We start from the raw sequence: 50,249 nt of genomic DNA on the forward strand, positions 1-50,249 counted from the left end.
CGATGACGAGGAAGAAGCAGTCTCCGACTTCGACATGGGCGATGACGAGGAAGAAGCAGTCTCCGACTTCGACATGGGCGATGACGAGGAAGAAGCAGTCTCCGACTTCGACATGGACGATGACGAGGAAGAAGCGGTCTCCGACTTCGACATGGACGATGACGAGGAAGAAGCGGTCTCCGACTTCGACATGGACGACGATGAGGAAGAAGCCTCGGCTTTGGACGGTCTCGGTCTAGAAGACGATGAGGAAGACGCCGTATCTGACTTTGATATGGGCGAAGATGAGGAAGACGCCGTATCTGACTTTGATATGGGCGACGATGAGGAAGACGCCGTATCTGACTTTGATATGGGCGATGACGAGGAAGATGAAGCCTTGGCTTTGGGCGGTCTCGACCTCGGCGATGATGACGAGGAAGATGAAGCCTCGGCTTTGGGCGGTCTCGACCTCGGCGATGACGAGGAAGATGAAGCCTCGGCTTTGGGCGGTCTCGACCTCGGCGATGACGAGGAAGATGAAGCCTCACAATTTGGGACTTTGACCTCTGGATATCTCGAATCGGGGATTTCCGATCCGTTTGGGGAAGAAGATGCAGAGTTTGTCGCCGAAGAAATACCCGATCCTTTTGGGACAGCGACCTCAGATGACCTAGACATGGATCTGGGCGACTTGGACGATGACGGTATTGACGATTTCTCTGTATCTGATGACGATGACCTCGACGATCTCGGACTCGACGATCTGGGGGAAGCAACTACCGGAGATCCAGATGAAGATGATTTAGATGCTCTAGATCTCGGTGATTTGGATTCCGACGATGAAGATGAAGAAATTTCCGGCTTTTTATCTGATTTTAAGTGAGGTTGTTGCGATCGCCCGCGTCTCTTCTAGTCTTGAAGTTTCCCGCTCTATTTGTGAGTTGTGAGTTGCGAGTTGTTAATTTTTAATTAGCTCCAACTCACAACTGCCAAAAGGCTTTTGGCCTTAGCGAATTGAAGTAAACTAAATCCCTGCTGTGAGGGATTGTATGCCCTCGCGCAGAATTTTTTAGCCAGAATTTTGGATGCTGCGGCTGCTGCGGAAATATTGAGTGGGCTGCATCTATTTTTTACAGGAATTAGCCCAAAAATAGGTATTTCTATTTATTGTTCGCTGTGGGTCGCGATCGCACAAAAGAGGTATTTTATCGCCGCTGGCTTGTTCGCGTTCGAGAGGAAAAACAACCTATTCCTCTGGTGGGCGATCGCACCGAGACGATCGCAAAATCCAGGTGTTTCCTCGCTCCGCCGCAATTCCTGTTCGAGACGAAAAACAATTTAAAGGGAGAAGATTTGAGATATGACTGCTATTACTACTAATGAACCGGAAGCTTTAAACTTTGAATGCGAAACAGGCAATTATCACACTTTTTGTCCGATTAGCTGCGTAGCTTGGCTTTATCAAAAAATTGAAGATAGTTTTTTCTTGGTCATCGGTACTAAGACTTGCGGCTATTTCTTGCAAAACGCCATGGGCGTGATGATTTTTGCTGAGCCTCGCTATGCGATGGCTGAGTTGGAAGAAGGGGATATTTCCGCTCAATTAAACGATTATGATGAGTTGAAGCGGCTGTGCTTGCAAATTAAGCGCGATCGTAACCCCAGTGTAATTGTTTGGATCGGCACTTGCACCACCGAAATCATCAAAATGGATTTGGAAGGCTTGGCGCCCAAACTCGAAGCAGAAATTGGCATTCCCATCGTCACAGCGCGCGCTAACGGCTTGGATTACGCTTTTACTCAAGGGGAAGATACCGTTTTAGCGGCGATGGCTGCTAAATGCCCTGAGAAAGCGCCCGTGATGGAATCTCAGAAACAAGAAAGAAATGCTATCTCTCAACTGCTGAATTTCGGCAAGAAAAAAGAGGAAGTTGCAGCAGATGAATCGGAATATGTCAAGCACACGCCGCTGGTACTTTTCGGTTCTTTGCCCGACCCGGTTGTTACTCAGCTAACTCTAGAATTGAAGAAGCAAGGAATCAAAGTTTCCGGTTGGCTTCCTTCCAAGCGCTACACTGAATTGCCAGTCTTGGAAGAAGGCTATTATGTATCTGGCATGAATCCGTTCTTGTCGCGTACTGCTTCTACGTTGATGCGCCGCCGCAAGTGTAAGCTAATTGGTGCGCCATTCCCGATCGGCCCTGACGGAACTCGCGCTTGGATTGAAAAGATTTGCTCAGTGTTGGGAATTGAACCAAAAGGTTTGGACGAACGGGAAGCGCAAATCTGGGCAGGTTTGGAAGATTACCTGCAAATAATTCGCGGTAAATCTGTCTTCTTTATGGGAGACAATTTGCTGGAGATTTCTTTAGCACGTTTCTTGATTCGCTGCGGCATGACTTGCCCGGAAATCGGCATTCCTTACATGGACAAGCGCTATCAGGCGGCTGAATTGGCTTTGTTAGAAAAGACTTGTCACGAGATGGGAGTTCCTACTCCTCGGATTGTGGAGAAACCAGACAATTACAATCAGTTGCAGCGGATTTACGAGCAGAATATTGATTTGGTGATTACTGGTATGGCTCACGCTAATCCTTTGGAAGCGCGGGGAATTAATACTAAGTGGTCTGTTGAGTTTACTTTTGCTCAGATTCACGGCTTTGGTAATGCGCGGGATATTTTGGAGTTGGTGACTCGTCCGCTGCGCCGGAATAATTCGCTGAAGGATTTGGGTTGGGGTAATTTGGTGAAGAATGAAGCGAAGATTTAATTTCTGAATTACACCTGATTCATAGGGAGGGTGGGCAATGCCCGCCCTTATTTATTAGAATAGTATAAGCATCCATAAAAATTTATGGGCAAGTTAGGAAAACTGGTAGAACAATTTTTAGCAAATCCACCAGAAGTGCGGTTTGACGATGTGTGCTATATCCTAACTGCTTTTGGGTTTGAAGAAAAGGGATCGAAAGGAAGTCACCATTCTTTCCGAAATGCCGATGGATTAAAGATTACAGTCCCTAAAAAGGGCGGTCAGAAGGTAAAAGGAGTCTACGTTAAGCAAATTGTGGCATTATTGAAGTTAGAGGAATGGAGCGATGAATCAGAAGATGAAAGTCAAGCTTAAATCCCTAGATTATTACTTGAGCCTGAAATATCCTATCAATTTTTATCCAGAATCAGAAGGTTATACAGCTATAATAAAAGACCTTCCTGGCTGTATGTCTCAGGGTGAAACCTTGTCCGAAGCGATGGAGAATATTCAGGAAGCTAGGGAATTGTGGATAGAGACTGCTTATGAGTGCGGCGATGAGATTCCTTTACCTGCAACGGAGGTTGAGTATAGTGGAAGTCTATCTTTACACATTCCTAAATCTCTACATTTGAGTTTAGCAGAAAAAGCGGAAAGGGAAGGAGTTAGTCTTGACCAGTACATTCTGCTTGTGTTAAGTAAAGCAGGCTAAAATATAATCAGATAAGGATTATCAAGTTTGAGGCACGCTTCAAGGGCGATTCCCTGCGGGATAGCTTCGCTTCACGCTTTTTTATTTTTTTATGAACCGCTAATGCAGGCAGATTAACAAAGATTAACGCGGATGAAGAGTGCGATCGTACTTTTGAATCAATTCGCTTTGGGGTAGCTTCACTCGCGCGCACTTTTCCCCAACTTTTCCAGAATCTCAGGCCACACGCCCGTAACACGATCGCAAGTACGATCGCCTATAATCGAAACTAGCCCAACTCTCATCAGTTGAGAAACCGCCATGAGTCAAGACAAGGAAGAAATTAGCTATTCAGAGAAAACAGAACGTCTCAGAGTTATCGGTCAGTTTATCAAAACTGTGACACCGATGATTTGGACGATCGTAATTCTAGTAGTCATCATTCCCCTATTCGGTAACTTTCTAATTTCCCAGTCACTAACAAATACCGGAACCACAGCAGTTGTAGTCTCGCCGCCACACGATTTCAGCAAAGTCAACCAAGACATAAAAAACGCCATCCAAAAATCCCATATAACAGCCGAAACTTTCGCCTCAAAAGAGTTGGACAAATGGGAAACTGAAGTAATCGCGCGGGTTGACAATAGTTTCCTCGATTGGTACTTTGATTACTTCACTCAAAAAAAGATGGAGTTTACCGTACCTTTTAACTTCGTGAAATCTGCCGTACTCAACAGATTTGATATGACAGCAGCATCTCGTGCTGTTTCCGAAAAATTAACCGAAGACTTTCAAAGAGAATTTGCTAACCGCGTGCTGGTACCCAAAAACGCTCAACTGCGATTTCAATTAATCACTCAAGATACTGCTAATTTGTATATATCAGAAGTTAGCAAAAATGTGAAAGTAGTTCAAAATAATTATAATATACCGCAAGTACAATGGGACAAATATCTGAACGATATTGCCACCACAATTAGCGACAAAGGAAACGTCTCGAATTTATCATTAAAAGTATTAGTTGGCGGCAGCGGCTACTTAATTGCTAAACCCTTAATTTTGGGAGTTGCAACTAAAGTTGGCAGCAAAGTTACGGCAAAAGTTGCCAGCAAAGCCGCCGCCAAAATGGCAACAAAAACAGGCGGTACAGTTGCTAGTCAGTTGGGAGTAAGTTTAATAGATCCGATTGTCGGCATCGGAATTATCATTTGGGATTTGTGGGATTACAATCACACAGTCAAAGTAGAAAGACCGATTTTGCGGGAACACATTGTAGAATACTTGAAAGATGTCAAAAAGTCCCTCCTCACAAATCCTGAAAGCGGAATCATGGCAGCAATTTATCAGTTGGAAAGCGGTATTTTGAAGTCACTTTAATCATTGAAATCCCGTCTGAATGATGTGTGTAAATCCCCGAAAAGTGGTAATTCCACTACAAGAAGGAAAGGGGGTAGACCAGTAGTTAGTGCCAGCAGCGGACGCTCCCACTCGCTACATGAGCGCGATCGAACACCCGACTGTGGGCGATCATCGCGCTCATGTAGCAAAAAAAGAGAAAAAAATGAATGTTAAATGAGGCAAAAAAAGAGAGGATGTTCGGACAAAAAGAAGAGTTGCAAAACTTTATTTTCCCTAAAAAGATATCGCGTAAGGGAGGATAAAACAAGGTTTTAGACTCATATTACACGGATTAAGTTGTCGCCATTTTTTTAAAATTAGCTGTCGATTATGACTTGTGGCATTTACAGCATAAGAATTTATTAAAAGCTCCGATTGACAGAGGTAGAGTTCGGGGGGGAGTGCGTTTTACCGATGAAGCTCTACGGCGAGGTTTGTAGGGATTTTCTGAAGTATTTGACGGAGTTGTTTTAGTTCAAAAAGGCATAACTTCTCAGCCGGAAGTTTTGTCAGGTTGGTCGAAATTGCGACAAGAAATCGAACTGTTGATGAAATAGTCGAAAATCAAGGATCGAGTCGGCAGTTGCGATCGCCCGCTGAGACTAAAATCAAGTAAATTTGCAAGTATTGGTCGATCGACCCCTCCTTACTCGACTATATTTGGATTCAAGGTTTGCTATACTCCAGAAATATACACATATTAACCTTTGGAAAATCAATAGGCCGGAGCTATGACATCCTATGCAACCTCTACAGCAAGAGCCGAGATGAGTGAGATCCGGCGCTTGAAAAACATACTGCCCCCAGAACTCCAAAGTTGGGTAACAGTAGAAAAAACAATAGAAGTTAATCCTACCCTGATCCGCAGCGAAGAAATAGGCAAAGACCAGGTAGAAATCCAAATAGACCTGATCCGCTGGGAACAGCTAGCAATGGATCAGCGGAACCTCCTATTTTGGCACGAAGTCGCCAGAATCCAAAACGACACCATTCCCAGAGACGGTTGGGAAATGGCAGCCCTCGCCATTGGTTTAGGCGGCGCTGTCGGCGAACTTTGGGTGCAAGACGGCTTGCTGCTGTTACTAGCCCTATCCCTGTGCGGCGTCTCCGGCTGGAGACTTTACCAAAAAAACAACGGAGAGAAAAGTTTAAAAGAAGCAATAGACGCCGACGAAAAAGCCCTCGCCCTAGCCACCCGCTTCGGCTACACTCTCCCAAACGCCTACAAAAGCCTCGGCAGCGCCTTAAAAACCTTAATCGAACAAACCTCCAAAAAACAGCAGCGGGCTAAATACGAAGCTCGTCTCCAGGCCCTCAAACGCAACGCAGCCAAAGCCAAAGCCAAAGTCAAACCCATCACCCGCGAAACCTCTCAGTCAGAAAACGTCTACAATTCTTAAGCTCATCCCCCCGACGCTTGTTACGGGGGTTTTCCAGTTAACCGTTAACTGTTGACTTCGGTGTTAGCTGTTAACTGTTAACTGCGATGGCTATCCGGTGCAAGACACGCACCAAAATGATTAACGACAAGATTAATCGGCCTGAATCCACAAAAATCTTGATTCCGATGTCAAAGTTTGGCCTCGACGATGTTCAAAAATCTTTAGGCCAAAACTGGCACTGGTAGACTTAAGTCTATTTTTGCCTTTGATATCATTCTCGGTGGGCGAGTTGGCAGGCATTTTTGTAAAGTTTGTATAAAGCTAGCCTTTTGTTAACCATAATATTTGGTAAAGGTGGAGCTGCTAGGACAGAATAGGCTAAAGACATCAGCTTGAAATTTGAAACCAGGACTTCATGGTCAGTCAAACCCCAGAGGCAGATTTTCGGGTAACGTACTCGGACGAGATTCCCTCAGTTCACATACCCGTGCGCTTGAGCGTACTTGAAGCCGTAAACTTCAAGACAACCTGTCAGCAACTTTTTTCGGGCAGCACCGTTCCCAGCAAGATTGTCCTAGACTTCAGTCAGACGACATTCATCGACAGTAGCGGGATAGGTGCTTTAGTCAGCAATCTGAAATTTGCCAAACAGCGAGAGAGTGACTTGGTGCTCCGAAGCCTCAAGCCGCAGGTGATGGCAGTATTTGCTCTCACCAGCCTAGATCAAGTGCTGACGATCGAGCAGCCCTCTCCAACCTCAACTCCCACAGAGACCAAGCCCTCGGACAATCAGCTACCGATGACCCACCCTTCAGTGCAATCGTGGGTGAAGCGGCTGATAGATATCGTTGGGGCAATCGTCGGTTTGATAATTACAGGAATTTTGCTCGTACCCATAGCTGCCGCCATCACTATCAACGATCCAGGCCCGATATTTTTCGGTCAAACCCGCTGTGGCTGGATGGGCAGACAATTTCGGATTTGGAAATTTCGATCGATGTGTACCAACGCCGAAGCTATGAAAGCCCAAATCAAAAACCAGGCTTCTGGCGCATTTTTCAAAAATGACAACGACCCGCGGATTACTAAAGTCGGGCGCATCTTACGCAAAACCAGCCTCGATGAACTGCCGCAGTTTTGGAACGTGCTCAAAGGCGAAATGAGTCTAGTCGGCACCAGACCGCCTACCCCAGACGAAGTTGAGCGCTACGAAGTCCCTCAGTGGCAGCGTTTGGATGTCAAACCCGGGATGACAGGGGAATGGCAAGTCAACGGTCGCTCTCAAGTCCGCGATTTTGAAGATGTCATCCGTTTAGATTTAAAATACCAACAAAACTGGAGCTTGATGTATGACTTGAAACTAATTGTTAAAACTGTAACAGTCCTGTTTAACAAAAATAGTGGCGCTGTGTAGGAACCCTCAACAACCCACCGCTGAACTTTGAGGTGGTGTTGCCGACGGGGGGCGGGAACTCGAACTCGATACTTAGTCAAGCAGACGATCGCTAGCGATACCTACGTTAGCATTAAGTGTTAAAATTCACACGCCCAGAAAATGCACAGCTAGTTGCCAGCTCTGCAATCAGAGCATTAATAATTAGCAATTGACGAGTTCGAGTCATACTCGAATGATCCCAGCATGATTTTCGAGGACGAGAAGAACTCACCTGTGTTTAGAAAAGTAGCGACTGCTAACACAGTCGAAGCTTAAATCACTGCCTCCCAAGCTGACTCGGAAATTTTCCCTATTTAAACGCCCTACCGAGGCGGGTTACAGTATCGGAAGTCTCTCATTTGCTGTGCGAGTAAATGGTGCGAAAGGAATGCTCACCTTGAGGCAAAACGGGCTTCTTCAACTCAAGCTTGACTTAACTAATATGTTGCCAAGACCTTGCCCTCCTTTTTCTCTCCCTCCGGCGCTGAGTACAGCGGTGGTGGGGGCCGACCTGGGGGAAGAAAGATGAAAGACAAGCAACCAAAGGCCGAGTGGCACCTGCAGGTTGAAACAGACCTGAATGCTTTAACATCCGTTTTGGAATGGTTGGAGAATATCGTTTTGCCCATGATACCAGCGGATTTTTGGTGGCAGTGCCGACTGATAATCAACGAAGGCTTTACAAACGCTGTCCGCCACGCTCACCAGAACTTGCCCTCCACAACGCCCATAGACATTGAGGTAAAAGTGTTTGCCGATTACTTAGAAATTAGGATTTGGGACAGGGGTCAACCCTTCAACTTAGAAGCAAAGCTGCACTCGATTATGCAAGAGCAGCGCGATCCTTTGGACAGAGAAGGAGAAAGGGGACTGGTGTTCATGTACAAGCTCACAGACGACCTTCGGTATATCCGTACCGACGATCGCCGCAACTGCCTGGTAATGCGAAAAAACATTAGCTGAGGGCGCGATACCCGCCCGGTAAGGGCGGCTTCTTTCGCAAGCAGTGGAAGATCCCCTCGCTCCCTATTGTCCTACCCGGAACCCAACCACATCGTCTGCAATTGTGCGGGTGCAGGCTCGATGCACGCGACTGGAGGACAATTTGCTTCAAAATAAATATTATGCGTATTCTAATTTATTCCTATAACTACTATCCAGAGCCGATCGGCATTGCCCCCCTGATGACAGAACTAGCGCAAGGCTTAGTCAAGCGCGGCCACCAAGTCCGAGTCGTCACAGGAATGCCCAACTATCCGCAGCGGCGGATTTATCCGCAATATGAGGGCAAATTTTACCTCACCGAAGAACACAACGGCGTCACAATTCAGCGCAGCTATCTGCGCGTCAACGGCCCCCACCCCAGCCTCCTAGACCGACTTGTGCTAGACGGCAGTTTTGTAGTCTCCAGCGCCGTCCAAGCCTTCAGAGGCTGGCGTCCCGACGTGATTTTCTCGACAATGCCCCCTTTACCGATTTGCGTCCCAGTCGCCTTTTACGGCTGGATTCGCGCTTGCCCGATCGTCCTCAACGTTCAGGATATCGTCTCAGAAGCAGCCGTGCGCGTCGGCTTGGTCAAAAAAAACGGACTGCTAGTTGGCATTGCTGACGCCTTAGAAAAATTTGCCTACAACACAGCCAGCCAAGTCAGCGTCATCGACAGCGGTTTTGTCAAAAAATTGCACTCTCAGGGAGTACCCCCGGAAAAAATAGTTTGCGTTCCCAATTGGGTTGATGTCAATTTCATTCGGCCCTTACCCAAGGAAAGTAACTCATTTCGAGAAACTCACAAACTCAAGGGCAAATTTGTCGTTCTCTATGCTGGCAATATTGCCCTAACTCAAGGCTTGCAAACAGTTGTCCAAGCAGCGGCTCGTTTGAAACACATAACCGAAATTGCTTTTGTAATTGTGGGGGAATCAACAGCACTGGCGCGCTTGCAACAAGATTGCGAAACTTACAAAGCTAATAATGTAATGTTGCTACCATTTGAACCGCGAGAAAAATTGCCGGAATTGTTAGCTGCTGCTGATGTTAGTTTAGTCGTACAAAAGCGTCGCGTTACTAACTTCAATATGCCTTCAAAAATTCAAGTAATTCTCGCCAGTGGTCGGGCAATTTTGGCGTCGGTTCCCGAAACTGGTACGGCCCAGAAAGCAGTGCAGCAAAGCGGTGGCGGGGTGGTGGTAGCGCCGGAAGATCCGCAGGCTTTGGCTGAGGCTGTTGAGGATTTGTACCTGCACCCCGCTAAGGTGGATGCCTTGGGCGAGCAAGGCAGAAATTATGCTGTAGAGAATTACGGATTTGAGGAAGCTTTGAATCATTATGAAGCTTTATTTGCGGCGGTGGCAGCGAGTCATGGTGAGAAAATATTGGAGCCTTTGCCGAAATGATCGCTAGGGGCGATCGCTCCGGTAAATGAAATCGATCCAGTTGACAAGATAAAATTAGTAAGATGGGTGTAGAATAGCAACTTAGGAATGAAAAATCAATAAATTGATGAGTTATCGGTTATAATGAATATAATAAAAAAAGTGTGAGATTACAATTTTCACTCCTAGACAGATAGACTCACAACAGATTTTTCTCCTTAACTATTCTAATTAACTTTTAAACTCATGTTTTATTTAATTCAATTGACTCATAAATGATAAAATTTTATAAATCATTATCAGAAAAGGATAAAATAAGGTATGCAGCTTTCTTAAACTCAAAAATTAGGGTGGGGTGGAATTAGCTATGTAATGCAACTTGTGGGATGCAGTCGAAATACCCTCATCAAGGGATTGGAAGATTTAGAAAAAATGGACGAACCGACACTCAATAGTTCCAGGATCAGAAAGAAAGGAGGGGGAAGAAAAAGTATTCTGTCTACTCAAATAGGCATTGAGGCAGCCTTTTTATAACTTTTAAAAAATTTACAGCCGGATACCCGATGAATGAATGAATCAAAGAAACTAATTTGACGCATAAAGAAATAGCTTCTGGATTACGGGCGGCAGGTTTTACCATTAGTCTCCCGTTAGTTGCCAAACTATTAAAAAAGCATGGGTATGTGAACGAAAAGCTCAAAAAAAACAAACAATAGAAATCAATCAAAATCGGGACTATCAATTTAAAAAAATTGCTAGACTTCATGCAGAGTATAGAGAAGCCAGCAATCCTATCCAACCGTTTTGATACCAAAAAGAAAGAAATTTCAAGAATTTTGTATCGTCTGAGAACTCTCTATACAAAGGAACCTGTCACTACTTTCGCTCATGATTTTTGGAGTTTAGGTCACGGCAAAGTAATTACCCAGGGAATTTATGATTGTTAATAAAATCGAGGATAGATAACATTAATAAATAGTAAATATACCAGTTAATTAGCCTGTGACTCTTTAAAAAACTGGTAGGATAATTATGGTAAAGCTACCTAAGCTGTGGAGCATTTAAACCAGTAACGAGGCTTGTATGGTGCGTCAATAGATTTTAGATTTTAGATGAAAGAATTGACCCCACGTATAAATGCGGGGGCGTGAGGGTTTTCGATTTGAGATGCTTTCGATTGATTCCACGGATAAATCACGTGGCGGGTACCATAAAAAAATTCGTTGTCAGGAGTGAACACTTACGCGCTTATGCGGGAAACACTTCTGTAATGACGCACCTTACCTGGAGCGTTAATGGTTTAAATGCTCCACAGCTTAGGAATGAGAATTAAATAACTACCACTCTTGAAAGTGGGATGGGCGTCCCGCCCGACAAAAAAGCCCGGGCGGGACGCCCATCCCACAATAACAATTAAAATTGTAAGTTATTTAATTCCCGATCCTTACGTCTAAATACAATCAAGAAATAATATCGATTTTTTACTCATATTGCCAAGGATTGTAAAGGAGTAATTATTACTATTCAATAATTAGTAAAAGCTCTCGTGTAAAAAAATAAAAATGGAATATCTGCTGTAGAGGTAAATATTTTTAATAAATTAGATCAAAATGGTCGAAAGGCGGCTGATGATTTGTCAAATACAATGCAAATTATTTTCGAGTAATATTGGTCAAAATGGAATTATCGAGCCGTTCCCCAACAGGAGTAATTCATTAAGTTATTTATTTTTCATGCCCGATCGGCAGAGTATTGATCGAGACCTTTACCAAAGGAATTTTGGAAAAGCATGGGCTCAGTCAAAACATCACTATTTTTTTCTACTGCGATACTCATCGTTTCAGATACAGCATATTCTGTGGTTCATAAAGTACATTGCCAGCTATATTGTGTGGTGTTAATCCTCCGGGTGCGGATCTGCTTCATATTTGATAAAACTTGCATATTGACGGGTATCCGCACCTTAATTGCTACAAAATTGTGTGTACTACATATACATAGAATATGCTGTAAATAAGGTGGACGATATGCCCAACTAGAAAATGCAACTGTGTCCTCAGAACCTTTGGGTGGAGGCAAACAAATGCCAAACGGACACGCACCATTATTCCGATTTGTCGATCGCTCCCAAAGACGAGTCTGATGAATTGGCTCAGACTTCGCCTCTTCTGGATCGTGAATCCATAACAATTCCAACATTGCGTTATGGAAAAAGAAACAGCGATTGGCTGTACCTTGTCCGTGATGAATGCGAGATCCACCCTCAACTAAACCGAAGGATGATAGGCGATTAGCTTCGGGAGCACCAATATCAGTAAGGATGAAAAGATGGTCGAATTCAAATGTCATAGCATTATTCATCGAATTGCTCGATCGCTCAAATAATTTTAACCCTCTGTGATGGCTTTCCTTCCGATCGCCGCGCTGATGCTGCACTGCGTACTGACCAAAGTCCCAAACCTCAACTCAGTCAATCTTTCCCAATCTAAAATCTAAAATCTAAAATCTAAAATCTAAAATCGATAGTCCCAAACCTCAACTCAGTAAATATTCCCCAATCTAAAATCTAAAATCTAAAATCTAAAATCGCTCGCCCCAACCTTTCCCAAGCTTCAAGTTACAACCAGATTGAGGAACCATCAGCCCGCATCCAGCAGTCTCAACATCCAGTTAGCGACAATTCTGCTAGAGTCAGGTCATCATCCCGTGCATCTTGTAGAGACGCGATTCGCAGCCTCTGCCCCCAAAGCAGTAAAATCCCATCACATTGTCACCTGCCACCCGATCGGCAGTAAGTTAAAAATTAAGGTAGTTTGAAAATAATCGCCCAAAGTTGAAAGAAACCTTGACATCTGACCTAAACTCTCTAACTTAGACCCTCTAGCTGCGCTGCCATCCATATTTAAAAGATGCCATGTCAACCTTAGTCATCGTCGAATCTCCTACCAAAGCCCGCACCATCCGCAACTTCCTGCCCTCCACCTACCGTGTAGAGGCATCGATGGGCCATGTCCGCGACCTACCATCCTCCGCCGAAGAAATACCAGAAGCCGTTAAAGGAGAAAAATGGGCGCAACTGGGCGTAAACGTGGAAGCAGACTTTGAACCCCTCTACGTCATCCCGAAAGATAAAAAGAAAATTGTTAAAGAACTCAAAGACGCCCTCAAAGACGCCACAGAACTGATTCTAGCCACTGACGAAGACCGGGAAGGCGAAAGCATTTCCTGGCATTTGCTGCAAATCCTCAAACCCAAAGTGCCGATCAAGCGGATGGTGTTTCACGAAATCACCCGCGAAGCTATCCGCGATGCTTTGACTCACTGCCGCGATATCGACAATCGAGTTGTACAAGCCCAAGAAACTCGCCGAATTCTCGACAGACTCGTCGGTTACACACTATCTCCGCTACTGTGGAAAAAAATCGCTTGGGGTTTGTCCGCCGGTAGAGTGCAGTCAGTCGCTGTACGCCTGTTGGTGCGCCGGGAACGGGAACGCCGCGCTTTCCGCCAAGGTAGTTACTGGGATTTAAAAGCGCTTTTGGAAAAGGGCAAAATTTCCTTTGATGCCAAACTCGTGACTGTCGGCAATGTAAAAGTTGCAAACGGCAGCGATTTTGATGAAAATACCGGGCAAATTATCGCAGGCCGCCGTGTACTTTTGCTGAACGAAGAACAGGCGCGGGCTTTACTCTCACGCATTCAAAACAAACCTTGGACTGTCAGCAATCTCGAAGAACGGCCAGTCACCCGCAAACCCTCGCCACCGTTTACGACCTCGACTTTGCAGCAGGAAGCTAACCGCAAACTGAGGCTGGGTGCGCGGGAAACCATGCGAATTGCCCAAAGCCTCTACGAACGCGGTTTTATCACCTATATGCGGACGGATTCGGTGCATTTGTCCGAACAGGCTTTAGAAGCGGCGCGCAGTTGCGTCCAAGAACTTTACGGCAGCGAATACCTCAGCCCCCAACCGCGCAAATACACCACGAAAAGCAAAGGCGCCCAGGAAGCCCACGAAGCTATCCGTCCCGCCGGCAGCACTTTTCGGACTCCGCAGCAAACGGGATTGGATGGGATTGATTTCCGCCTCTATGATTTGATTTGGAAGCGGACTGTGGCTTCTCAAATGGCTGATTCTCGCCAAACTCACGTCACTGTATTAACTCAGGTAGAAGATGCCGGTTTCCGTTCCAGCGGGAAACGCATTGATTTTCCAGGCTTTTTGCGCGCCTACGTGGAAGGTTCCGACGATCCGAATGCGGCGCTGGAAGACCAAGAGGTGATTTTGCCGGCGCTGAAGGTGGGGGATAAACCTAATTGTAAGGATTTAGAGGCAGTTGGCCACGAAACTCAACCTCCTGCCCGCTACACGGAAGCTTCTCTGGTGAAAATGCTGGAAAGCGAAGGTGTGGGCCGTCCGAGTACCTATGCGAGTATTATCGGTACAATTGTCGATCGGGGATATGCGAAATTAATAGCTAACGCCCTAATTCCGACATTCACCGCTTTCGCCGTCACGACTTTATTGGAAACACATTTTCCCGATTTAGTAGACACCGGTTTTACTTCCCGAATGGAACAAACCCTCGATGAAATTGCCACCGGCGAGGCGAAATGGCTGCCGTATTTGCAAAAGTTTTATACAGGGGAAACCGGACTCGCAACCCAAGTTAAAGAACAGGAAAGTCAGATTGATGCGAAAGTTGCCCGAACTGTGGTATTGGAGAATATTTCTGCTAAAGTCTGCATCGGCAAATTCGGCGCATACCTGGAATCTGAAAGCGAAGAAGGCCTGGTAAAAGCATCGATTCCGCAAGATTTGACGCCGGCAGATTTAGACCCGGAACAGGTGGAGTTTCTGTTAAAGCAAAAAATGGAAGGCCCGGAAAAATTGGGTCTTCACCCGGAAACCGGGGAACCGATTTATGTGCTGATTGGCAGTTATGGGCCATACGTTCAGTTAGGGGATGTTTCGGAAACGAACAAGAAACCGAAGCGGGCTTCTTTACCGAAGGGGACGGATAAGGATAGCGTGACGGTGGATATGGCGGTGAGTTTGTTGACTTTACCCCGGTTGTTGGGAACTCACCCGGAGACGGGGGCGAAGGTGCAAGCTAATTTGGGGATGTACGGGCCTTATGTGGTGCATGACCAGGGTAAGGTTGGGAAGGATTATCGATCGATCAAACCGCCGGATGATGTTTTGACGATCGAGCTCGATCGGGCATTAGAGTTATTATCGCAGCCGAAAGCCGCCCGCGGCCGCAGCAAAACAGCTACACCTTTGAAGGAATTGGGCGCCCATCCAGAGTCGGGAGAATTGATCAATGTTTACGATGGCCGGTACGGCCCCTACGTGAAACACGGCGATATCAATGCTTCTTTGTCGAAGGATGAATCTGTGGAGAATTTCACCTTACAAAAAGCACTGGATTTGTTAGCAGCGAAGGAAGCAGCGGGCGGCGGAAAATCTAGCAGCAAGTCGAAGAAGTCAACTAAGACTGCGGCGGAGAAATCGGAGACTGCAACGAAGAAGACTGCGGCGAAGAAAACTACTGCTAAGAAGACGGCGACTGGGGCGAAGAAAACCACGACTAAGAAGGCTGCGACGGCGACTGCGACTAAGAAGAAGACAACGTGATTTTAGTTTAGTTTTCACTGATCGAGAAACCCGGACGGTGTAGGGGCGGTGCGACCCCTACTCCCCGTGCCGCCCGGTTTTTTTGTTGGTAAAATACTGCACAAATTTAGGTTTGTAGTAAGGACTTCAGTCCTTAAAATTCGGCTTGAGTATAGTAGGGCATAAGGTCTCTTGAATTCAATTAAGATATGGACGGCGGCCCTGAGCGATAGACACGAATCACTTTTTTCGTCAATGTCTCAGCAGTAGATATTGCATCATTAATATTAGCAGTCAGTCTAGCAATATCGTCATCTCGCGTGCAGGCAATAATACCACAGTGGTCAGGTTGCAGCTTGTGCAGTTGAAAGAAATCCCGTCGGTTGACGGTCAAAACAGCCCGATTTTCAATGATGGCAAATGCTAATACATCCTCATCCGGTAGTCCAGCATTTCCTGCTTCTTGAACAGTCAGGACATCATGCCCCAAAGACCGCAGGTTTTGCACGACTTGCCGAGGAAATTGTTCGTCTGCGTAGAGACGCGCCATAGGTTTATTTGATATTTTCAGGTGTATCTAATATTTCGTCAGCCTCATCTTGCAGTCTAATTGCTTCCTCAATTTCGTCAGGATAAGCTTCAGCATAAGCCCAAACATTTACCAAATCAGCAGCACTGAGATGGGGATAGCAGTCTAGGATAAAAGCATCGGTAGCGCCGTCATTGCGATAGCTTGCGAGCAACCAAACGGGAATGCGAGTATTGTCAATACAAGCATCGCCGCCCATCACGCCGGGAGTTTTTGTAATAGAGCGTCCCCTGTTTTTGAGACTCTGGGTTAAGATGCTGATTGCCTCAGCTTTCTCCCTTAGCGTTAAGGCCTTGAGTTGCGCTTCTAATTCTGGGATTGTCATAGAGCTTATTTGATTTATGAATTATGTATGTATTTTATATTGTAGGGCGATCGCCATATTAGTTAGGTTTCTTGCAAAACGTTGTGGATTAATTCTGCTGCTAGCTCTAGCTTATCGCGGTGAGTGAGGGCTTCCATGTCAACGGTGACTGCTGAGCGGCGCTTGGATGTGGGTGCGGCTGGGGGTGCCGCGGGCAATTGCAGAGTTTCGTAGAAATAATCGATTCATCATTCTAGGTGTTGGTGGAGGTAAGGAGGTAACAAAATTGATGGGCGATCGCCATTTTTCCCAATCCCGGACAAAAGAGCGATCGCACTTTTTTCAACATCTCGATGAAAGTGCGATCGCTCTTTTTTACATAATTTGCACTTACTCAGTATTAATTTCAGTTAAATTAGTCAGTTTGATATCATTTGCGCGATCGATCGCACCACCCACCCTATCTCTGACCTCGCGCTGGTCTAAAATCTCCTCAGTCGCCAAAAAGGCCATATGTGCGATCGACCATTTGTGACCCTCAAACCTTTTAAGGAGAAATGTCGGTTGGCGGATGCCATCCAGCACTAACCCACTGACGCCTGACAGTAACAGCAATATGATTGTTTAGCTGTAGTGCTGTTACTGTTGCGCGGTCGCAATCTGTAAGTCCAATAATTTTTGTAGCGTCTTCACTCCAAGCAAAATTTTGTGACCATTGTTGAGTGCGCGGATTAAACAACTTAACGTGCTTTTGCGTGACCCGATCGAATGCGTCTGTTTGGGTTCCTTTGTAATTATTGCACAGACTACAAGCCAGCCAGAGATTTTCTTCCTCGTCAGTACCGCCAATCGCTTTAGGAATAATATGGTCAATTTCCAATATTCCCAAAACATACATTTGTAAACTGCGACAATAACCGCACCGATTTTGAGCTTGTGCGCGAACTCTGGCTCTAACTTGTTCAGAAATTGCCATTTTGCTTATCCTTTTAATGGTTCCAGCAAGCCGCGCCGCACAGCTTCATTTAAGGCTTGAGCTTGTCGCAATAGTCGAGTTTCATATATGTGGATTAATTCCTGCAATTCAGCCAGTTCTACAGATGCGATCGTACCGGATTGTTGGCGGTCTAGCAATTCACTCAATCGTTGTTCTTGGAGTGGTTGCAGCCGGAGTTGAGTCTGAGTGATTACTTCTGAATCAGACAGTGCTGATACTGGTTTAGCGGTTGGTAAGAGAAAATTTTCCAGAGTTTCTACTAGAATCTCACTCACGGTGCGGTGGCGTTGCAGCGCTAGCAATTCTGCTTGGTGATAGACTTCATCTGGCAGATTTAGGGTAATTTGGGCGGTCATAGGTGCAAAGCTATGAAACTAATATTTATATTATGCCATATTTTACTTTGAGTATTAGACATCTGCCAAAAAGAAATGAAGCAGGATCTCGCTTGCTAAAAATACGGCGACTGCGACAAAGTAGAAAACCAAGTGAAATTAGTTTAGTTTTCACTCATCCCAGAAACCCGGTTTCTTTATTTGTAAAACACTAGACAAGATGGCAAAAATAGGTTTGTACTTCAATCCTTAAAATTCTCTTCTCTTCCTTTGTGTCATAAACGTCTGCGCGGTTCCATCGCCCCTATTTTTTTTTAGACATCTCAACTCCAACTCTTGTCAAGCCTACCTTTTGGGCTTACTTGTCACCCGTCAGCAAAATCATCCTATTTACTTATTGACAATTGCTCCTCTCTGTTAAATTGTCATGAATCGAACATATAAGGTTAAAAATTGTATCGTAAGCAACAGAAAGTACCCAATCTTTTATGTAGGGCTCTACAATGGACAAAAGAAACAAGATTAAGAGGCGCGATCGCTATGGGTATCAATGAAAATCTAGACTGGGAAGAAGCATTTGAGTACCGAGCGGGCTTAACAGTGGAGTTGAAGTCCCAGCCAGGTGTTTTCGATACGATCGCTTACTATGAAGTGATGATGGTACCGCCCATCTGGTTAGAAAATGACCCCCGTCCCCGCTATCCTCACGAACTGCGAGTGGTTTCCCACCAGCCAACTGTGTCCAATGTTTGCCGGATTTCAGAGTGCCCTGTTTTAGTCGCTTCCTAGATTTTTTCAGCGGAAAATATTGGCGATGGCATCTAGCCAGCAATCAAACCGATGCAGTGATTTTCGGATTGAGATTGCTTTAGTCTACTTTGTGGCGATCGGCTAAGTAGTCGTAGGGTGCGCCGCCATGAACAACCCCTAACGCAGCATATCGACAATCTCACAGATCCGCACTTGTGCGATCGAGAGCCGATGTAAACAAACCCAACACTTATTTTTTAGCCAAACTTTGTAAAAATGGTATTATTTTAGGGTTTCGGTAATTCCTTCCCCTATCAATAACTGGACGTTGGTCTAACATCTCCTCAGCGACCAGAAAGGCGATATGGGCGATCGACTTTCACGAAAAAACTGCGGTAATCCAAAAGTATATTGGTACAAATGGTAGAAATCCATCTTGATATTAATGAGAGTTGTTTGAGGTTTTTCCTAGGGTGACTAATTCGGTTTATTAACACAAAAGTGACAACTTTAACCATAAAAATTAAATTGGTATGTTAAGATGACACAAGCCCTTACCATACTTGATTTCAATTATGGCTGAAAAATTAATAGTTAGAAACTTTGCTGGCATCAAGGATTTAGAGATTGAAATCAAGCGAATAAATATACTTATTGGCCCTCAAGCCAGCGGTAAAAGTGTTTGCGCTAAACTCCTTTTTTATTTTAAGAACTTCGTATGGGAAATTTTATCGGTTGTAAATAATGAGCAGACAAAACGCAATCTAGATTCAAACTATTCCAAGACGTTTGAGGAATATTTTCCTCCTGATAGTTGGGGAAAACAAGATTTTTTCATCAGGTATGAAATTTCCAATTTTTTTATAGAAGTTAGTAGAAAACAGGATACCAAAGGTAGAATTTCCCTCAGCTATTCAGATTTTTTCAAGAAACAATTGGCAGACCTACGCAATTTACTCAAAAAAGCAAGAGAGGAAAGCTCTGAAATAACTTTGAGTAATAATATTATTAATAGTTCATTGTTTGGCCATAAAATTTTAAAAGATCACTTAGTAGAAAGTTTAGGCAGATCCATTGGTCGAGAGGCCGCCTTCAATCAGCTTTTTATTCCTGCTGGTCGCTCATTTTTCGCTAATCTTCAGAGCAATATTTTTTCTTTTCTTTCAAGCAATAATACCTTAGATCCATTTCTAAGATCCTTTGGCTCAACATACGAAACGATAAAAAAATTGCGTATAAAATATAATATTTACCTGGAACATAAATATACAAAAGATATACTAGAGGAAATAAACAGGCTAATAGAGCAGTCTTTATGTGGTAAGCATATACAGGAAAAAGGCAAAGATTTTCTGGAGGTGGCAGATGGAAGACGTATTAGTATTGCGAACTCATCTTCCGGTCAACAGGAAACATTACCTCTGACAATTATCCTAGCTGCACTACCTTTTATAGCTTCCCCTCCAGTGGGTCAGACAGTGTATATTGAGGAGCCGGAAGCGCATTTATTTCCAAGCGCACAGCGTAATATTGTCGAGTTGATCGCTACAGTCTTTAATTCTCGCAAAGAGCAACTTCAATTCTTCATAACTACCCATAGTCCTTATGTCCTGACAGCACTTAATAATCTGCTCCAGGCTGGGCTTCTTTATGAAGAATCCAGCGAAGATATACAACATCAACTAGAAAAGATTGTATCTAGATACAAATCATTAGATGTTGACGATCTCTCAGCCTATGTTTTGAGCAATGGAAAATGCCAGAGTATTGTGTGTCCTGATACTGGGTTGATTGATGCGCGAGTAATTGATTCTGTTTCTGATGAACTAGCTATTGAATTCGATCAACTTCTCAACTTAGTTTGAATTATATGAAAAGTATTCCAGAGTGTGAGGAACATAGATCCGACACCAAGATTGTCTTGCAGGAAAACAAAAGTAAAATAACGTTCCTCAACCCGAATAAAGACGAAATATTAATAATTAAGGTTGATGGCTGCGTTATTAGTGACAATGAGACTTTGCGTTGCGACTATGCACTCATTCCTTCTGATGCAGTAGAAATATATGTAGAGTTGAAAGGAAGCGATATTGCACAGGCGGTTAAACAAATAGAATCAACTATTAATTTACTTTCGGCAAATCCGCAAAAGATTAAGAAGCTATGTTTTGTCGTGTCTACACGTGTGCCAAAACAAACACCAAGTATACAACAGCTACAAAGTCAGTTTAAGAAAAAATTTAATGCTAGTTTCAGAATCAAGAATATTCAAGATGAGTATGATTTAAGTACGTCCACAAGCTAAACTAACGAGAACTTTGATATGACAAACATACAGAACTCTACCTGAAAAGGAGTCAGCAGACAATTCGCCTGCATAAATAAAATTTAATTCACATATAAATCATTACGAGTTCTACCTTGAAAAGTATCTTTTTGGGGACTTGCACAACTTCTCCCACCCGCTGCAGCACATACGCATCAGGTGCCCAGTGAACACTCTCCGCAAGCTCTTGTGTAAATCCTATTTTATATTACTGAATTCCTTGATCCCCGCAAATCTCTATCTTTATTACCTCGATATTGTGCGATGTTTAGCCATAAATTAACATTGATTTAAACTTTTATGGAGACATAAAGGAGCTAGAATTCAATAGTTGGTGTGGAAGACATGGAGTTTAAATACAAAATGTCACAGATAACCAATTAATATCGATCGCACTTCACGATCGCACTTGACAAAACAACCACAACTCAGGAGTCAATCGCTGATGATGCTAGGAACAACCGAGATCCCGCAATTAAAGCCGCTTTCCGACTCAGAACTACACAAAATGAACGCCTACTGGCGGGCGGCAAACTACCTATCCGTCGGACAAATCTATCTCCTCGACAACCCCCTACTCAAAGAACCCCTCAAAATCGAACACGTCAAACCGAGACTCCTCGGACATTGGGGCACTACTCCAGGGCTAAACTTCATCTACGTTCACCTCAACCGCATCATCAAAGCCCAAGACATCAACGCCATCTACATCGCAGGCCCCGGACACGGCGGGCCGGGCTTGGTGGCCAACACCTATCTCGAAGGCACTTACAGCGAATATTACTCGAACATTTCCGAAGATGAAGAGGGTATTAAACGGCTATTCAAACAGTTCTCCTTTCCCGGCGGTATCCCCAGCCACGTCGCCCCGGAAACCCCCGGTTCGATTCACGAAGGCGGCGAACTCGGCTACGCCCTCGTCCACGCTTACGGTGCCGTCTTCGACAATCCCGATTTGATTGTGGCGGCTGTTGTCGGTGACGGGGAAGCCGAAAGCGGCCCCTTGGCTGCTAGCTGGCATTCTAACAAGTTTCTCAACCCGGTTCGCGACGGGGCTGTGTTGCCGATTTTGCACTTGAATGGCTACAAAATTGCCAATCCAACTCTGTTGGCCCGTATTCCGCAGGAGGAATTGGAAAGTTTGATGGTCGGTTATGGCTACAAACCTTATTGGGTGGAAGGTTCAGACCCGGAAACCATGCACCAGTTGATGGCTGCAACTCTCGATACCGCGATCGGCGAAATTAAGGCGATTCAGGAAAAAGCCCGGACAGAGGGCTATTCGGGCCGTCCCCAGTGGCCGATGATTGTGATGAAAACTCCCAAAGGCTGGACGGGGCCCAAGGAAGTTGACGGTAAGAAAACTGAGGATTATTGGCGATCGCACCAAGTCCCACTTTCGGAAATGGCTTCTAAGCCCGGACACGTCCAACTCCTGGAAGATTGGATGAAAAGCTACAAGCCGGAAGAACTCTTCGACGAAAACGGCAAGTTAATTCCCGAATTGGCAGAATTAGCGCCCAAGGGATCTCGGCGTATGGGGGCAAATCCCCACGCTAACGGCGGCCTGCTGCTGCGAGACTTGAAAATGCCGAAATTTGAAGACTACGCCGTTGACGTGCAAAAACCGGGCACTGTAATGGCAGAAGCAACCCGCGTTTCCGGCCGCTTCCTGCGAGACGTGATGACACTGAATCAGGAAAACGCGAATTTCCGTATTGTCGGGCCTGACGAGACGGCCTCAAATCGCCTCGATCCGGTGTTTGAAGTGACGAACCGGGTGTGGGCGGGGGAAATTTTGCCCGAAGACGATCACATCTCCCCCGATGGCCGGGTGATGGAAGTCCTCAGCGAACATCTATGTCAGGGATGGCTGGAAGGCTATTTGCTGACGGGACGCCACGGATTTTTCTCCTGCTACGAGGCGTTTATTCACATCATCGATTCGATGTTCAACCAACACGCCAAGTGGTTGAAAACTACTCGTCACATTCCTTGGCGCCGACCGATCGCATCTCTGAATTACTTACTAACTTCTCACGTTTGGCGACAAGACCACAACGGTTTTTCTCACCAAGATCCGGGTTTTATCGACCACGTAATTAACAAGAAAGCGGAAGTGGTGCGGATTTATTTGCCGCCCGATGCGAATACTTTGCTGTCAGTAACGGATCACTGTCTCCGCAGTCGCCACTATGTCAACGTGATTATTGCAGGGAAGCAGCCGGCATTGCAGTATTTGGATATGGATTCTGCGATTAAACACTGTACCGCCGGCATCGGCATTTGGGAGTGGGCCAGCAACGATAAAGGTGGCGAACCAGATGTGGTGATGGCTTGCGCGGGTGATGTTCCGACGCTGGAAACTTTGGCTGCGGTTGACATTCTCCGCCGAGATTATCCCGATTTAAAAGTGCGGGTGGTGAATGTGGTGGATTTGATGACGCTGCAACCTGCTAGCGAACATCCCCACGGTTTGTCTGACAAGGATTTTGATACTTTGTTCACGAAGGATAAGCCGGTGATTTTTGCTTTTCACGGCTATCCTTGGCTGATTCACCGCTTGACTTATCGCCGGACAAATCACCCGAATATTCACGTTCGGGGTTACAAGGAAGAGGGAACGACTACGACGCCGTTTGATATGGTGGTGATTAATGACCTCGATCGATTCCATTTAGTTGGAGATGTACTCGATCGCGTTCCGAAACTGAGTTCTGTTGCAGCTTACGGCAAACAAGCTATCCGTGACAAGCTGATCGAACACAGGCACTATATCAACGAACACGGCGATGATATGCCGGAAATCCGCGACTGGAAGTGGCCGCACGCGGGCCCGGTTTCGCCGGAACCGCCGAAGGAAACGAAAGATCCGACAACGACAGGAGATCAAACTGTGCGATCGGGTGCTCCTGGGTAGGTGCGATCTCTGTCTGAAAAGAAAGTCCTCAGAAATTGAGGGCTTTTTTTAGTTGTTATGAGAAATCTGTCGTTAGTCCGCGAGTCCGCCAGGGGTTGAAAACCCCTGTCTCATAGCAAAAGTCGGTTGAAACCGACTATCGATTTTAGATTTGAGATGTTAGATTGGGAATTATTGATTTGAGATTGGAGATTTGAGATTTGAAATTAGGAATTAAGTGGTTTATTTAATTGGCGTTTCAGTCCTCTTTTAGAGGACTTTCGCTATGAGACGGGGGTTTTCAACCCCCGGCGGACTTGCGGGTTAATCGATATCTTCATGCTTGTGCCATCTGCGTTAACGAGGCTAGCGCGCGATCGAGTAATACCTCAACTTGGGCGCGAGTTACTCCCGGAAACCATTCGAGAAACTGGTCAATAGAGGCCCCATCTTTAAGGTTCTCGAAAAAGGCGGCAACAGGTACGCGCGTTTCCCGAAATACCCATGCACCACTCACCTTGGTTGGATCGCGTTCAATGACTTCAAAGAGGTCTATATTCTGCATGACGTTCGTTGCTTGTTGCGACTCAAGTAAAACAACTAAGATAGAATTAATGGTAGCATAAATCAATGGTGATTTAGGATTTGTACATTCAAAAGAGGCGGTCATGCTTAAAGAAATAGAAATCCAAAATTTTAGGTGCTTTGAGCAAATCAAAATTTCTGGATTTGAAAGAGTAAATTTAATCGGCGGTAAAAACAATGCTGGCAAGACAGCCTTGCTAGAAGCAATTTTTCTCAATTTTGCTCCCGATGTTAGTAGTATAGTAATGCTAAGAGAGCTGAGAACAGAGTCATCAGCAGCCCTAGATGCTATGCCAGATAGAGCTTGGAATAACTTATTTTATGCCTTAAAGAAAGAAGATAAAACAATAGTTATTCAGGGAAAGAATGATAATAGCAATGATAATATCGAGCGAGTAGAAATTCAAATAGAAATCAATTTACGTGATTCTGATTTAATTATTAAAACAATAAAAGGTGAAAAAAAAATTAACGAGTTAGTAGAAAGCGTTACTTATAGAAGCTCAATAAGTAATACAAATTTCCTTGTGTACGAAATACCGATCGTTCCTCCTTTTATCAGAATTCCCGGAAGAAAACTCATAGAGTCATTCGATCACGCGCGCTTGGATGATAAAGATAGCGAAGTTTTGAAAGCTTTTCAAATTATTGACCCTACGATCGAATCTGTAGAAAGTTTTTCAATTGGCGAACCCACACTTTACTTAAGAAGAAAGGGCGAAAAGCGTTTGCCTTTATCATTGTTTGGAGATGCAATGAATAGAGTTGCATATATTATTCTTAAATTAGTAAACAATAAACACAAAATACTGCTAATTGATGAAATAGAGAATGGCATTCACTATACAAACCAGCGTAATTTTTGGAGAATTTTGTTTAGGTTGGCGGTGGAACTGGATACCCAGATTTTTGCGACAACTCACAGTTTAGAGATGCTGCAAGCATTTGCTGATGTTGGTTTAGAACCCAATCAGGAATGCAGCAGCGCATATTTTGAACTAGCCAAGAAACCGAAAACCGCTCAAATAATCGGCATCCGGCGCGATTTGGAAACCTTGAATTACGCACTAGAGCATCAAAAAGGAGTGAGAGGTGAGTAATATTGTCATAGTAGAAAGTAAAAACGATGCAATTTTTATGAAGGCTATGGTTGAGAAACTTAACTGCGATATCCAGGTAGAAAAACCTATTTATATAGAGGATTATGAACGTTTGGAAGGCTTGAGCGAAACAAAACTAATTACTACTTTAAAAGCTTTAGAAGCCGACCTTCAAAAAAGAGATATAGAAAAGATTGGGATTATTATTGATATTGATAACTATTCAGAGCCTGAACGGTTACAATGGGTAAATAAATGTATACAACAGGTGTTTGAATCTGAAACTTTGTCAAGCACTAAACAATTTATAGATATTGGTGGAGATAATGGAACAAAGGCAAAATTGGCTTGTTATTTTACAAATGTTGGAGGTAAAGGCGAACTGGAAACGCTTTTAAAGGCAATAAAGGCTAGAGAATCACCTCATGCTGATTGTTTGAATAGCTGGAAAACTTGCATAGAAAGCCAGGGACAGCAAATTAACCAGAAAGATTTTGACAAATTCTGGGTGAGCATCTATCTCAGGTATGATACTTGCTCAAATCAGGAACAGCAACAAGCTGGAAGGAAATGCACTATGTCTGGGTTTGATTATGTTATGAAACACAAAAAAGATATTTGGGATTGGGATAATTCTGCTCTCGATGATTTGAAGGAGTTTTTTAAACTCTTTTGCTAACATAGTAAAATTCACACACAATTAACTAACTCATGAGCTTAAAAATCTACTTTGTACGACACGGTGAAACGACTTACAGCCAAACAGGTGGCTTCTGCGGCGCTATCGATCCAGAATTAACGCCCGTAGGTTCTCAAATGGCAGAACAGTTTGCTGCTACTTACGCAAAATTGCCTTGGAATGCTGTTTATGTCAGTCCGATGAAACGCACAATTGCTACTGCAAAACCTTTGTGCGATGCTGTGGGAATTGAAATGCAGCTTCGCGACGGACTGAGGGAAATTAAGTACGGTGAGTGGGAGGGCAAAACAGTAGAAGAGGTCAAAGAAGAATACGAAGAAGATTATATTAATTGGCTGACTGAACCTGCTTGGAATGCACCAAACGGCGGCGAAACTTCGGTGCAAATTGCCAGTAGAGCTTCCTTAGTTATTGCAGAAATTGAGGAAAAATATAAGAATGGAAATGTGTTGGTTGTCTCCCACAAAGCAACTATTCGGATTATTCTGTGCAGTCTGTTGGGGATTGATTTGGGACGTTATCGCGATCGCATTGCCGCTTTAGCAGCTTCTGTCAGTATTGTCAAGTTTGATGTTCGCGGCCCGCTGCTGGAGGTTTTGGGCGATCGATCGTACATGGATGAAAACCTCCGCAATTTACCCGGTACTTGAAATTGCGGGTAAGGTGCGGAAGTGCACCCGGAGCGTCTGAAACTAAATCGCGCCTATGTAAGACAATCCTAAAATAGTACCTGCTCCCAAAATATGACCAAAGGCCATAGTTCCCACAACTGCACCCAAACTCAAACCGCCGAACATACTGGATGAGGGCATTGCTGGGCCTGTGTGAGGCTTTTGGATGGTTGATTTGCCGATCGCAATAGCTAAAATATTGCAAAGAATCATAATCAAACCGATCGTGGGGCTCCACTCTAGGGTTCTGGGGGCAACGGCAAGTAAAATTGGTGTAAACATCGATCGACTCCTTAAACTTTAGTCAATGAAAATCTGCCTAGAAGATATATCAAAAAAATGCAACTGTTCGCTACACATTGCATTAAGAGTTAATTTTTCGACATTTTTCTTAATATTTTTCCCAGGATATCAAGATTTCTTCGTCTGTGCAGGCGGATGAAAGTTTGACAAGATGCGATTGCAATCGCCTAGCGATCGAAAGAACGAATCAACAGGACATAATCAAGCATGAAAATACTGGTGTTAAATGCGGGTTCTAGCAGTCAAAAGAGCTGTCTTTACGAGTTAAACGATGTCCTCCCCGATCGACCTTTGGAACCCCTCTGGGAGGCTCAAATAGACTGGACTCACCAGCAGGGTATAGCAGAGTTGAAAGTCAAAACAGCAAAAGGCGATAGGCTTGAGGAGGAATTTGCATCCGAGTCTCGCCAAGATGCTATTTCTCGAATGCTGGAGAGTCTTTGGAAGGGAAAAACTCAAACAATTAATGATTTAAACGAGATTGATATTGTCGGCCACCGCGTCGTACATGGCGGACAAGATTATCAGCAAAGTACGTTAATTTCGCCGGATGTTAAACAGGCGATCGCCCGTTTATCTGTTTTCGCCCCTGTCCACAATCCGGTTAACCTCGAAGGTATCGAAGCGATTGAAAAAATCCTCGAAAAAGTGCCGCAAGTAGCAGTATTTGATACAGCTTTTCACGCACAATTGTCGCCCGCAGCCTTTGTTTATCCCGGCCCCTACGAATGGCTGGAAAATGGGATTCGCCGTTACGGTTTTCACGGGATTAGCCATCAATATTGCGCGCGTCGGGCCGCCGACATTCTGGGTCGAGATTTGGCAGATTTACGGTTGATTAGCTGTCATTTGGGCAACGGATGTTCTCTGGCGGCCATTCGCGGTGGCTGGAGTGTTGACACGACGATGGGATTTACGCCTCTGGAAGGTTTGATGATGGGAAGTCGATCGGGTTCGATCGATCCAGGCATCCTCATTCATCTATTAAAACAATCCGATTTTACTGCTGAGAAACTTGATGGTATTCTCAATCGAAATTCTGGTTTAAAAGGGATTTCAGGCGTGTCTAGCGATCTGCGGCAGATTGGAGATGCGATCGCCCAAGGTAATCAGAGAGCTCAACTTGCTTTGGATATTTACATCCACCGTTTGCGTGCCGGAATTGGTGCCATGCTGGCGAGTTTAGGAGGGTTAGATGCTTTAATTTTTACGGCGGGAGTTGGGGAAAATTCTGCTCTTGTACGGGCTGCCGCTTGCGAAGCTTTTGGATTTATCGGGTTAAAATTGGATGGGGATAAAAATCAACAGTCACCGATCGATCGAGATATTGCGGCAGTGGATTCAGCGGTGAGAATTTTGGTAATTCACACGCAGGAGGATTGGGAAATTGCGCGAGAATGTTGGAAACTTTCTCACTAAGGAATGAGAATTAAATAACTTCCACTCTTGAAAGTGGGATGGGCGTCCCGCCCGTCATGAGTGGACGGGCGGGACGCCCATCCCACAATAACAATTAAAATTGTAAGTTATTTAATTCGCGCTCCTAACTTATTTTATAAATTCCTGCAACAGCGATGCCCACTCAGCTTCGCAGAATCGTCAACAATCACGAACGGCGCAAGCGGATTTACGCAAATAAAGAGAGGTAGAGACGTTTATGATTCCATTTTCCCTGAAACATCATTACTCTTTCAGCCTTGCTGTGGGTTAATAGTAGCGCCGATTACAAAACTTGCCTGGGCGCGATCGGAATTTCAATAATAAACTCGCTCCCCTCTCCTGGTGCAGAAACACAAGTCAATTTTCCACCGTGAGAACTGACAACAATCGAGTGAGAAATAGACAATCCCAAACCAGTTCCCGAACCCACGGGCTTAGTTGTAAAAAATGGATCGAATATCTTGTGCAGCACCTCAGTGCTCATCCCCGGCCCGCTGTCGGCAATTCTAATTATGGCAGAATTCCTGTCTGTCACCTCTGTAGAAATTGTAATCGTAGGCTGTTGATGAGAGTTTTCCGGGCTATCTCTGGCTACGAGGAGAGCATCGATCGCATTTGTCAAAATATTCATAAATACCTGATTCAACTGAGACGCATAACAAGTAATTAGGGGTAGCGTGCTGTAATTTTTAATCACCTCAATTCCCAAACGCCCGCCCTCTTTTCTCAGGCGCGGTTGCAGCAACATCACCGTACTGTCGATGCCTTGATGGATATCTACCGACTTCATTTGCGCTTCGTCGAGGCGCGAGAAATTCCGCAAGCTTAGCACAATATCCCGGATTCTTTCCGCTCCTACTTTCATGGAATCCAGCAGCTTTTGCAAATCCTCGCTCAAAAATTCCAGCTCAATAGTTTCTATTTCTTCTAAAATTTCATCAGCAGGTTCTGGATAGTGCTGCTGGTAAAGCTCAATCAATTTTAGCAAGTCTTTAACGTATTCGCTAGCCGGATTAAGATTACCGTAGATGAAACTTACAGGATTATTAATTTCGTGAGCTACACCAGCCACCATTTGCCCCAAACTAGACATCTTTTCCGTTTGGATTAATTGAGCTTGAGTTAGTTTAAGTTCGCGCAAAGTTTGTTCTAAACGCTCGTTCTTTTCATTTAACTCCTGCGTCCGTTCTTGCACTTTCTGTTCCACCGAATTGTAAAGTAGAGCATTTTCCAAAGAAATAGCAACTTGGGAAGAAAGCAACCTTAAAACTTCCAATCTGTGGGGAGTAAATGCTCCGACAGTCAAATTGTTTTCTAAATAAAGAATGCCGATCAATTTCCCTTGATTGATGATGGGAGTACACAAAATAGATTGCAGTTTGTGTTTAGCGATGTAAGGATCGGCTGTGAATAGTCCCTCAGCCGCCGCATTGCTCAATACCAAATCCGAGCGAGTCCTTTCCACATAATTAATCACCGTCACAGGTAAATCGTGATAGTCTGCAACAGGCGTAAATTGCAGCACAGCTACATCTTCAGCAAATACTGACGCTTTAGCTGAAATCAACAGTTGACCATCTCTAACTAAAATTAGAAAACCTAATTGAGCCCCCGCATTTTCTAAGGAGATTCTCATCAAAGAAGCCAGCAACTTATCGAGGACAATTTCGCTAGAAATCGCCAGAGATGCTTTCATTACCGTTGCCAAATCCAGGACTCTCGCATCGCTGCCCGTAGAAGTATGAATAGTCGTGGTAGTTTGATTGTTGTTAAAACTTCCGTTGATCGGCGTCATTTCCCGCAACTGCGGATACTTCTGTTCTAAATCTTCTACTTTGCGAACTGCACCCCAGCGCAAGTAGCACGAGTGAGCTTCGCGCAAGTGAATTTTGGCATATTGATACTTGCCTTTACTCAACCAAAACTTAGCTGCGAGTTCATTAGCTAGCGCTTCATTTTGGACAAATTCATTGTCTTGGGCTAAATTGATAGAGAAATCGTACAGTTCTACAGCTTCTGAATCTTTCTTGGAAATTCTGGCTATTTCTGCTTGTACTAAAAGGTACTTATGCAGAAAATTTTCGGCACAGTTGTCTGCCCAAATTTTCATCTGTTTTTGGTTTTCCTCTAACTTTTCCAAGTATTCCTTTTGCTTCTCTTCTGAAACATTTGGGAAAACGGCGGCTAAAGTTAGAGAAAAGAAAAAATTCCATTCAGTAGCGGGTATGGCTCCGGTAATAAAAGATAGCTGTTTTTCTACTTCAAAAGCTAGTTGTAGCGCTTCGTTGAAGTTGCCGTACCAGTACATTACCTGGCATTTGCGAATCTGATAAAGGCAGAGCGAGTACAAATTTTGATGAGTTTGACAGTTGTGTACGTATTCAGCTTCGCTGATATCTTCGCTTTCAAATACAAACTTTTCAGGAGTTAGTTTGCTCAAGTTACGCAGGATTAACTCTACCCCTAATAAGATATCGGTTACGAGCTGATTTTTGGTCTTTTGGCTGAACTGCAAATACCTGCTCGTGTCGGCTAGAATTTGCGAGATTTCTTTACCTTGAAAAAATGAGTTAGCTATGCGGTTGGACAGGATATAACCCGCATACTCTAAATCTCCTGATTCTAAAGCTGCTTGATATCCTTCATTGCTGATTGCATGGGAATCTTTGATGTGATTGAACCAGTAATAAAAAATACTGACTAAGGATGAACAGGCTCTGCATTTTAAGCCGATATTGCCAGATTTTTCGCTGAGATTTAGCGAGAGCAAGCCGAATTGATACGCAGCTTTGTAATCTCCCGAAACTGCGTTTAAGAACATACCGTAGCCAGCATAGCAAAGAGAGGCTTCGGGTACTAAACCGTATTGTAGAGAAAGATTGACTCCTTTTAAAACGCTGACTTTCCACAAGTCGGGATTTTTGAGGTACGCCGATGTCAGCAAGTTGGTAATTAATTTGACTGCAACTTTTTTGTCGGGTACAGTCATTTCGGGGGCGTCAATTAGGGAAGCTATTTCTCTACCTGCTAAAATATTTGTGGCTGCTGCAAATTCTTCGGATATGACTTTTTGTAGCCCGTCTAGCGGTAAGTCAATGCCTAGCAAGTCCAAAGCTGTGATTCCGGCTTTAACGGCTTCTTCGTACTTCGCCCGCAGGGTGTACTGCACGATCAGCAGGTTGTAAATTTCTACCTTTTCTAAGGCCGATCGCGCTTTTTCCAGAGTTATATTAATAAATTCTTCAGAATTCTCGAAATAACCGTTTAAATACTCAACATTTGCTCGCTCCATGTGCAAGGCAAAGGCTAAATCGTAGTGGGCATCCCAAATATCGGCGCTCAAACCGTCCATGCCTGCGGTTAAATACTGCAAGGCAGCAACATAAGCAGTGGCGTCTTTGGCTCTGCGGGCGGCGTCTAAATTTAGCGTTGCCAGCTCAATTAATTCTCGATCGTCTTTAATTAGCGATCGAGCTACATTCAAGTGATCGACTAATTCAAAGATTCTGTCAGCGCGATATTCAGCCGGAGTGTTTTCTAGGATTTGCCTGCCTATTTTCAGGTGAACTGCCTTTTTTTGCGAGTCGTCGATCAGAGCATAAGCGGCTTGCTGTACGCGATCGTGCAAAAATTTATAATTCAGAATTAATAGTGGAAACAGCACGTAATCTAATGACTTGCTTTCCAATTCCGAAGTTGGCAGAATCAGTCCAGACTTAATCGCTGGCAACAGGTGAGAAAAAGTTTCCGATGCTTCTTTCTCATGAATTAAAGAAAGAGTATTCAAATCAAATTCGTTGCCCAAACAAGCCACTAAACGCAAAACTTGCTGCGTTGAACTTGGCAGTTTTCTCAGTTTTTGTACCATCAAATCTACTACATTGTCAGTGATAGCGCACTGCTCAATTTGAGTCATATCCCAATGCCAGCCGCCCTTGCTCCCAAACTGTGGCGGGTGAAAAACTAGCAGGTTTTCCTGATACAATGTTTGCAGAAATTGATTGACAAAAAAAGGATTGCCGTCGGTTTTGCTGATTACCAATTCAGCTAAGGGTTTGACAGATTCTCGATCGCTGTGCAAAGTCTCCGCAATCAAATGAGTTATGTTTTCCACCCCCAGCGGCGACAAAGCAATCTGATTAATGATAGCTTCCTGATTTCGCAGCGTCTCCAAAGTCATCATTAAAGGATGAGTAGGACTAACTTCATTATCGCGATAAGCACCAATTAAAAACAGATATTGCGTAGCTTCATCTGTCATCATCAATTCGATCAATTTGAGAGTAGCCGAATCAGCCCACTGCAAATCGTCGAGAAAAATGACCAGCGGATGTTCTGGCTGGCAAAATACGCGAATGAAATTTTGAAATACTAAATTAAAGCGGTTCAGAGATTCCGTCGGCCCCAATTCAGATACAGGAGACTGAGCTCCGACAATTAGTTCAACTTCGGGAATAACATCAATAATAATTTGCCCGTTTTGCCCGAAAGAAGTGCGGAGTTTTTCGCGCCAAACTGCTAATTGAGCTTCGCTTTCAGTTAACAGTTGTCGCACCAACTCCGAAAAAGCGCTGACAACGGCAGAGTAAGGAATAGTCCGCTTGTACTGGTCAAACTTTCCCCAAATAAAATATCCACGTCGGCGGGTAATCGGTTTGTCTAAAATCTTCACCATTGCAGATTTGCCAATGCCGGAATAACCGGCAATCAGCATCATCTCGCTCCGGGATTTATGCTGTCCTCTCGCCAAAACAGACAAGGGAATTTCTTTTTTCGATTTGCTCTCTTTTTTGATGACAGAAATTTGAGAATCGTCGGTGCGGTAGCCTCGATTATTTGTTGCTGCTACCCGTTCAAAGGCCGCTAAAAGAGTTTCAACTTCTCGCTGTCTGCCGTAAAGTTTTTGAGGTATTTGAAATTTGTCTGAAATATCTTGCCTGCCGAGAGGAAAATCGGAAACAAACCCAGATGTTTGCCACTGAAACAGGCATGATTCCAAATCAGCTTTTAGTCCCCAAGCACTTTGATAGCGCTCCTCAGCGGTTTTTGCTAACAATTTCATCACAATATCTGAAACAGTTTTAGGAATTTCTGCGGCTATTTCAGCGAGAGGTACTGGCTGTTTGGCTATGTGACAGTGAACTAACTCCATGGGATCTGTAGTGGGAAAAGGGAGTTGTCCTGCCAGGATTTCATAGAAGGTAACGCCGAGGGAATAAAAGTCGGTGCGGTAATCGACTACCCGGTTCATTCTGCCGGTTTGTTCGGGCGACATATAGGCTAAAGTGCCTTCTAAAAAATTAGGGTTTTTATTGGGAATATTTTCCAGGTTGGATGCTGTTGAGATGCTGAAATCTATGAGTTTCACTTGTCCTGTAGCAGGATTAAAAACTATATTAGAGGGATTTATATCTTTATGAATTACATTTTTTCCGTGAATTTCTCCCAAAGTTTCAGCAACTTTGATGGCCGTAGTCAGAAATCCTAAAAGGGTAAATTTTTGGGAACCCATAAATATTTTTAAAGATTCCCCGCCAAAATCTTCTAAGATCATTGCCAGACTATTTCTAACCTGTTGCAACTTATACACTTTCACAACTCCGTCCAACAGGCTTAAGTTGGCAGTGATCTCATATTCGCGCTTGTATCTATTCAGTTCTTCGGGAGTCGGATAGTCTTCTTTGATAAGTTTGATAATAACAGGTTGGTTGTTCTGCTCGTTGTGGCCGCGGTAAACCAGGGAAGTGCTGCTTTCATAAATGAGAGCGAGAACTGCAACGCCGGGAATTGCCATCATAGTTGGGTTCTCTCAAATTAGGTGTGCTTGGTCAATGTTACAGGACTGACGCGCGGCGGGCTAGAAACCGGGTTTCTTCGTTGCTAGTCGTTGACAAACCCAAGATTTTTTCGTGTAAATCGGGTTTCTTTTCGTAAATCCTATGTTATTCTTCATTATCGCTCAAGAGCTATCTTTTGGGATGTGTGGGAAAGCAGGCCTTGACAGGAATGAGCTACTGCTGACAAATGCAAGCTGGGGCTTTCGTCACCTCAGCAGTTAGGTAAACAAAATCACAAATACAGGATTTGTGCAACGATTTACTTTAATGCTCGATCGCCATATTGACAACTAAATCATCTCAGATTCCAAGCAATCGCTTGACTTTCGTGGAGCTTCACCACATCTCGTGAAAATACGCAAGTGCTGAAAGATTTATTTTTTCCGGCGATCGGGTAGGAATTTGCGGTGCTTCAAAAAAACCGGCCGGTGCAAATCTTAACTATAATTCGCTACCGAGGCGCTGAGGGAAGTAAGTGTTGCTTCGGAAGCTGCAAGTTCCTTCAGTTCTATCTATTTTGACCATCGATTAACAATAGTGACATACTCCTACACCAACACAAGCTGTCACCATTGGTGTAGGCTTCTCAGTGACTCCAGCTATTGCTTCGGACATTGACTGAGCTTTAAGCACGGGATGACCCACCGCCCTATTTTTGATTCCTATTGCTGCATTATGATCGCGGTCTAGACTACACCCACAGTGAGGGCAGTCATGCCAACGAATATGCAGCTTTTTTGGTACTTTTTCGCCACAACTAGAGCAATCTTGTGAAGTATTGTAGGCACTTACTGGGATTACCAACACACCAGCATTTACGGCTTTATTTGTTAGAATCGACAGAAAGCTTGACCACCCAGCATCCAACACAGATTTAGCTAATTTTGTACGAGCCAGTCCTTTAATATTCAAATTTTCAACCGCAACAACATCATATTTTTTCAACAGCTCGTTAGCCGTCTTAAAATGAAAGTCTTTACGCTTCTCTGCTACTTTCTTGTGACATTTTCCCAGTTGCTTAACTGCTTTCTGTCTCCGGTTGCTACCTTTTTTACGACGCGATACTCGCTTCTGAATAGTTCGCAGACGTTTCCCGGCTTTGCGGTAATGTTGAGGAATTGCAACTGTTTCGCCCTCAGAGGTTGTCAAGAAATTCTTTAGCCCAACATCAATTCCAGTAATCTTTTGAGGATTAAAATCTGGTTTAATCGTAGGAACTGTTGAATCTTCTAGGGAGAGCGTAAGATAGTACCCATCAGCCTTTTTAGTGATAGAGACGGTTTTGATTTTGAATCCATTAGGTATGGAACGGTGTAAAACAACCTTAACTTTTCCAAGCATCGGCAAGTTAATTAAGTTATTTTGTAAACAACCGTCTTTAACTTGAGGATAAGTGAACGTGCGATAACGACTGCGTGGTTTAAATCTCGGTCTGCCACTACGCTTTCCGTTGCTATCACCTTTTAGGAAACGATCAAAAGATACCTTAACTCGCTTAACTACATCTTGAAGAACTTGAGAGTAAATCTCAGCATACCAAGGATGAGTTTTCTTGAGTTGAGGTAACGTTTTTTTCTGACTGTAATATTCGGGATTATCCCGCAGTTCGGGTAAATGGCAAACTAGCGGACACGCATTGATGGGAGAACGGTTTTGCTCGTACCAATTGAATCTATCAGCCAACAAGTAATTGTATTGAGCCCATAGCATCGACAGCCATCTGTCGATTTCAATGGCTTGTAACTTTGTTGGACGTAATCGATATTGGTAAGAGCTTCTCATTCCTTTGGCGTGGTCGGTACATATCAATTAGTGTTACTGTACCAGAATACTTTATTTACTGTCAAGTGCATGAGTAAAGTATATTGAAGTACAAAATAGACTCGTTAAACAAAGAGTTTGTTTGTTTCGTCATCCACCCGTCTAGCAATTCAAAACATAGTTTTGAATTGCTAGACGGGTGGAATCCTCACCTCACGCGCCTTTCATCCCACACTAATCGAAGCGATATAGTGCGGGGATTCCCGTCTGTTTAGCTAACTGACCGAAAGCATCTAGGATACAAGCCCCCGGCTTCATGGGTGGAGAAATAAAAAACCTGTATCCGATAAAGGATCCCCCGAATTTATCTCGCGCAAGTCAGTCGATTTTAGATTTTAGATTTTAGATTTTAGATTTACCCCACAGATGCAATCTGGGAGCTTGAACTAGGGTCTACAATTTTTATCTTTCCACGACTCCTGTACGTGGCAGCGTATCCGTTTTTGGGCTGGGTCAAGGCTTCAATTCTTTAATCTTTAATCGAAAATCTCAAATCGCGCAATCGATTGACCGAAAGCATCCAGGAGACAAGCCCCCGAATTCATTCCTTCGCAGACTGAGGACCCAGAAATAAAAAACCTGTATCCGATGAAACTTGCCGAACGTATTTATCTCGCGCAAGTCAATGCTTCAATTCTAAAATCTAAAATCTAAAATCTAAAATCTAAAATCGATTGACCGTTTGAGCAGAGTAAATTTGACAAAAAATGCAGAATTATTGCACCTTGTCTGGTGCGCGGCAGCGAACCCTACATTAATCAAATTTGCCTAACTCTTAAGAAAATTTTAGGAAAGATTAAGAATTATTGCCATAAAACCCAGGTAAAGTTGTTTGAATTGCGAGTCAAATGCCAAGCAGGCAAAGCGTTTGAGCATTTCCCAAATGTGTAAATCCTCAGAAACTTAGTATTTCTCAAGGATTCATCCGGTGAGAAAATCAGAAACAACCTTAAAATTTAGCAGTAATCGCCCGATCGGGCAATTCTCAACCAGCATCAGGAAAAATACCTATGAAATTGGCTTATTGGATGTACGCAGGCCCAGCCCACATCGGCACTTTGCGCGTCGCCACTTCCTTCAAAAACGTCCATGCGATCATGCACGCACCGATTGGAGACGACTATTTCAACGTCATGCGTTCCATGCTGGAGAGGGAACGGGACTTCACCCCGGTGACTACCAGCGTCGTTGACAGACACGTACTGGCGCGGGGTTCGCAGGAACGGGTGGTGGACAACATCACCCGCAAAGACAGAGAAGAACACCCAGATTTAATCGTGCTCACCCCGACTTGCACCTCCAGCATTCTGCAAGAAGACTTGGAAAACTTCGTGGAACGAGCTCAATTGGATGCCAAAGGCGATGTATTGCTGGCGGATGTTAACCATTATCGGGTAAACGAACTGCAAGCTGCCGATCGCACTTTGGATCAAATCGTCCAATTTTACATCAACAAAGCCCGCAAAAAAGGCGATTTAGTAGAAGCCAAAAGCGAAAAACCATCTGTCAACATTATCGGTATGTCTACGCTGGGTTTCCACAACCAGCACGACTGCACCGAACTAAAGCGTTTGATGGCAGATTTGGGCATTGAAGTCAACGAAGTTATTCCCGAAGGTGCTTCGGTTCACAACTTAAAAAGACTGCCCCGCGCTTGGTTTAACTTGGTTCCTTATCGGGAATTGGGGATGATGGCCGGGGAGTATTTGCAAAAAGAATTCGGCACGCCGATGATCGATATTACGCCGATGGGTGTGGTAGAAACTGCGCGCTGTATCCGCAAGATTCAGCAAGTTTTGAATGCTCAAGGTGCGGATGTTGATTACGAAAATTTTATTGACCAACAAACTCGATTTGTGTCGCAGGCTGCTTGGTTTTCGCGATCGATCGACTGCCAAAACTTAACGGGCAAAAAAGCCGTCGTATTTGGCGATAATACCCACGCTGCGGCGATGACGAAGATTTTGGCTCGCGAGATGGGAATCCACGTTGTGTGGGCAGGAACCTACTGCAAACACGATGCTGATTGGTTCCGGGAACAGGTAAGCGAGTATTGCGATGAAGTGCTGGTGACGGACGATCACGGGGCGATCGGGGATGCGATCGCCAAAGCGGAACCTTCGGCGATTTTCGGCACGCAAATGGAACGCCACGTAGGTAAGCGGTTGGATATTCCCTGCGGCGTAATTGCTGCACCGATTCACGTCCAAAATTTCCCGATCGGCTACAAGCCATTTTTGGGTTATGAAGGCACGAATCAGTGCGTAGATTTGGTCTACAATTCCTTCACTTTGGGAATGGAAGACCACTTGCTGGAAATCTTCGGCGGCCACGATACCAAGGAAGTGATTACGAAGGGTATTTCGGCTGATTCTGATATGGGTTGGACGAAGGATGGACAAGCTGAGTTGAATAAAATCCCTGGTTTTGTGCGGGGTAAGGTGAAGCGGAATACTGAGAAGTTTGCGCGCGATCGGGGGATTGATAAGATTACCGTTGAGGTGCTTTACGCAGCGAAGGAATCTGTCGGCGCTTAATGATTTGTTGGGCGGGCAAATGCCCGCCTTGCAAAGTTTTGTTTTGGATTTAAAATAAGTTGCGATCGGTTTATGAGCTACAAACTTGATGTGCCGCTATCTCCCAAACTAGAAAAGTATCGCGATCGAATCGAATCAACTATCAAACCCTATATTGAAATTACAATTGAAAACAACGAACCTGCGAACTGGTGGCAAAGTAAATTTGGTGGGTTGCCATACTTACCTAAAGGGTTCGAGTATCCTAAAACTCCTAATGGCGATTGCTTATTATTGCTTGCCCAAATCAACTTTTCTGAAGTACCGCCTCTTGAAGGTTTTCCCGATATAGGAATCTTGCAGTTTTATCTTCCAGACGATCAACTATATGGCTTATCTTTCGGCTATAATGAAGATATTTTTCAAATTTTCTATTTTCCTCAACCAGATTTCAACCTTGAGAATATCATCACCAATTATGATTTTTTGCCCAAATTTGAATACGTGCCTATTTGGGGAAGTTGCAGTTTGCAATTTACTAAAAAGTATGCGCCAATTACCCATTACGATGATGGATTTACAAAGTTTTTAGGAGAAGATTTTTTTAAATTATTTAGAGAAGACGATGAAGTTAGGGACAATTATCTAAATCTATGTGTTCCTCGCGGTCATAAAATTGGTGGCTATCATGGTTCTTTTCAATCAAACGATCCTATACTCGATAGCGAAAGCGATCCGTATAGCCTTTTATTTCAAATGGATGGCGATGCTAATGAGGTAATAGATATTATGTGGGGCAATGGTGGCGTAGGTAACTTTTTTGTCAAAGAATCAGCATTAAAAAAATTGGATTTTAGCGATGTTATCTACGAGTGGGGTTGTTGATGGAGGGTAAAAAAGGCTATGTCGATCGCTATTTCGGAAATTGTCGATCGCGACGCACCCTACGGTATCTGGTAAATTTTTAGTCAGATTCATCTGACGATATTGCTTGATACTCCAAAAGCTGTTCCCCTCGGATAATCCACAATTTACCCGCAACTTCTGCCGCATCCAATCCGCGAATTAATATTTCTACTGCTGCTTGCAAATCTTGCGGTTGCGCTTGAGAAGGCAGACGCAGTACCACAATCCCAGAATAATCAGAAGGATTGTAGCGAAGGCGATTGCCAAACCCCCTATCCAAAGTCACCAAACATCTATCTTCCCTCCGACATATATCAATTAATAATTCATCCGGTGTGGAACTCAAATTTTGTTCCCGTACAGTCGCAACATCATGGCCAGCCAAACGTAACATCGAAACAACGCGGATGCTGCCCAAATTTTCATCAAGTTTTAACTTCACTTTAAAACTACCTTTTTTTCACCCAGAGGAATTTCGACATAATAATCTCTTGCCAACTCAGCCCCATAAGCAATACAAGCCAAAACGTCTTCTCGTTCAATTCCCGGATATTCCTCAAGCAATTCTTCCAAAGTCATGCCGCTAGCTAGAAAGTCAAGAATCAGAGAAACCCAGATGCGATGGCCGCGAATACACGGTTTTCCAAAGCAGATATTCGAGTCGATTGAGATGCGAGACAGTAAATTATTTTGAGTCATGTCTTTTCAATTAGATATTTTCCATCTTCGCGCATATCGGGAATAATTGTATCCCAATTAATCAGTTCTGGATTTTTTACCGATGATGCTTTGACGACTAAAACTCCACCAACATAATGAACTTCGCACTCTTCATCCATATTTGCTGGTTGGCTGTTGCCAGTTTCATCGGGCGGCGAAGCTACTTCCTGCTTTCTCCGCTGCAATAACAGGAAATCAGCAAAGTTGAGGATTTCTTGTAGTTCGATTTCAGAGAAATTTTTCAGTTTGTCAACAATTTGTTCTTGGATAGGTATCACGGCTATTTTTTTCTTGCTTAACACGATCGCTAGATTCATTTTAACACCAGGCAGGAGCGATCGCCCTTTTCAAACAAGCGTGCGATCGCCCACCTGAAAAATTGCTATAATATCAAATGAGCCAACCTTGCTCTCAGTGAAAAAATATGTCAACCCCTACACAAACTCCCCAAACAACCACCCTTGAGATAACTATCAATCAGGAACAAAAAGAACTGTTAGAAAAAGCAGCTACCCTGTGGGGTCTTAGTCTGAGCGAATATCTGCTCGAAGTTGCTCTAAATCTAGCCGAAGAACTGCCACTCAAACCAGAACAGATCGTTCTTTCCGAACCAAATTGGGAAATTGTTACCTCAGCGATTGAAAACCCACCAGAACTTAACTCTAAGCTGAAAGCAGCGATCGAGAGGTATCGGCAAAAATACGATCGCAAATAAATAATGGAATGGATTTTTTGCTCTATAGATGATAGCCGGGTGATTCGGGAGAATTTTGATTGCGGTGTGCCGGAGTTAAATCAGTATCTCAAAAAATATGCCCGACAAAATCAAAGAAAAGGCATTGCTAAAACTTGGGTGGCAATTCCTCAAGACGGTGACGGTCAAGTAGCAGGTTATTATTCAATAAGTATGGCTGCATTACAACTAGAGTTACTTCCTGAAAATTACAGAAGAGGGTTGCCGCGCTACCCCCTTCCAGTCATGCGGATCGGAAAACTGGCAGTAACTCAATCAATGCAGGGTAGAAGACTAGGTGAGACACTGCTAGTCGATGCTTTTAACAGAGTGATTCGTTTGTCAGAAGATATAGGAGTATTGGGAGTGATAGTTGACGCATTGAACGAACAAGCTAAGGGATTTTATTTGCAATACGAGTTCATTGCCTTAGAAGGCGATGAACTTTCACTTTTTATTCCCATGACTAGGATATTAGAAGCTTTTACATAGGTAAAAGACAAAAGTTTGTCTTAGCTTAGAAAAGGCGATCGCCCTCTTTCAACCAAGGGCGATCGCACTTAATCAACTCGCAACCAAAATTAATCAATCGGATCGAAAACTAAGGTCAATCGAGCACCGGGAAGCAGTTGTTTGAGAACTCGCAAATGACCCTCTGCATCAGACCAACTGCGAAAGCGACCGATAACGACCCTTTGTAGATTTGGAAGCAAACGAACAACGATCCACGGTCTGAGACGTTTTTCATACGGCATAATAGGTGTATCTCCTTGTTAATTGGAGCCATAGCCAGTCCTTGCTTTCCACGGCGGGGGACTGGCTTTTGACTTTGCACCTGTGGTGTGCTGTACAAATTGTTGCACAAAAGGCCCTCATTGGTAGCAGAAAATTACTAAAATAGCGTTATAACACCGCGATCGGCGTAAACTTGTATGATTGGGAGCGTTCGCAAACAGTAAATATTGACAGTGAGCAAGCGCGTTCACATCACACTCCCCGACTACATCTATGAATCCTTAGAACTGTGGGCCGATCGGCAAGGTAGACCCACAGCTAGCTTGATAGCTTTTATCGTTGAAACAGCGGTGTTAGAAGCCAAAAAAAAGGGAGATCTACCTTCTGAACCGGAAAAGCCCAAAAGCGACACGTAAAGACTTCCCTCGTGGGTTGCTGGTGCGTGTCGCCCGATCGCACTTATCGAAATTGATGAAAACTAGCATCAGCGCCCGCAGTTGGCGCCCAATATTTAAAATAATTCTCTGTTTTGTCCTCGCGATCGCCTATTAGTGCATAAGTCCTCTCAGCAATCGAAAGTGCCAGTTATTTAATTGTCCGGCGGCTAGTCAGTTGCAGAGAAACTCACAAAAAAATATCATTCTCAGTAACGAACTTTCGACTATACATTCAATCCTATTGTGGGGCGGGCTTCTAGCCTGCCCCTAAAAGCTTATTGAGAATAGTGTCCCATCGCAGGGCAAACGGAAATTGCATCCCAGGATTTCCTCCTTGAGGCCAATGGCGAAAACTGTACTGTTCGATCGCCCTAATCAATCCCACTTACCTAGATTAGACGCATCAACATCTTTTAAAGGAATGACTTATGAACTTCACAGCAAGACTCACACAAACCAGCTTACTCGGTTTAATGCTATTTGCCAGCAATCCAGCGGCAACCTTGGCTTTAGGACAATCGAACACAAGCACTGCACCAACAGCGTCTCGCACTCAGTCTCCGATTGAAACCATACAAATAGCTAATGTATCCACTCCCCAAAAACAGGTTAGAGATTTTTGTGCTCGCAAAAGACAGAAAGTGGAAAACTATTTCGAGACCAGCAACTTTCGGATTTATCTGTGCTACAACCACGCCAATCAACTATATTACTACGGCGTTAAAAAGAGTAACGGCAGCACGATCGCCCTGCGTGCTCGTACTGAAGAGGGGACTGGTTACGTGGCCACAAATGGTGCCTACGATTACATTGTTACAGGAGCTAGCCTTAGTATTTATAACAAAGGCAAACGCATTCTCGAACAACGAGTGATTCGCTCCCTTTAGTATTTAAATGCGATCAGGCTTTAGATCCCCGACTTTTTCAAAAAGCCGGGGATCTAACAGAATATCTGGCTTTTCTGCTGAGGCAGACGAAAGTTTGTCTAATTTAACCTCGAATTCAAATGACCAAGAATTTCTTGATGGTACCCGCCACGTGATTTCTCCGTGGAATCAATCCAAAATCTAAAATCTAAAATCCTCAAGCCCCCGAATTTATCTCGCGCAAGTCAATCCAAAATCTAAAATCTAAAATCTAAAATCTAAAATCTAAAATCGAATGATCGGCCCTTTGCCACATTTGAGTTTGAGGTTAATATCGTTTCCGGTTGCATCGGAATAATAAAATCGAGTCAACAGTTAACACTCAACCATTCAGTTTTTCGACTCACAGTCAACAGTCAACAGTCAACAGTCAACAGTCAACAATAATTCCGGTGCAACCGGAATTGATATAACAGGTTTCAACCACCGAATAATCTCAAAATAAAAAAACCCTCCCCAACAAGGAGAAGGGAGGGTGAAATGACAGTGAGAAATTTAAGTTTTTGCAGCATTAACAATAAGGAGTCACATCTTCGCCACATTCGTCAGCCAAATAACACAAAGCTCGAAAGCGCAGCCCAACCACTTGCTCGTAAAGCGGATTTAACTTGCACAGCGGCGGAATGGATAATAAAGTGCGATCGCCAATTTTGACTTCTCGCTCAAACGGACACTGGCTAGGAATCAACTTACACAGCAACCGTGCCAACTTTTGACTTTTAATTGCAGTGTTATCAAGCCATTGTTTTAGCGGATGCAAGGGGTCAAAGTGTGGCTTTTGACCGTAAGGCTGAGAATTTGTAGCGACATTAACGGCGGTTTCTTGTTTGCCAAATCCTACCCAATGTGGCAGAGTTCGGTAGGAGACTGTATGATCAAATACGTTCATTTTGCTCTCTTCCTCTTTGATAACGAGGTGCCAAGAACTCTCTGTAGAGCTTGTGCGATATTATCTACAATCAGTATCTACAGCATCTCGTTTTGCTTTACCGGATTGAACTTCTTAAATTAATGACTTAGGGCGAGAAAAGTAGTTCCTGATTTTTTTAAAGACGGTGTGCGCTCTAAAAAGTGTCCTCATTTCAAGCCCAACAATTGATTGAGAGGGTAAAAATTCTGTCTTCTACCTTTTAGCTTCAACCTTCGGTTGAGTCTCCTTTTGTTGTTCAATTACAATTGTGACGCATCCAGGTGAATTATCCTATACGTGAAAATGCGGAATTTTTAATAAAACTTATAATATTTCTAAATAAGCTCTGCTGCAAAAAACCCTGAAACATCGACCCAACAATCTTTGCTCGCGATCGCTCAGAAACTTCTACAATGAGAAATAATCGGTATCACCGTCCTCACCACCCATGAGTAACCCAGAAACCAAAGCTATCACCCGCGAATTGCAAAGCCACGCCGCCATTCTCGGTGGCTTCGTCTCCCTCCTCTGGATTATCGAAATTGTCGATGTATTCCTATTCGGAGGCAGGCTGAATGCCTACGGAGTCCGCCCCCGCAACCTCGACGGACTTCAAGGCATCCTGTTGATGCCTTTTCTGCACGGCAGTTTTGCTCACTTAGCCACCAATACCCTCCCTTTAGTGACATTGGGTTGGTTGATCATGCTGCGAGAAATTAGCGACTTTTTTATCGTGAGTGCGGTCACTGTGCTAGTCAGCGGATTCGGAGTTTGGCTGACTGGCGCGCCCTATTCCGTTCACATTGGTGCCAGCGGATTAATCTTTGGTTACTTCGGCTTCTTGCTGCTGCGGGGCTATTTTGAACGCAGCTTTACATCTATTTTGGTATCTTTAATTGTCGGTTTCTTCTACGGCAGTTTAATTTGGGGAGTTTTGCCCTCGCAGCCGGGAATTTCCTGGCAAGGGCATTTCTTTGGCTTCGTCGGCGGGGTATTAACAGCTCAACTTTTGGGGCGGCAGAAACGGCGAATTAGCTAGAATAAGACTGAGGCTGCATCCTATCATCACCTTGGTTTATTGCTCATAAATTATCTAAAAGCGTAGGTTTTTTGTCAATAAACCTGGTTTCTTGTGTAACAATTGCCTCCCGGAAAGCAAGACTAACTGCTGACCAATAATTCAACGCGGGCCGGCAAGCACACAGTAAAAACCGAACCGCAACCTAACTCGCTTTCAACCTGCATATCGCCACCCATCATCACGCAAAAGTGACGGCTAATCGTCAATCCCAAACCCGTGCCGCCATACTTGCGGGTAGTTGATGCGTCGCCCTGCATAAATGCTTGAAATAAATGCTGCAATTGTTCGGGGGGAATCCCAATGCCCGTATCAGCTACGCGAAAAATTATTGAGTCGGAAGGTTCTGCTATTTCTTGAGTGGTTAAGCTGTCATGTTTAACTCTTTCAATACAGAGGGTAATAGTGCCATGTTCCGTAAATTTGGCTGCATTGCTCAGCAGGTTGAGCAATATTTGACGAGTTTTGGTAATGTCAGCATACATCATTCCCAAGTCGTCAGCAACATCAACTTCAAACTTATTTGAATTTTTATCTACCAAGGGTTTGACAGTAGAAACTACCTCGTCAATTAAATTAACCGGGTTGAAAGTTTCTAAGTAAAGTTCCATCCGCCCCGCTTCAATCTTAGAAATATCTAGAATGTCGCTAATTAAAGATAGCAGGTGTTTACCGGCAGTTTGAATTTTTTGCAAGTCGGGGATAAAATCTTCGCAGCCTAAATCCTCCGCGTCTTCTGTGAGCATATCGCTGTAACCAATAATCGCGTTGAGGGGAGTTCGCAATTCGTGGCTCATATTAGCTAAAAAGGCGCTTTTGGCTTGGTTTGCTGCTTGAGCGGTTTGAGCGACTTTTTGGAATTCTTCTGCTAATTTGCGCTGGGTAATATCTTCAGCAATACCGACGATGCGGTAAATTTCTCCGGTTTGGCTGCGGACTGGAAAAGCCCGATCGCGCACCCAGCAAACTGAACCGTCCGAGCGCACTACCCGATACTCCTCATCATAATCGCCCCGCCCCTGTTTCGCAAAAGCAGCCTTGACGCGATCGAGATCCTCCCGGTGAATAGCATCCCAAAAAGCCTCCGGTTCTGACTGCAAACTCTGACAGCTCAAATTCCATATTTTCTCGCAAGCAGGGCTCACATAAACTAGCTGCTTTTGATTGGGTTCTCTAATCCAAAATACCTCATGAATATTTTCTGCCAACTGGCGAAACCGCTCCTCGCTGGCCCGCAACTGCCCCACAGCACTGTGAAATTCAGTCACATCCTGAATCAGCGATGCCACCCCGATAATGCTGCCATCAGCATCAACCAAGGTCGTATTGTACCACTCGCACAGAATAATTTTTCCGTCTTTTCTGATGTTCTCGTTAATACTACTAATTCCTCCTTGATTAGTGAGCAAAGTTATAGATAGTTGCCGGACATACTCCTTAGCATTTTCAGGAACTATGAGATCGACTCCGTGGCGTCCCATTGCTTCCAAACGGTTGTATCCAAAAATTCTTTCCGCTGACAAATTCCATTCCGCTACTTCAAAGTTTAGATTCCATTCAATCGCACCCAAAGGAGTTTGGTGAAGATGGAGAGCCAGTTTTTGCTGGGATTTTTTCAGAGAAATAATTAATTGATTTTTGTCGGCGATCGCAGATTCCACCCGATCTTCGAGAGTAGTAAACGACTCTTCCAATTGAGCGGCCATCATATTAAAAGAGCGAGCCAGGACACCCACCTCATCCTCTCGCTCTACAGACGCCATCAAGCGGGAATCTACCGCCATCCCGTCCCATTCTCCCCGGGACAAACCCTCCGCAGCCTTGCTCAGACGCCGAATCGGTACAACAATCCACCTAGAAGTCAGAGCGCCAATCACCGTTGCCAGCACCAAAGCACCCAGACACATCACCACAGTATACCGAGTGTTGGCATTAATCCTTTCCATAAAATCGGCTTCAGGAACCGTCACCACAATCAACCAGTCGAGGCCCCTGCTGTCTAAAAGCGGCGTCACCTGTAGAAATTGCCGTTGACCGTCGATCGTAAAATCTAACTGGCGAGATCTGTCAATTTTGTGCAAATCCCCGAAGCGTTCAGTCAAATAGCGGGCGGTCGATCGAATGAGAACATTCTTGCTGCTCGTTGCCACAATCCGTTTCGCAACACCATTGCTAACAATAAATGGCGGTTCCAGAGTAGAATTTGCCACCAATTGCCCAGACCTTTCTACAATAAAAGTCTGTCCTGATTTGCCAATTTTTAGAGTTTCCAAAAATTGATTGAGCTTGGAAAGCGCCAAGTCAGAACCCAAAATGCCAATCAGTTTACCATCCTCGCCATAAACTGGTTGAGCCGCCGTAATCGCTAGTTTGGGAGCGTCAAAATAATTATAGATTTTACTCCAAGTCGGTTTTCCTGCACGCACCGGAGCTATGTACCAAGGTCGGAGGCGGGGGTCGTAGTTGAGAGTAGTTTTTAATAGTTTGGTTGGTTCCTCCAACTCTGACAGCCCGTAGCTATGCAAATTATAGCCAGTAGATTGATTAGAAATCTGAACTTGCAACTTGCCGTCGTCGAGGCGTTCCACTCCAATAAAATCTTTTTCTTCGGATGCAAATTGAATGTAGCTAATTTTATCAAAAATTTTGATTTGTTTGTAGAAGTAGCGTTGCAAACTATCACTATCCTGCACGTTCACAATGCCAAGACGGATGGCATCGAGATTGAGCTGATTGATTTGGTGTGGCGTTTCAATATAACTGTTAATATGTTGCTGGATACGCGATGTGACTTCTGTCCGCAGTTGGGCGGCAACATCGTTGACGGCTATGCGCCCGTTCCGCAACGACAGCCACCCCGTCAACCCTACAGCAGCGAAAGTCTGGAGTGCAAAAGGTACAACAAGGACGATGCGAATTGGCACTTTGCGCGACATTTTTAAAATCGGGTCTGTCAGATATTTGATTGGCATGGTAAAGCAGAACTATTATGAACCCACAACATTCCGGTCATTCGATTTTAGATTTTAGATTTGAGATTAAAGAATTGACACCACGGATAAATCCGGGGGCTTGAGGATGCAAGGATTTTGGATTTTGGATTGATTCCACGGATAAATCACGTGGCGGGTACCACCTTTGAAATTATTGGTCATTCGATTTTAGATTTTAGATTTTAGATTTTAGATTGACACCACGGATAAATCCGGGGGCTTGAGGATGCAAGGATTTTGGATGTTGGATTGATTCCACGGATAAATCACGTGGCGGGTACCATTAAGAAATTATTGGTCAAGTACAACTTGATGAGCGCAGGTTTTGAAGTTGAGATGGTTTTAGTAGGCAAAGTGCTGTTAAGAGTTCGGAATCTGCCGCTGGCAACTGAATTTTTAACGACTGCCACCGCCATCTTAGCGCGATCGTCCGCTTGGGGAACATTGGCGATCGAGATGAATGCAGTATCAATCCTGGACTCACTCTACACGCTCATCCTATTATAGATTTGAGATTAAAGAATTAAAGAAGTAGGAAAGACTGATTCTGTAAGGGCTTGGAATTTGTCTGCCGTTGCATTTTTTTGGGAACTGGTATCTCAAACCAGGTTTTTTTAGCGTTTTGGCGGTCTGCAACGAACTATTTTCGTGAAAAACAACCGATGGATAGCCGCCCGTGCGTCCAGCACTAACTATTTTTCCACTCATGAGGCGCGCTAATCAAACCAATAGAGTTTTTGGTTGACTCATGTCTGAAATGACGTATTTTGGCGTTTCAACCCGGTTGCTGCGTCAGTTATATTTGACCGATAGCGCGATCGAAAGTTATAAGTTTTGACAGTAAATTTAATTGATATCTCCACAAGCAGCTACTTTTGATAGAGTACAACTTAATTGCGACTGGGTAAAATAAGGATAGTAGGATGCAACTAGCGGAGGCATGGATGATGAACGCAGTTATTGCTACTCTTGGCACTGCTCTCGGACTGAGCTCAATTTTTATCGGTTTGACCCCGGCGGTTCTCGCCCAACAAAGACTGCAACCAACGCCCCAATATTCGGAAACGACTTTATCGGGGGACTCGTTGAGGACTGTGGAGGACAGAACCTTAGACTCGGACTACCACAACTTGATTGGTGAACCAGAAACGGCGGCTAATTCTGCTAGAAGGGAAAGCAGCTTGGGCGACACATTTCGCCTCAAAATCGAGGGCCCATTGGAATTTATTACTACTCCTTCGGACGCCCAGCGTCAAGGAAATCCTTTACCTCCCAAACAAACCGACAGCGGTACAGAAGCGGGAGTTCAGCTTCAGCTAGGACTTTAGCAATTTTAAATGAATTCATGGGAAGCGAGCGATCGCGGAACCCAATTTTTGATTCTCGCAGTTCTTGTGACTGCGATCGCTTTTTTCTCTTAATTTTATCACAAGTTTTGTGAGGTTTCCATCACACAAGGTTCTCTATTGTGAACCTAAAATTAGAGCACTTAAACTTCCGATACAGACTGATTAGCTACATATCTTTACAATAGCGCATAAAACAGGCGGTGAAGGTGATGAGAAAGGCTCAACTGATCGATTATTTGCGGGGAGAGTTGGCAATATCGAATTCTGCCATCGCCGTTGCTCTCCGACACGGTGAACAAGATGCCAGCGAACTGCCGATGGTTCTGTGGCAGTACGGGTTAGTGACACTGGAACAATTAAACCTGATTTTTGATTGGATGGAAGCTCAGCCAACTTAGCAATTTAACTAATGCGAATGGGAAGTCCCGCGCTCTACCGAAGGTGAGCGTCGGGATGAAAATGAGTCAGAAAATAAATTGAGCGACAGCGAATCAATATCGTTTTTGTGCACTATGATATTTTTACCGGTATTCTGCACTCCTGATAAATGTATAAAGCTTACAAGTACAGAATTTATCCCACAGATGAGCAAGATGTCTTGCTGGCAAAGTCTTTTGGCTGTGCGAGATGGTTCTGGAATTATGCTTTGAATCTGTGTCA

The 50,249-nt window shown here is 44.2% G+C and carries 45 protein-coding genes and 1 pseudogene; 31 read left to right on the forward strand and 15 right to left on the reverse strand.

From position 1 onward, the window contains the following. The 10 genes and pseudogenes from QUB39_RS20085 to QUB39_RS20130 form a co-directional block, all read left to right on the forward strand. Positions 1 to 865, forward strand: a pseudogene (locus QUB39_RS20085) (DUF5331 domain-containing protein); the annotation flags it as partial. Between the two features lie 284 nt (positions 866 to 1,149). Then, positions 1,150 to 1,362 carry a hypothetical protein gene (locus QUB39_RS20090; protein ID WP_333211970.1) on the forward strand — a complete coding sequence of 71 codons (213 nt, stop codon included), beginning with the start codon at positions 1,150 to 1,152 and terminating at the stop codon, positions 1,360 to 1,362. Then, entirely contained in the window at positions 1,343 to 2,752 is a 1,410-nt protein-coding gene (locus tag QUB39_RS20095; protein WP_333056572.1) for a ferredoxin:protochlorophyllide reductase (ATP-dependent) subunit N, read from the forward strand. Before QUB39_RS20090 ends, QUB39_RS20095 begins: the two co-directional genes overlap by 20 nt. An 84-nt stretch (positions 2,753 to 2,836) precedes the next feature. Beyond that, a complete protein-coding gene (locus tag QUB39_RS20100; protein WP_333056573.1) occupies positions 2,837 to 3,106 on the forward strand; it encodes a type II toxin-antitoxin system HicA family toxin in 270 nt (89 codons plus the stop codon). Beyond that, the gene (locus tag QUB39_RS20105) at positions 3,078 to 3,443 is read left to right on the forward strand and encodes a type II toxin-antitoxin system HicB family antitoxin (protein WP_333211972.1); all 366 of its coding nucleotides are present in this window, start codon (positions 3,078 to 3,080) and stop codon (positions 3,441 to 3,443) included. The genes QUB39_RS20100 and QUB39_RS20105 overlap by 29 nt, the downstream gene beginning before the upstream one ends. Positions 3,444 to 3,743: 300 nt before the next feature. Next, positions 3,744 to 4,799, forward strand: coding sequence for a hypothetical protein (locus QUB39_RS20110; RefSeq protein WP_333056575.1), 1,056 nt, complete (start codon positions 3,744 to 3,746; stop codon positions 4,797 to 4,799). A 752-nt stretch (positions 4,800 to 5,551) separates the two neighbouring features. Further along, positions 5,552 to 6,220: a DUF3318 domain-containing protein gene (locus tag QUB39_RS20115; RefSeq protein WP_333056576.1), complete on the forward strand. Its 669-nt coding sequence runs from the start codon at positions 5,552 to 5,554 to the stop codon at positions 6,218 to 6,220. 397 nt (positions 6,221 to 6,617) lie between these two features. Then, complete coding sequence (locus tag QUB39_RS20120) at positions 6,618 to 7,616, forward strand: sugar transferase (RefSeq protein ID WP_333056577.1); 999 nt, start codon at positions 6,618 to 6,620, stop codon at positions 7,614 to 7,616. 546 nt (positions 7,617 to 8,162) lie between these two features. Beyond that, positions 8,163 to 8,600: an ATP-binding protein gene (locus QUB39_RS20125; protein ID WP_333056578.1), complete on the forward strand. Its 438-nt coding sequence runs from the start codon at positions 8,163 to 8,165 to the stop codon at positions 8,598 to 8,600. A gap of 161 nt (positions 8,601 to 8,761) precedes the next feature. Beyond that, positions 8,762 to 10,030, forward strand: a complete 1,269-nt coding sequence (locus tag QUB39_RS20130; protein WP_333211975.1) for a WcaI family glycosyltransferase — start codon at positions 8,762 to 8,764, stop codon at positions 10,028 to 10,030. A 1,842-nt stretch (positions 10,031 to 11,872) separates the two neighbouring features. Here QUB39_RS20130 and QUB39_RS20135 read toward each other — a convergent pair. Continuing rightward, positions 11,873 to 12,445 carry a hypothetical protein gene (locus tag QUB39_RS20135; RefSeq protein ID WP_333211618.1) on the reverse strand — a complete coding sequence of 191 codons (573 nt, stop codon included), beginning with the start codon at positions 12,443 to 12,445 and terminating at the stop codon, positions 11,873 to 11,875. A gap of 478 nt (positions 12,446 to 12,923) precedes the next feature. On the opposite strand from QUB39_RS20135, the gene topA reads away from it, so the two are divergent. Continuing rightward, positions 12,924 to 15,650 (forward strand): type I DNA topoisomerase, encoded by a 2,727-nt coding sequence (gene topA / locus QUB39_RS20140; RefSeq protein WP_333211620.1) that lies wholly within the window; start codon positions 12,924 to 12,926, stop codon positions 15,648 to 15,650. A 181-nt stretch (positions 15,651 to 15,831) separates the two neighbouring features. On the opposite strand, the gene QUB39_RS20145 is transcribed toward topA, so the two are convergent. The 3 genes from QUB39_RS20145 to QUB39_RS20155 all read right to left on the reverse strand — a co-directional run bounded on the left by QUB39_RS20145 (position 15,832) and on the right by QUB39_RS20155 (position 16,740). Beyond that, positions 15,832 to 16,179 (reverse strand): DUF5615 family PIN-like protein, encoded by a 348-nt coding sequence (locus QUB39_RS20145; protein ID WP_333056587.1) that lies wholly within the window; start codon positions 16,177 to 16,179, stop codon positions 15,832 to 15,834. Positions 16,180 to 16,183: 4 nt separating this feature from the next. After that, complete coding sequence (locus QUB39_RS20150; RefSeq protein ID WP_333056588.1) at positions 16,184 to 16,543, reverse strand: DUF433 domain-containing protein; 360 nt, start codon at positions 16,541 to 16,543, stop codon at positions 16,184 to 16,186. Positions 16,544 to 16,605: 62 nt separating this feature from the next. Further along, a complete protein-coding gene (locus QUB39_RS20155; protein WP_333056589.1) occupies positions 16,606 to 16,740 on the reverse strand; it encodes a hypothetical protein in 135 nt (44 codons plus the stop codon). A 71-nt stretch (positions 16,741 to 16,811) separates the two neighbouring features. Between QUB39_RS20155 and QUB39_RS20160 the strand changes: the two genes are divergently transcribed. Further along, the gene (locus QUB39_RS20160; RefSeq protein WP_333233963.1) at positions 16,812 to 17,057 is read left to right on the forward strand and encodes a hypothetical protein; all 246 of its coding nucleotides are present in this window, start codon (positions 16,812 to 16,814) and stop codon (positions 17,055 to 17,057) included. A gap of 12 nt (positions 17,058 to 17,069) precedes the next feature. On the opposite strand, the gene QUB39_RS20165 is transcribed toward QUB39_RS20160, so the two are convergent. Both QUB39_RS20165 and QUB39_RS20170 read right to left on the reverse strand, forming a co-directional pair. Continuing rightward, positions 17,070 to 17,498: an HNH endonuclease signature motif containing protein gene (locus QUB39_RS20165; protein ID WP_333211624.1), complete on the reverse strand. Its 429-nt coding sequence runs from the start codon at positions 17,496 to 17,498 to the stop codon at positions 17,070 to 17,072. Between the two features lie 5 nt (positions 17,499 to 17,503). After that, a complete protein-coding gene (locus QUB39_RS20170; protein WP_333056595.1) occupies positions 17,504 to 17,875 on the reverse strand; it encodes a hypothetical protein in 372 nt (123 codons plus the stop codon). A gap of 519 nt (positions 17,876 to 18,394) precedes the next feature. On the opposite strand from QUB39_RS20170, the gene QUB39_RS20175 reads away from it, so the two are divergent. The 4 genes from QUB39_RS20175 (at position 18,395) to QUB39_RS20190 (ending at position 23,850) form a co-directional block, all read left to right on the forward strand. After that, the gene (locus tag QUB39_RS20175) at positions 18,395 to 18,643 is read left to right on the forward strand and encodes a hypothetical protein (RefSeq protein WP_333056597.1); all 249 of its coding nucleotides are present in this window, start codon (positions 18,395 to 18,397) and stop codon (positions 18,641 to 18,643) included. A gap of 536 nt (positions 18,644 to 19,179) precedes the next feature. Further along, positions 19,180 to 20,469, forward strand: a complete 1,290-nt coding sequence (locus QUB39_RS20180) for an AAA family ATPase (protein WP_333056599.1) — start codon at positions 19,180 to 19,182, stop codon at positions 20,467 to 20,469. A gap of 5 nt (positions 20,470 to 20,474) precedes the next feature. Continuing rightward, positions 20,475 to 20,909 carry a hypothetical protein gene (locus QUB39_RS20185; protein WP_333056601.1) on the forward strand — a complete coding sequence of 145 codons (435 nt, stop codon included), beginning with the start codon at positions 20,475 to 20,477 and terminating at the stop codon, positions 20,907 to 20,909. Positions 20,910 to 21,375: 466 nt separating this feature from the next. After that, on the forward strand, positions 21,376 to 23,850 hold the full coding sequence (locus QUB39_RS20190) for a phosphoketolase family protein (RefSeq protein WP_333056603.1): 2,475 nt from the start codon (positions 21,376 to 21,378) through the stop codon (positions 23,848 to 23,850). 316 nt (positions 23,851 to 24,166) lie between these two features. Here the strand turns inward: QUB39_RS20190 and QUB39_RS20195 are convergent, their stop codons facing one another. Next, the gene (locus tag QUB39_RS20195; protein ID WP_333211627.1) at positions 24,167 to 24,460 is read right to left on the reverse strand and encodes a DUF433 domain-containing protein; all 294 of its coding nucleotides are present in this window, start codon (positions 24,458 to 24,460) and stop codon (positions 24,167 to 24,169) included. A 37-nt stretch (positions 24,461 to 24,497) separates the two neighbouring features. Here QUB39_RS20195 and QUB39_RS20200 point away from each other — a divergent pair, with 37 nt between their 5' ends. From QUB39_RS20200 to QUB39_RS20210, 3 genes are read left to right on the forward strand one after another with little or no spacing between them, the layout of a single operon-like run. Next, the gene (locus tag QUB39_RS20200) at positions 24,498 to 25,514 is read left to right on the forward strand and encodes an AAA family ATPase (RefSeq protein WP_333211629.1); all 1,017 of its coding nucleotides are present in this window, start codon (positions 24,498 to 24,500) and stop codon (positions 25,512 to 25,514) included. After that, positions 25,507 to 26,193 carry a DUF3226 domain-containing protein gene (locus QUB39_RS20205; protein ID WP_333056606.1) on the forward strand — a complete coding sequence of 229 codons (687 nt, stop codon included), beginning with the start codon at positions 25,507 to 25,509 and terminating at the stop codon, positions 26,191 to 26,193. Before QUB39_RS20200 ends, QUB39_RS20205 begins: the two co-directional genes overlap by 8 nt. A 32-nt stretch (positions 26,194 to 26,225) precedes the next feature. Further along, positions 26,226 to 26,864, forward strand: a complete 639-nt coding sequence (locus QUB39_RS20210; RefSeq protein WP_333056607.1) for a histidine phosphatase family protein — start codon at positions 26,226 to 26,228, stop codon at positions 26,862 to 26,864. A gap of 42 nt (positions 26,865 to 26,906) precedes the next feature. On the opposite strand, the gene psaK is transcribed toward QUB39_RS20210, so the two are convergent. Beyond that, positions 26,907 to 27,167 (reverse strand): photosystem I reaction center subunit PsaK, encoded by a 261-nt coding sequence (gene psaK / locus QUB39_RS20215; protein ID WP_333211631.1) that lies wholly within the window; start codon positions 27,165 to 27,167, stop codon positions 26,907 to 26,909. A 228-nt stretch (positions 27,168 to 27,395) separates the two neighbouring features. Here psaK and QUB39_RS20220 point away from each other — a divergent pair, with 228 nt between their 5' ends. Beyond that, positions 27,396 to 28,607, forward strand: a complete 1,212-nt coding sequence (locus QUB39_RS20220) for an acetate kinase (protein ID WP_333211634.1) — start codon at positions 27,396 to 27,398, stop codon at positions 28,605 to 28,607. A 304-nt stretch (positions 28,608 to 28,911) separates the two neighbouring features. On the opposite strand, the gene QUB39_RS20225 is transcribed toward QUB39_RS20220, so the two are convergent. Together QUB39_RS20225 and QUB39_RS20230 are read right to left on the reverse strand one after the other, a co-directional pair. After that, positions 28,912 to 34,425 (reverse strand): AAA family ATPase, encoded by a 5,514-nt coding sequence (locus QUB39_RS20225; protein ID WP_333211635.1) that lies wholly within the window; start codon positions 34,423 to 34,425, stop codon positions 28,912 to 28,914. Between the two features lie 568 nt (positions 34,426 to 34,993). Further along, positions 34,994 to 36,247: a transposase gene (locus QUB39_RS20230; protein ID WP_333056613.1), complete on the reverse strand. Its 1,254-nt coding sequence runs from the start codon at positions 36,245 to 36,247 to the stop codon at positions 34,994 to 34,996. 1,049 nt (positions 36,248 to 37,296) lie between these two features. Here QUB39_RS20230 and bchB point away from each other — a divergent pair. Beyond that, the gene (gene bchB, locus QUB39_RS20235; protein WP_333200846.1) at positions 37,297 to 38,823 is read left to right on the forward strand and encodes a ferredoxin:protochlorophyllide reductase (ATP-dependent) subunit B; all 1,527 of its coding nucleotides are present in this window, start codon (positions 37,297 to 37,299) and stop codon (positions 38,821 to 38,823) included. A gap of 72 nt (positions 38,824 to 38,895) precedes the next feature. Further along, positions 38,896 to 39,687 (forward strand): DUF1963 domain-containing protein, encoded by a 792-nt coding sequence (locus QUB39_RS20240; RefSeq protein ID WP_333211637.1) that lies wholly within the window; start codon positions 38,896 to 38,898, stop codon positions 39,685 to 39,687. A gap of 79 nt (positions 39,688 to 39,766) precedes the next feature. Here QUB39_RS20240 and QUB39_RS20245 read toward each other — a convergent pair whose 3' ends face one another. The 3 genes from QUB39_RS20245 to QUB39_RS20255 are packed head-to-tail and all read right to left on the reverse strand — an operon-like array spanning position 39,767 to position 40,706. After that, positions 39,767 to 40,150, reverse strand: coding sequence for a DUF5615 family PIN-like protein (locus tag QUB39_RS20245; protein ID WP_333211639.1), 384 nt, complete (start codon positions 40,148 to 40,150; stop codon positions 39,767 to 39,769). After that, on the reverse strand, positions 40,147 to 40,407 hold the full coding sequence (locus tag QUB39_RS20250) for a DUF433 domain-containing protein (RefSeq protein ID WP_242723171.1): 261 nt from the start codon (positions 40,405 to 40,407) through the stop codon (positions 40,147 to 40,149). The genes QUB39_RS20245 and QUB39_RS20250 overlap by 4 nt, the downstream gene beginning before the upstream one ends. Continuing rightward, positions 40,404 to 40,706, reverse strand: a complete 303-nt coding sequence (locus QUB39_RS20255) for a hypothetical protein (protein ID WP_333485140.1) — start codon at positions 40,704 to 40,706, stop codon at positions 40,404 to 40,406. The genes QUB39_RS20250 and QUB39_RS20255 overlap by 4 nt, the downstream gene beginning before the upstream one ends. Positions 40,707 to 40,852: 146 nt before the next feature. On the opposite strand from QUB39_RS20255, the gene QUB39_RS20260 reads away from it, so the two are divergent. The 4 genes from QUB39_RS20260 (at position 40,853) to QUB39_RS20275 (ending at position 43,220) form a co-directional block, all read left to right on the forward strand. After that, a complete protein-coding gene (locus QUB39_RS20260) occupies positions 40,853 to 41,143 on the forward strand; it encodes a DUF1778 domain-containing protein (RefSeq protein WP_333211643.1) in 291 nt (96 codons plus the stop codon). 3 nt (positions 41,144 to 41,146) lie between these two features. Then, positions 41,147 to 41,653 (forward strand): GNAT family N-acetyltransferase, encoded by a 507-nt coding sequence (locus tag QUB39_RS20265; RefSeq protein ID WP_333211645.1) that lies wholly within the window; start codon positions 41,147 to 41,149, stop codon positions 41,651 to 41,653. Positions 41,654 to 42,129: 476 nt separating this feature from the next. Continuing rightward, positions 42,130 to 42,312, forward strand: a complete 183-nt coding sequence (locus QUB39_RS20270) for a ribbon-helix-helix domain-containing protein (RefSeq protein WP_015178554.1) — start codon at positions 42,130 to 42,132, stop codon at positions 42,310 to 42,312. 449 nt (positions 42,313 to 42,761) lie between these two features. Continuing rightward, on the forward strand, positions 42,762 to 43,220 hold the full coding sequence (locus QUB39_RS20275) for a hypothetical protein (RefSeq protein ID WP_333211647.1): 459 nt from the start codon (positions 42,762 to 42,764) through the stop codon (positions 43,218 to 43,220). A gap of 550 nt (positions 43,221 to 43,770) precedes the next feature. Here the strand turns inward: QUB39_RS20275 and QUB39_RS20280 are convergent. Continuing rightward, positions 43,771 to 44,148, reverse strand: coding sequence for a Mo-dependent nitrogenase C-terminal domain-containing protein (locus QUB39_RS20280; RefSeq protein WP_333056619.1), 378 nt, complete (start codon positions 44,146 to 44,148; stop codon positions 43,771 to 43,773). 469 nt (positions 44,149 to 44,617) lie between these two features. Here QUB39_RS20280 and QUB39_RS20285 point away from each other — a divergent pair, with 469 nt between their 5' ends. Then, positions 44,618 to 45,208, forward strand: coding sequence for a rhomboid family intramembrane serine protease (locus tag QUB39_RS20285; RefSeq protein ID WP_333056621.1), 591 nt, complete (start codon positions 44,618 to 44,620; stop codon positions 45,206 to 45,208). Positions 45,209 to 45,330: 122 nt separating this feature from the next. Here the strand turns inward: QUB39_RS20285 and QUB39_RS20290 are convergent, their stop codons facing one another. Further along, the gene (locus QUB39_RS20290; protein WP_333211649.1) at positions 45,331 to 48,219 is read right to left on the reverse strand and encodes a PAS domain S-box protein; all 2,889 of its coding nucleotides are present in this window, start codon (positions 48,217 to 48,219) and stop codon (positions 45,331 to 45,333) included. A gap of 291 nt (positions 48,220 to 48,510) precedes the next feature. Here QUB39_RS20290 and QUB39_RS20295 point away from each other — a divergent pair, with 291 nt between their 5' ends. From QUB39_RS20295 to QUB39_RS20310, 4 genes are all read left to right on the forward strand, one after another. Beyond that, positions 48,511 to 48,747: a hypothetical protein gene (locus QUB39_RS20295; RefSeq protein WP_333211652.1), complete on the forward strand. Its 237-nt coding sequence runs from the start codon at positions 48,511 to 48,513 to the stop codon at positions 48,745 to 48,747. Between the two features lie 416 nt (positions 48,748 to 49,163). Next, complete coding sequence (locus tag QUB39_RS20300; protein ID WP_333211654.1) at positions 49,164 to 49,568, forward strand: hypothetical protein; 405 nt, start codon at positions 49,164 to 49,166, stop codon at positions 49,566 to 49,568. A 230-nt stretch (positions 49,569 to 49,798) separates the two neighbouring features. Next, positions 49,799 to 49,987: a DUF2949 domain-containing protein gene (locus QUB39_RS20305; protein ID WP_333056627.1), complete on the forward strand. Its 189-nt coding sequence runs from the start codon at positions 49,799 to 49,801 to the stop codon at positions 49,985 to 49,987. A gap of 149 nt (positions 49,988 to 50,136) precedes the next feature. After that, the coding region (locus QUB39_RS20310; RefSeq protein WP_333342661.1) for a helix-turn-helix domain-containing protein at positions 50,137 to 50,249 on the forward strand (113 nt) is incomplete at its 3' end.

The sequence above is a fragment of the Microcoleus sp. AT8-B5 genome (assembly GCF_036705565.1).
Classification (GTDB): domain Bacteria; phylum Cyanobacteriota; class Cyanobacteriia; order Cyanobacteriales; family Microcoleaceae; genus Microcoleus.

What these genes read in the sequence shown, in the direction of transcription:
- QUB39_RS20305 (WP_333056627.1), top strand. Translation starts at nt 49,799, where the DNA reads ATGAGAAAGGCTCAACTGATCGATTATTTGCGGGGAGAGTTGGCAATA.
- QUB39_RS20185 (WP_333056601.1), top strand. Translation starts at nt 20,475, where the DNA reads ATGAAAAGTATTCCAGAGTGTGAGGAACATAGATCCGACACCAAGATT.
- QUB39_RS20275 (WP_333211647.1), top strand. Translation starts at nt 42,762, where the DNA reads ATGAACTTCACAGCAAGACTCACACAAACCAGCTTACTCGGTTTAATG.
- QUB39_RS20285 (WP_333056621.1), top strand. Translation starts at nt 44,618, where the DNA reads ATGAGTAACCCAGAAACCAAAGCTATCACCCGCGAATTGCAAAGCCAC.
- QUB39_RS20130 (WP_333211975.1), top strand. Translation starts at nt 8,762, where the DNA reads ATGCGTATTCTAATTTATTCCTATAACTACTATCCAGAGCCGATCGGC.
- QUB39_RS20115 (WP_333056576.1), top strand. Translation starts at nt 5,552, where the DNA reads ATGACATCCTATGCAACCTCTACAGCAAGAGCCGAGATGAGTGAGATC.
- QUB39_RS20225 (WP_333211635.1), bottom strand. Translation starts at nt 34,425, where the DNA reads ATGATGGCAATTCCCGGCGTTGCAGTTCTCGCTCTCATTTATGAAAGC.
- QUB39_RS20265 (WP_333211645.1), top strand. Translation starts at nt 41,147, where the DNA reads ATGGAATGGATTTTTTGCTCTATAGATGATAGCCGGGTGATTCGGGAG.
- QUB39_RS20290 (WP_333211649.1), bottom strand. Translation starts at nt 48,219, where the DNA reads ATGCCAATCAAATATCTGACAGACCCGATTTTAAAAATGTCGCGCAAA.
- QUB39_RS20125 (WP_333056578.1), top strand. Translation starts at nt 8,163, where the DNA reads ATGAAAGACAAGCAACCAAAGGCCGAGTGGCACCTGCAGGTTGAAACA.
- QUB39_RS20190 (WP_333056603.1), top strand. Translation starts at nt 21,376, where the DNA reads ATGATGCTAGGAACAACCGAGATCCCGCAATTAAAGCCGCTTTCCGAC.
- QUB39_RS20110 (WP_333056575.1), top strand. Translation starts at nt 3,744, where the DNA reads ATGAGTCAAGACAAGGAAGAAATTAGCTATTCAGAGAAAACAGAACGT.
- QUB39_RS20095 (WP_333056572.1), top strand. Translation starts at nt 1,343, where the DNA reads ATGACTGCTATTACTACTAATGAACCGGAAGCTTTAAACTTTGAATGC.
- QUB39_RS20250 (WP_242723171.1), bottom strand. Translation starts at nt 40,407, where the DNA reads ATGACTCAAAATAATTTACTGTCTCGCATCTCAATCGACTCGAATATC.
- QUB39_RS20260 (WP_333211643.1), top strand. Translation starts at nt 40,853, where the DNA reads ATGTCAACCCCTACACAAACTCCCCAAACAACCACCCTTGAGATAACT.
- QUB39_RS20200 (WP_333211629.1), top strand. Translation starts at nt 24,498, where the DNA reads ATGCTTAAAGAAATAGAAATCCAAAATTTTAGGTGCTTTGAGCAAATC.
- QUB39_RS20230 (WP_333056613.1), bottom strand. Translation starts at nt 36,247, where the DNA reads ATGAGAAGCTCTTACCAATATCGATTACGTCCAACAAAGTTACAAGCC.
- QUB39_RS20160 (WP_333233963.1), top strand. Translation starts at nt 16,812, where the DNA reads ATGGGCGATCGCCATTTTTCCCAATCCCGGACAAAAGAGCGATCGCAC.
- QUB39_RS20145 (WP_333056587.1), bottom strand. Translation starts at nt 16,179, where the DNA reads ATGGCGCGTCTCTACGCAGACGAACAATTTCCTCGGCAAGTCGTGCAA.
- QUB39_RS20175 (WP_333056597.1), top strand. Translation starts at nt 18,395, where the DNA reads ATGGGTATCAATGAAAATCTAGACTGGGAAGAAGCATTTGAGTACCGA.
- QUB39_RS20170 (WP_333056595.1), bottom strand. Translation starts at nt 17,875, where the DNA reads ATGACCGCCCAAATTACCCTAAATCTGCCAGATGAAGTCTATCACCAA.
- QUB39_RS20150 (WP_333056588.1), bottom strand. Translation starts at nt 16,543, where the DNA reads ATGACAATCCCAGAATTAGAAGCGCAACTCAAGGCCTTAACGCTAAGG.
- QUB39_RS20240 (WP_333211637.1), top strand. Translation starts at nt 38,896, where the DNA reads ATGAGCTACAAACTTGATGTGCCGCTATCTCCCAAACTAGAAAAGTAT.
- QUB39_RS20280 (WP_333056619.1), bottom strand. Translation starts at nt 44,148, where the DNA reads ATGAACGTATTTGATCATACAGTCTCCTACCGAACTCTGCCACATTGG.
- QUB39_RS20300 (WP_333211654.1), top strand. Translation starts at nt 49,164, where the DNA reads ATGCAACTAGCGGAGGCATGGATGATGAACGCAGTTATTGCTACTCTT.
- QUB39_RS20100 (WP_333056573.1), top strand. Translation starts at nt 2,837, where the DNA reads ATGGGCAAGTTAGGAAAACTGGTAGAACAATTTTTAGCAAATCCACCA.
- bchB (WP_333200846.1), top strand. Translation starts at nt 37,297, where the DNA reads ATGAAATTGGCTTATTGGATGTACGCAGGCCCAGCCCACATCGGCACT.
- QUB39_RS20210 (WP_333056607.1), top strand. Translation starts at nt 26,226, where the DNA reads ATGAGCTTAAAAATCTACTTTGTACGACACGGTGAAACGACTTACAGC.
- topA (WP_333211620.1), top strand. Translation starts at nt 12,924, where the DNA reads ATGTCAACCTTAGTCATCGTCGAATCTCCTACCAAAGCCCGCACCATC.
- QUB39_RS20120 (WP_333056577.1), top strand. Translation starts at nt 6,618, where the DNA reads ATGGTCAGTCAAACCCCAGAGGCAGATTTTCGGGTAACGTACTCGGAC.
- QUB39_RS20180 (WP_333056599.1), top strand. Translation starts at nt 19,180, where the DNA reads ATGGCTGAAAAATTAATAGTTAGAAACTTTGCTGGCATCAAGGATTTA.
- QUB39_RS20105 (WP_333211972.1), top strand. Translation starts at nt 3,078, where the DNA reads ATGAATCAGAAGATGAAAGTCAAGCTTAAATCCCTAGATTATTACTTG.
- psaK (WP_333211631.1), bottom strand. Translation starts at nt 27,167, where the DNA reads ATGTTTACACCAATTTTACTTGCCGTTGCCCCCAGAACCCTAGAGTGG.
- QUB39_RS20165 (WP_333211624.1), bottom strand. Translation starts at nt 17,498, where the DNA reads ATGGCAATTTCTGAACAAGTTAGAGCCAGAGTTCGCGCACAAGCTCAA.
- QUB39_RS20220 (WP_333211634.1), top strand. Translation starts at nt 27,396, where the DNA reads ATGAAAATACTGGTGTTAAATGCGGGTTCTAGCAGTCAAAAGAGCTGT.